The following is a 57671-nucleotide window of genomic DNA, read 5'->3' on the forward strand; positions in this document are numbered from 1 at the left end:
AACGGCGAAACGGCGACCTTCGACTTTGTTGCTTGGGATACCACCACGGGATCCGCTTCGTCGTTTGGTTCACCGTCGTACGCCGATCCAGACAGCGGAGGCGGCACGACGGCGTATTCGAGCGAAACCGCCACCGCTTCGATCGTGGTCACCGACGTCAACGATGCCGTGGTCGCGGTCGCTGATACCGACACCGCGACCGAAGCAGGCGGTGTGGCCAATGCAACGGCGGGTACCAATCCGTCGGGCAACGTGCTGAGCAACGACGTCGAATATGACACCGGCGATACGCTCAATGTGACTGGCGTCGCGGCGGGCACGGTGGCGTCGGCCGCGGGCAATGTTGGCACCTCGGTGACGGGCACCTATGGCAACATCAGCATTGCCTCCAACGGTGCTTACACGTACACGGTCGACAACAACAATGCGATCGTCCAAGCATTGAGAACGTCCGGTACAACGATCACTGACACCTTTACTTACACGGTCCAGGATTCGGGTGGATCGTTTTCGTCGACTCAAATCGTGATCACGATCGAAGGACAAAATGACGCTCCGGTTGCAGTCACCGACAACGTGGTTGCCATCGAAGCGGGTGGCGATAATAACGCCAGTGCTGGAACGGATCCAACCGGCAACGTTCTGACCAACGATACCGATGTCGACTCGGGTGACACCAAAACCGTCACGGGTGTCGTGGTCGGTACTGCGGGATCGGCCAGCGGCAATGTGGCTTCGGCATTGGCAGGAAGCTACGGCAGCATCACGATCAACGCCAATGGCTCGTACATCTACAACGTCGACAACAACAACGCGGCGGTTCAGGCACTGCGAACTTCGTCCAACACACTGCAGGACGTGTTCACTTACACGATGCAGGACACGGACGGGTCGAGTTCGACCACGCAAGTCACCGTAACGATCCAGGGCCAGAATGACGATCCGGTTGCGGTCGATGACAATGCGGCCGCAGTGGAAGCAGGCGGCACAAGCAATGGGACCGCTGGCATAAATCCAAGCGGCAATGTGCTCAGCAATGATACCGACGTCGATTCGGGCGACACCAAGACCGTCGTCGGAGTTGCCGCAGGATCACAGAGCGTGGCATCCGGGTCGGTCGCGACCGGAGTTAACGGTTCCTACGGTTCAATTCAAATCGCAGGCGACGGCTCGTACACCTACACGGTCGATAACAATAATTCCGCAGTCCAAGCACTGCGAACATCGGGACAATCGCTGTCGGAAGTCTTTACGTACACGATCCAGGACGCCAGCGGTGCGGACTCGACTGCGGAAATCACGGTCACGATCACCGGTGCCAATGATGCCCCCGATGCAGTGGCGAACGCCGCCACGGCAACCGAAGCCAGCGGGATCTTGAATAACATTTCGGGAACCGATCCTTCGGGCAACGTGCTCACCAATGATACCGATGTCGACGCGGGTGATACCAAGACGGTGACCGGCGTGGCAACCGGTGTGCAAGGATCAACGTCGGGCAACGTCGGCAGCACCGTGGTGGGAACCTACGGTTCGTTGGTGATTAATTCCAACGGAACCTACACCTACACACTGGACAATGACAACGCTGCGGTCGAAGCACTTAACGACGGCGATTCGCTTTCGGAAACGTTTTCGTACACGATGCAGGACACCGCTGGGTTGGCGTCGACGACGCAGCTGGTGATCACAATCGATGGTCGCACGGATCAACCGGTCGCCGTGGCGGATATGGATACATCCGAAGAAGCGGGCGGTGTGGGCAATGCCACACCTGGTTCGAATCCATCGGGCAATGTGCTGGACAACGATGTCTCTGGTAACGGTAAAACGATCGTCGGCGTGGCAGCAGGCTCGACGGGATCGGCGAGTGGTAACGTGGGCACCACGGTGACGGGGACTTACGGAACCGTGGTGATCAATTCGGACGGTACTTACACCTACACGCTGGACAATAGCAAACCTGCGGTCGAAGCGTTACTGAACTCCGGCGATCACGTCACCGATATTTTTACTTACACGATGGAGGACACGTTCTCGAACATGTCCTCGACCGAATTGACGATCACGGTTGATGGTCAGAATGATGCTCCTGAGTCAGTCAACGACACCTCGATCGCCGTCGAGTCGGGTGGCGTTGCCAACGGCACCGCGGGCAGCAGCGCCACCGGCAACGTGCTCAGCAACGACACCGACGTCGACTCGGACGATACAAAATCGGTGATCGGGGTCCAGCTCGGCACTGTCGGATCCGCATCCGGATCCGTCGGTGCGTCGGTCACTGGCAACTACGGCCAAATTGTGATCAACAGCGATGGCAGCTACACCTACACGATCGATCAGAATAACGCGGCGGTCCAGGCTTTGCGGACCGCGAGCGACACGCTGCAAGAAATTTACACCTATACGATGCACGACACCGCAGGTTTGGAATCCACGGCGCAAGTCACCGTTACCATCCAAGGCGCCAACGATGCTCCCGTTGCAGTGGTGGATACGGCAATCGCGTATGAAGCGGGTGGTGCGGGCAATGGCTCGGCCGGCGCCGATCCGAGCGGTAACGTTCTAACGAACGATACCGACGTCGACAGCGGCGATACCAAAACCGTAGTGGGCGTGGCTGCAGGAGTGCAAGGGTCCGCCTCGGGATCGGTCGGATCGACTGTCACCGGATCGTATGGCTCAATCACCCTGAATTCGGACGGCAGCTACACGTACAACGTGGACAATGACAACGCTGCGGTCCAGAACCTGCGCACCAGTGGTGAAAGTCTGAATGATGTTTTCACTTATACATTCGAAGATACCGATGGGCTGAGTTCGACGACTCAAATCACCGTCTCGGTTCGTGGTGCGAACGATAATCCCGACGTGGTTGCCGATACGGCGATCGCGGTCGAAGCAGGTGGTACCGCAAACGGCACCGCAGGGACGAATCCGACCGGCAATGTGCTCGCTAACGATAGCGATAACGATGCCGGAGACACGATCGTCGTCAGCGGTGTGACCGCAGGCACCGCCGGATCGGCGACCGGATCAGTCGGTTCGAGTGTCGCCGGTTTGTTCGGTTCGATCAACATCGCTTCGAACGGCAGCTACAGCTACACCGTCGATAACAGCAACCCGACCGTCCAAGACCTGCTCAACAGCGGCGACACGCTGACCGATATTTTCACCTACACGGTCGAGGATCTCTCCGGTGCGACGTCGACCACTCAGGTCACGATCACGATCCAAGGTGCCAACGACGCTCCGGTTGCGACGGTCGACAGCGCCCATGCCTACGAAGCGGGAGGCATCGCCAATGGGACGGCCGGTACTGATCCTTCCGGTAACGTGCTGACGAACGATGACCAAGTCGACGCGGGCGACACATGGTCGATCACGGGCGTGGCACAAGGAGTCGTGGGATCGACCAGCGGGTCGGTCGGTTCATCGATCACCGGGAACTTTGGCGCGATCACGATCAATTCGGACGGCAGCTACACCTACAACATCGATAATGACAACGCGACCGTTCAGGCACTGCGAACCGCCAGCGATACGATCACCGATGTATTTTCGTACACGGTTTCGGACGCCGAGGGTCTGAATTCAACTGCTCAAATTACGATTACGCTGCATGGAGCAAACGATGATCCGATTGCTGTCGTTGACACCCCCATTGCGGTTTCGGCCGGTGGCTATTCAGGCGGCACCGCGGGGACCGATCCAACCGGTAATGTCTTGACCAACGATACCGATGTCGACTCGGGCGATACCAAAACCGTCGACGGCGTGGCTGCCGGAGTGCAAGCATCCGCGAGCGGCTCGGTCGGATCGTCTGTCACGGGAAGCTATGGTTCGATCACCATCGCTGCCAATGGCGTCTACACCTACACGCTCGATAACAACAACGCGGCGGTTCAGGCACTACGGACCAGCAGTGATACGCTAACCGACGTCTTCACCTACACGATGATCGACGCCAGCGGGTCAGCGTCGACCACGCAGGTATCGGTCACGATCCAAGGGGCCAACGATGCACCGGTCGGAGTCGATGACACCGCCACAGCAGTGGAATCCGGTGGTGTGGCGAACGCAACTGCAGGCACCAATCCGACCGGCAACGTGCTGACCAATGACACCGACCTGGATTCGGGCGACACGAAGTCGGTCAGCGGCGTCGCGGCCGGTTCGCAAGTCAGTGCATCGGGATCGGTGGCTACTGGAGTGTCGGGAACGTACGGCCAGATCACCATTAATTCCAACGGATCGTACAGCTACGTCGTCGACAATAACAACGCTGCCGTTCAGGCACTGCGAACCTCGGGCGACACGTTGACCGATGTGTTCACTTACACGATGGTGGACACAGCGGGACTCGACAGCACCGCTGAAATCACGGTCACGATCCAAGGCAGCAACGATAACCCGGTAGCGACCGCCGACACTCCGACCGCGGTCGAAGCAGGTGGACTTGCCAACGGCACCGCTGGCACCGATCCAACTGGCAATGTGCTCAGCAATGATACCGACGTGGACGCGGGAGACACAAAAAACGTGGCAGGCGTGGCTGCGGGCGTCCAGGCATCCGCGTCGGGCAGTGTCGGTTCGTCGGTGGCTGGATCGTATGGATCGGTGACCATCAACTCGGACGGTTCGTATACCTACGTCGTCGACAATAGCAATGCCGCCGTCCAGGCCTTGCGAACCGCCAGTGATACGCTGCAAGACGTCTTCACTTACACCGTGGTGGATGCATCGGGCGCGGATGCAACCACGCAAGTCACCATCACGATCCAGGGCCAAAACGACACGCCGACGGCCATCGTCGATAACGCAGTTGCGGTCGAAGCGGGTGGCACCGCTAATGGTACCGCAGGTACAAATCCTACCGGCAATGTGTTAACGAACGACACCGATTTCGACTCGGTTGGCAACGGCGAAACCAAATCGGTCAGTGGTGTTGCGGCTGGGGTGACTGGATCCGCGTCGGGATCGGTCGCATCCTCGGTCACTGGCACGTATGGTGCGATCACGATCAATTCCGACGGTTCGTATTCCTACGTGGTCGACAATTCGAACACCGACGTTCAAGCACTTCGCAACAGCGGCGATACGCTGGACGATGTCTTTACTTACACGATGACCGATGCGGCCGGGGCAACCTCGACCACGCAGATCACGGTCACGATTCAAGGCCAGAACGACGCACCGACCGCGCTCGCGGATAATACGATCGCAGTCGAATCGGGTGGTTTGGCCAACGGGTCTGCTGGCACCGATCCAACCGGCAACGTTTTGGCGAACGATCTCGATCCTGATTCCGCTGCCAACGGCGAGACGAAAACGGTAACCGGAGTCGCGGTCGGCGTTGTCGGGTCAGCTTCGGGTTCGGTTGCCGCCTCGGTAACCGGTTCGTACGGTGCGATCACGATCAATTCGGATGGCTCGTACTCCTACGTGGTCGACAATTCGAATGTCGACGTGCAAGCACTTCGCAACAGCGGTCAAACGCTCGACGATGTGTTTACTTACACGATGACCGACGCGGACGGACTAGCCTCGACGACGCAAGTCACAATCACCATCCAAGGCCAAAACGATACTCCGACGGCTGTGGTCGACAACGCCATTGCGGTTGAAGCAGGCGGCACAGCCAACGGCACCGCAGGCACAAATCCAACCGGCAATGTGTTAACGAACGACACCGATGTCGACTCAGTGGGCAACGGCGAAACCAAGTCGGTCAGTGGTGTTGCGGCTGGGGTGACTGGATCCGCCTCGGGATCGGTCGCATCTTCGGTCACTGGCACATATGGTGCGATCACGATCAATTCCGATGGATCGTACAGCTACGTCGTCGACAACAGCAACGCCACCGTCCAGGCACTTCGCAATAGCGGCGATACGCTCGACGACGTGTTTAGTTACACGATGACCGACGCGGCCGGGGCGACCTCGACTACGCAGATCACGGTGACGATTCAAGGCCAGAACGACGCACCGACCGCCGTGGTTGACAACGCCATCGCGGTCGAAGCGGGCGGAATGGCTAATGGCACGGCGGGGACCGATGCAACCGGCAACGTACTCAGCAACGACACCGACATTGACTCAGTCGATAGCCAAACAGTCGATGGCGTTGCCGCTGGCGTGCAAGCATCCGCAAGCGGCTCGGTTGGATCCGCCGTCACGGGAAGCTATGGCTCGATCACGATCGCGGCGAACGGAAACTTCACGTACACGGTCGACAACGACAACGCGACCGTACAAGCACTCCGGACCAGCAGCGACACGTTGACGGATGTTTTCACCTACACGATGATCGACGCCAACGGGGCAGCGTCAACGACCCAGGTTTCGGTCACCATTCAGGGTGCGAACGACGCTCCGACCGCGGGCGATGACACCGCCACCGCTGTCGAAGCGGGGGGAACGGCAAATGCAACCGCAGGAACCAATCCCACGGGGAACGTGCTCAGCAACGATACCGATCTGGACGTGAGCGATACCAAGGCGGTGAGCGGCGTAGCGGCAGGATCACAAGTCACTGCTTCGGGATCGGTTGGCACCAGTGTCAGTGGAGCGTTCGGCGACATCACGATCAACAGTGACGGATCGTACAGCTATGTGGTCGACAATAACAACGCCGCCGTTGAAGCCTTGCGAACTTCGGGTGATACGCTAAGCGATGTGTTCACTTACACGATGCGTGACGCAGCAGGACTCGTCAGCACGGCTGAAATCACGATCACGATCCAAGGCAGCAATGACACTCCCTACGGAATGACGACCACCGATTTGACCATCGACGAGAACCTCGGCGATGGTCAGTGGGTCGGCGCGGTGACCCCACGCGACATCGATACTGGTGACAGTTTCACCTACACGCTTAGCGATGACGCGGGTGGCCGTTTCAGCATCGACTCTGCGGGCAACATTCACGTCTTGGATTCAAGTCGGCTCGACTTTGAAACGGATACTGAACATAACATCGTCGTTCGTGTGATCGACCAAGCGGGCGGGCAGTACGAAGAATCGTTCACGGTTAACTTGAATGATGTCGACGAATTCGATGTCACTGAAGCCAGTGACGTCGACGCGACGGCGAACGTCGTCAGCGAAAACGCGACCACAACGACGCTGGTCGGATTGACGGCTCAGGCGACCGACGCAGATGGAACAACCAACGTCGTTACGCATTCACTTTCTGATGACGCGGGCGGACGTTTCACCATCGATTCCAGCACCGGTGTCGTCACCGTCGCAGGAAGTCTTGACTACGAAACCCAAACCGCTCACACGATCACGGTTCGATCCCAATCGAGTGACGGATCGACCAGCTACACCGATTTCACGATTAACGTGATTGACGAAAACGAGGCTCCGACGGCTCGAGACGATCATTACTCGGTCATTTCAGGGCAAACATTGTCGATCGCGGCTCCTGGGGTACTCGCAAACGACAGCGATAACGAAGGCAATCTGCTGCAACTGCACTTGGTCTCGGGTCCGCAAAACGGCGTATTGACCGAGCGGCTAGACGGAAGTTTCGTTTACGTCCCATCCAGCGGATTCTTTGGAACGGACACTTTTACCTATGTCGCCAACGACGGTTTCTTTGACAGCAACGCGGTTACCGTCACGATCACGGTCACAGCAGGTGGCGGAGGCGGCGGTAACAGCGGAACCGATTCGAACGACGGCGGCAACTCTGGCGTGAAAGACAGCAACGACCCTGGCGATCAGAACGAGAACAGCGATTCGTCGGACGGTGACACCCACGACAACGATGCTGCAACCGAAAATGGCCCCACGTCACCCCTTGGCGGCCCGGCAACGCCGCCACCGGGCAGTGCCGACAACCCCACCAACGAGAACCTCGATCCGTCCACAGAGAAAAACGCTACCCACTCGCTGCACACTCCGGCTGCGGCCGATCAGCTTGGAATGCACGCGAATGTAACGGGACAACAAAATGAGCTGCGAGGACCGGAGTTTACATTTGGAGGGTCAACGCAAATGCAAACGCGTCATCGAGTTAGCACCGAGATTCAAATGCTCGAACAATTACTGGTGGTCGACCTGACGCATGCCATTAGTTGGGAACAGTGGAACGAGGGGCAACTCACCAAAAGTGATTCGACCTTCTTTGGCATTGAACAAGTCGGCGCGATCGGAGCGGGGACAGGCATTGCCACCGTCGGGTACGTGCTCTGGGCACTTCGCGGTGGCGTGTTGCTAACCACCATATTTGGAAGCATGCCAGCGTGGCGGATGATCGACCCCACCGAACTGCTAAACGCCCACCGGATTGCAGATCCCAAGAAAAAAACAGGCATCGATTCATTCCTCGATTAACACACGCGAAAGCGTTCTGCGTAGCACACCATTAGTACAACGCAAGTCAATTTCCGAAATATCACATCCCACTTACCTTCACGATCAAGCAACACGTCGGACAACACCCGATGGCGTTCGAGCAGCCCTAATGATCACAACCGTTACGACCGGTCAAGTCTACCTGACATTACCCCGCCGGTTCAATTATCGAATTGATTTTGCAAGTGTCGTTTTAGCCGTAATCAACAATTGAGCGTGACGTCTATCCAGGCAGATTTCGCATTTCAACATCCCCACCTAAATAAATTGTTCTAGGACTCGTTTTCTTTGTTACGTGAGTTCATCGCATCGTTAAGACTGGCCTTCGCACTGGTGTGCGTCGGTGTCAGTCTTATCCTCGGCGGCCAATGGCTGGGATTGATCCCAGACGTGGAGTCGGTGGAGATGCGTGCGCGTCAACGTTATTGTGAATCGATTGCCATCAACGCATCGGCCCACGTGCGCCGTCAACAATGGGTGGATCTCACCACGATTCTGCGAACACAAGTCGAGCGGAATGAGGAGATCTTGTCGATTGGATTGCGGAGCGATCTGGGGACGCTGCGATTGGATACCGGTCACCATCGTGAGATGTGGGCCCACTTTGAACAAAACGACAATGATGGAGACGGTGACCGCGTCGAGGGCGTGCGTGTCCCGATCACGCTGAATCGTCGCTCGTGGGGCAACGTCGAATTCTGCTTCCGTAAACCGGCATCCAGTTCGTGGGCACCGCTGACCGAACATTCGGTGTACCGTTTGGTCGGCTTCTTTGTGATCGCAGGCCTCGCGTCGTACACCTTGTTTGTCACGAAGATCATGGGTGTTTTTCGCAAGACTCAGGTGGTCCCCGATCGGGTCCGCCGCGCCTTGGACACTCTCGCCGAAGGTTTGCTCGTGCTTGACGAGCACGGTCAAATCGTGCTCGCCAACCGTGCGTTTACCGAAACGATCGGAATTCCACTCGAAGATCTCGCGAAGAAAAAAGCGAGCGATTTGTCGTGGACGCTCCCTCAAGGCAGCGAATCCGAAGCGGACGAAACCATAACCTATCCCTGGATTGCGGCGATCGACCAGTCGGAACTTCAATCCGAACAAATGCTTCATTACCGTTTGGTCGATGGGCGAAATCGCATTTTCTCGGTCAACGCAGCACCGCTCGGTGGCGACGACAATCAACGTGGTGCCTTGGCAACGTTCCGTGACGTCACGCATGTCGAAGAGCATCGCGAAGAACTCGAAAAGATGCTTGGCATGCTTCGCAGCAGCCGTGACGAAATCGAACGTAAAAACAGCGAACTGGAAATCCTGGCGACGCAAGACGCATTGACCGGATGTTTGAATCGTCGCGCGTTCTTCGAACGATTTGACGCGCACTGGCGAACCGCCCACACCGACGACACCCCGTTGTCGTGCATCATGGTCGACAATGACCATTTCAAGAGTGTTAACGACACCTATGGTCACCATATCGGTGACGAAGTGCTTCGCCGCGTGTCGAAAGTGATTCGCGAATTGCACCAAGACCACGGCCTTGTGTGTCGTTACGGTGGTGAAGAGTTCTGTGTCGTGTTCCCGAACATGACGCTGCAACAAGCGATTAACGAAGCAGAAAAGACACGCGAAGCGATTGCCGCAATCCGATTAGAAGATCCGGCCGAACTGACCCTGACCGCCAGTCTCGGGGTATCCGAATTGCGATTCAATCCGGCCGATCCTCAAGAATTGATCAACCAAGCGGACGCCTGTCTGTACGTTGCGAAACGCGAAGGCCGAAATCGTGTGATCGCGTACAATACGAACATGGGCACGATGGAAGAGGCCTCGCAGAACGCCGCCACGGCGAAGCCGAAACGATTGGACATTTCTTATCAAGCGGTAACCGCACTGATGTCGGCGCTTTCGTACCGAGATGCGAAAACGGCCGAACACAGTCGTCGTGTCGCTCATTGGTGTTCTCGCGCATCCGCCAACGTGCTCGACCCAGCACAAATCTATGTGCTGGAGATTGCCGCATTGCTACATGACATCGGTAAAGTGGGTGTTCCCGATAACGTCTTGAACAAGCCGGGCAGTTTGACCGAGCAAGAGTGGGAATTCATGAGCCGGAACGATCGAATTGGCGTTGAAATCGTCACCAACACGTTTAACTGCGATGAATTGACCGCCATCATCTCAGCCCATCAAGCAATTCGCTTGCAAGGCCAACGGTCACGCCCGCTTTCGGAGCTCGAAACGATCGAGGACGCACAAGTCGCTTGGTGTGCGAAACTGCTGACGATCGCCGACAGTTATGATGCAATGATCTCTAGTAGCGTGTACCGCGAACAATGCACGCATGACGAAGCGATTGCCGAGCTGCGTCGATGTGCGGGCACTCAATTCGATCCTGAAGTCGTCGAACATTTTGCCAGCACGGTGGATCAACACGCACTCGCGGTCGCATCCGGTGCGTTCGCCCTTGGGAAGCAAGCCGCGATCCAAATTGGCATGAACGTCGAACGGCTCGCCGCCGCACTGAACCAACAAGACTTGCGGGCTCTACAGGAACATGCTTCGCTGTTGGCGATCACGGCAAGCAGCTGTGGTCTTGATTCGATCACCGAAGCCGCCAACCACATTTGTGACATCACCAACACCGAAGATTTGCAGTGGACGATGTTGCTTCGCGATACAAACGAATTGCTCGACACTGCTCGTGCGGCACAATCTGAATTTCTTCGCGATGCGTTAGAACTCGAAACATCGCGAAGTTTCCAAGTCGATTAGTGCCCGTGGCGTCGACGTGATCAGGTCACGTCGTCTTCCTCGTACTCTTCGTATTCTTCCTCTTCGTCGGATTCGAGATCTTCTGCGTCCTCGTCGTCTCGAGCCAGCGAACCTTCGACGACGTTGTCATCGCCAACGCCATCTTCCTCCTCAGGATCCAGGCCTTGCATTTTCTGCCATGCTTCCATGGTCAACAGAACTTCGCGTGACTTGGACCCGTTGTATTCGCCGACGATTTTGTCTTCGGCCATAAAGTCGATCAGCCGAGCAGCCCGACCATAACCGATCCCCAGACAACGCTGCAGCAACGACAACGACCCGCGTCCTTCGCGAATCACGACTTCGATCGCACTTTCGTACAACTCGTCGCGATTCTTGATGTCGCCGACCGCTCCGGCATCCGAGTCGTCTCCGTCGTCGACTTTCAAGTTCATCAGCTCGCCGACAAAATTTTGTTCGCCGAGACTGCAGTGATCGACGACTGCATCGATCTCTTCGTCCGACAAATAGGTACCTTGTCCACGAATCAACGTGCTGGTCCCCGGCCACAAGAACAACATGTCGCCGTTACCGAGCAATTTGTCGGCCCCGTTTTCGTCCAATACGACGCGGCTGTCGGTCTTACTTGCCACTTGGAAACTTAAACGCGCGGGCAAGTTACTCTTGATCAAACCGGTGATGACGTCAACGGTCGGTTTTTGCGTTGCCAGAATCAAGTGGATTCCCACTGCACGACTCTTTTGGGCCAAGCGAATGATGTGCGTTTCCACATCCTTGCCGGCGGTCATCATCAAGTCCGCCATTTCGTCGGCGATGATCACAATGAAGGGCAATTTATCGGGGACACCGTCTGCATCGTCGGCTTCGTCCATATCCAACCGCCGCAAGATCTCTTCGCGGCCAAGATCGTTGTAACTATTGATGTGACGTACTCCGGCTTTGGCCAGCAGCGAGTAACGCTCTTCCATCTTCTCAACCGCCCAAGCCAAGATCGCTTCGGCCTTTTTCATGTCCGTGATCACCGGATGCATCAAGTGAGGCAGGCGGCCATAACCACTCAACTCCACCATCTTGGGGTCGATCATCAGCATGCGAACTTCGTCCGGACGACACATCATCAACACCGAAGTGATGATCGCATTCAAACAAACACTCTTACCTGTACCGGTTCGCCCCGCGATCAACAGGTGAGGCATCTTTTCGAGCCCGACGACCATCGGGTTGCCCGAGACGTCCTTGCCCAAGAACACCGGGATGTTCATCTTCGAACGACTCATGTCCGATTCTTCGATCACATCACGCAGTCGCACCACTTGGCGATTCTCGTTCGGGACTTCGATTCCGACCGTATTTTTGCCTGGGATCGGGGCAACGATACGAACGCTCGGCACCCGCAGTCCGATCGCCAAGTCGTCCGCCAAACCGGTGATCTTGCTGAGTCGCAATCCGGCTTCGAGTTCAATTTCGTATTGCGCGATTACCGGACCGGTTTCGATTTCGACGACACGAATGTTGAACCCAAAATCCTTGAACGTATCTTCCAGGATTTGTGCCTTGCGACGCACTTCGATCAGTTGTTCGTCGTAGCTAACGTCATCACTCTGTTCGAGCAATTCGATCGGTGGCAACCGATAATCCTCGGCGCCATACGGCGCCGATTCTTGGACATTGTCGTACAGTTCCTGTTTCGCGTCGGCTTGCTGCTTTCGCTTGGGCACTTTGATTTTGGGATTCGTCAGCGAGTGTTTCTCGTCTTGACGAAGATGCAGTGTTTCATCGTCGACTTCGAGATCACGCAGCACGGGCTCGCTTTCGGGCGTTTCCTCGTGCGTCTCTTCGTACTCGTCACCGGTCGCCGGATCGACAACCGAGTCTTGTGGGTTCGCCGTCGCCGCATCGCTCGTTGGCGTTTCAGGTGCATCCATCGTCGCCGTTCCCACCGCGTCGGCGGCCGCTGGATCGGTTTCGTCGTTGGACGCGGCTTTGCGGCGAGACTTCTTGAACTTGATTTTCGGTTCGCGGTTGGCCCAATCGTTCGCTTGGGCGGCGTCCGCGTCCGCAGCGGGTTGTTCAGCCTGTGTGGGCTTTCCAACCTCGTCGCCTTCGATCTTGATCGGCTCTTCCAGATCGGTAAACGCTTTTCGGCGACGTCGCACGGTAACCGGCATGACTTTGACGGCGCGGCGCATTCCGCTTTTCGAAACCATTGCGCCGCTCGCCAGAATTCGTTTTCCGGCATACAGCAGTGCATAGTCGGTGGTCAGCAACAAACCGACAGCGATGACCGTGGACGCTAAGATCCAGGCACCGGCGGGAGCAAAATGCTCGAGCAAAAACGTCGACGTCATCGCACCGAGGTAGCCTCCGTTGCCCACCACCGGCATCTGCTCGAGTTGCATCGGCAACAAACCGCCTGCGGTCGCCACCCCAATCACGACGATGGTTCCGCCGAGTGATCGCAGCACCGGGGCGTTCAAGCGACCGCGGTACAATAACGCCGTCGCCACCCCGCCGCCTGCGGCAATCACCAACCCCGCTGCAAGCCCCAATGCGTCCAATAACGCCGAGGAAATCACCGCACCCCAATAGCCACACGCATTAGTTACGGTGGGGTTGGTTGGATAGACCGAGTTGTTCGGAGCGTAAAGGGCGCTGATCGGCCAGACCGGCCTTTCGATCGGGTCGGCAGGGCTGCGTGTGATGATCGAAACGGTCGCAATCAGCGTCATCGCGACCAAAACGATAGCGACAACGTCGCGAATTAAGTTCGCGTCGCGGTCTCCGTTTGCACCGTCGTTGGAAGCAGCACTCGACATAAAACCAAACAGCTTTGCAGCGGCCTGGTCACCACGTCAGCGACGGAGATGGGAATCGGCCACATGCAAGGAATAAAAACCAAGCAGAACGTCATCCAGAATTATCGACCGTCCCTATAACCGAACTTTTGCGAACCATCGCACAATTACGAATAATCACGACAACCGGCAAAACGTGGGCGTGCTGAAGCTTTTTTAGGTCGTATTTTCAGGTCGTAGCGGAACTCGTCAACGGCTTGTTGATTTATTGAGCCGTGACGCGTCAGCGGCCGGGTCCCACGCGGTACCCGGTGCCTTACGGCCCACGGCTCACCATTGCAATTCGCATTTGGACTAAATCAACAAGTCGTCAAGAGTTTCGGGGGGGAGCACTCGCCGTGGATCGAAAGTCTTGACGAGTCCCGCTACGCTGTGATGACGGAACCGGGGCTAGCGACCAAACATAGATAGCATTGACTTGAGCTAGCTGGTCTGAGCGAGCGGTTCACATCACAACGCGAAATCAATCGCGTTGTCAAACGTCAACGATTTGCTATCGATATCTATTTGCCATCAATCGACGCGATCAGCGATTTCCGTTGTTTGTCGATGAATGCCAGCATTTCTTCGATTCGTGGACGCACCGCATCGTCGTACTCTTCGGCGATGTCATCGCGGTTATTAAAGCTGTCCGCATCGGGCAATTCAGCCAAGATCGATTTTGGCACCGAGAATCCTCCCGCCTTGGCCGCTTCCTGCAGGTAGTTCTGTGCCACCGCAAGATGACGAACACTTTGTCCCGCGTCGTAGCGGTACTGTTCAAAGCGAGCTTCGATCTGTGCCTGTCGAATTTCTTTCTCTGCTTCCTTCAGTGTCGCACTCGTCGCTTTTGATTTCGATTTTGATGGTGCTTGCTCCAATTCGACATCGGCTTGATCGGGTGCGTCCGCTCGCATGACATGCGACTTGGCCATGCACAATTCGCCGAGGGTAATGCAATCGTGGATTTTTTGATCCGATGGCACGTCCTTGTCGTTACGCAGCGTCTCGGCGAGTTCTTCGAGTCGTTCTCGGCACGAATTGATCCCCGCTTGTCCATTGGTCATCGCCGCAGACCCAGCTAAGCCCAACCAAGCCGCGTTCTTTTCGAGCGAAAGGGCCAATTTGTCGTTTTGCCCCTGGCCTACGAGTGCACGTGATTCTTCGAGGCGATCGAGGGCCTCGTAACACAGCGGCCAATACGTTGCTTTGGACGCGATAAACCAACCCCGTTCATCTTCAGGGCGTTCCGCCACCTCGCGATGCACCTTACGTCCCTTTTCATCGGTTTCCAGTACCTTCTTTTCTGCCGTCTTTACCTCTCCCGTTTTGGTTTCGGCCTTTGCCACCGAAACGCCGCCAAGCGATATTGCCGAAATAGAAACAGAGAGCAGCGTCCGCGAAAGCAAATTCATTGTGTGATTCATGACGAAAGTCCAATTGGGAAGAGGGTGTGAGTTGCCAGCTAATTACAAGTCGCATTGCAACAGAAAACGTGGCATCAACCTCGTCACTATTACAAATCGATGGATGAATAACACGTAAAAAACAGCACAGTTTCGATTGAATCCGAGAATACTCGGCAAAATTAACTCAAATCGATTTTTGAGCCGCCATAACGTTCGGCAATCCGAAGTCGCAGCAGGGCATCGGGCCAAGAATTCGGCGACACGAAACAGGGATCCGAGTTACCTGTTTTGCATTGAACCCCGTCCCAGCGAAGTCATCTTGAGCTTTACGGTTGTTGAGAAACGTCGCCGAGTCCGGTTCGGTTAACGGACGCCTCGACCGCGTTTCCTCGGTGTGCCCCCACCGCTGCAAACTGAAATCGTCGGTTCGGCAAGTCCGCCAAACGTCTCGCCGTTAAAGAGTGGGATATTGACGAGTTGCTAGAAACAGATGATTCGGCAACGGATGGGATTCGCTACACTTCACAATCGCAGCGATCGTTCCCGGCGATCGGGCTGAATCGTAGTTTCACGATCCAAAGCGATGGAAACACCCTCACTCATTGTGAAGCGATCGTTGTGAAGCGAGCAATCATTATCAAAATTTGTTGGACAGCATGACTGGCACACTGATCTATCTAGGCTTGGCTCTGTTTCTGATTCTGCTAAACGGATTCTTCGTCGCTGCAGAGTTTTCGCTTGTCAAAGTTCGTATCTCACGGATCGACCAACTCGCCCGCGATGGCAAGGCGTTTGCCAATACCGCGAAATGGCTCGCCAAGCGATTGGACGAATCGCTCTCCGCTTGCCAGCTCGGGATCACGATGGCTTCGCTCGCATTGGGCTGGGTCGGTGAGCCCGCGTTTGCGAAGTTGGTGGAACCGGTTCTAGGGTGGATCGGCGTGACGGACGAGCGGGTGGTTCACGTGATGGGGTTCGCGCTGGCGTTCTCGGCGATCACCGGATTGCACTTGGTTGTCGGAGAACAGTTCCCCAAAATATTCGCGATCCGTCGCCCCGAGCAGATGTTGTTGTGGTGTGCGATGCCGCTAAAGTTTTTCTATGTGCTGCTGTATCCATTTCTGACGGTGCTAAATGTCGTTACTTCGTTTTTGCTCCGATTGGTTGGCATCAAAGGGGCATCTGATCACGAAGGCGTGCGTACGGAAGACGAGATCCGTGCGTTGCTGAGAGAAGCTCATGTGCATGGCAATCTCAGTCGCGACGAACACTCGCTGATCAACAATGTGTTTGAGTTCGACGACATGATCGTTCGCCGCGTGATGTTGCCTCGTGGTGACGTCATCTTTTTCGACATCAACGAACCGCTATCCAATCTGCGCGAACTGGTTCGCCAGACGATGCACACGCGGTACCCGGTATGCGATCGATCGCTCGATAAAGTGATCGGTGTGATCCACATCAAAGACCTGTTGATGATCCCGCCAGACGACGACGAATTTGACGTTCGTTCCATCGTGCGGCCGCCCAAGAAAGTGCACGAAACGATGCCGATCAGTCGCGTGCTGAGGCATTTTCAAGCGACACATCAGTTGTTGGCTTTCGTGATCGACGAATATGGCACGATTACCGGAATGGTCACGCTTGAGAACGTCCTGGAAAAGATCGTCGGCGAGGTGGACGACGAGTTTGACAACGCGGATCCGGACATTGTTCCAGCGGGACCGGGTGAATTCATTATCAACGGTACCACCGGCGTGGAAGAGGTTCGTCGCCGACTGTCGCTGCCGTTGGCCGAGTCCGAGGAAGCGGACACCATCAGTGGTTTGCTGATGGATGTGAAGCAGAAAATCTTGGTTCAGGGAGACAAACTGCAACTCGACGGCGCGACCGCAGAGGTACTGGAAATGAAGAACGACAGTGCCACGAAATTGAAATTCAAAATCACAGAGAGTGGGGCTGAATAACCCCAAACTCCGTTGTGCTTAGGATCTTCGGATCAATCAATGGCGGGCGGTAGTGGACGAGGCTACGAGTCCTGCAGCTTCATTCAGCCAAAAAGGACTCGTTGCCTCGTCCACTACGGAAAATGCCACCAGCTATTCATCCGACGGTCCTTAAGCCGCGAAGACCTTCGGCGTTGCGAGCCCCGCCGAAAATTTTGGTGAGCAACGCTTAGCTTATCTGGCTAAAATCGCATTCACGATAGGCGGTGAGATGCGGTCGGCGTACACCAACGCTTTGCCAGCGAGAGATAAGATCACCTCGCTGCGGCGTGACTCGATTGCCGAAAGGGTCGCACGAGCGACTTTGGCGGGCGGCCAACTGCCGATGCTCTTTGATTGCGTCTCGGCGTCCGAACCGATCAACGAATCAAAAAATTCACTTCGTGTCGTGCTGGGACTGACCAAAGTCAACTGAATGGAATTGCCATCACTCGCGTCGCGAGCCAATTCGGCTCGCACTGAATCACTCAAGCCATGAAGTGCAAACTTGCTTGCACAATATTCGCTCTTGTCAGGCACGGCACGGTGTCCGAGCACGCTGCTAATGTTACAGATCACCGAGGCGCGACCTCGCCGCAACATCGGAATCGCGTGCCGCATCAACTCGGCGGGCGCAAAAAAATTGACTTCCATGATTCGCCGCAGCCGCTCTTCGTCAGCGTCCTCGAAGGGGCCGATCGCGCCGATCCCGGCATTGTTGACCAGCAGGTCCAAACGGCCGTTATCGACACGCCCCGCCGCCGCTAAGATCTCGGTACGCACATCCGCATCGGTCACATCGCCGACCACCGGAATCAATTTGCCGGGGCATTCTCGTGATGCTAGATCCGCCAATCGCTCGGCTCGCCGTGCGACAGCAACCACGGTGGCTCCGCGATCGAGCAGCAATTCACACAAGCAGCGGCCAATCCCGCTGCTAGCGCCGGTAACGACGGTGATTGAATCCTTGGGTATCCAACGCATCGATCCGCAATACTTTCATGGTTATTGCTGCGTTACAGCTAGGAATGAGGGTGCTAGGCGACTTCGCTTGACGAATCCGACAGCGGTACCGATGGCAGATCGATCGAAATCGAGGACTTTTCATCCTCGGCGACTTGATCGTCATTGGTTTTCGCACTCCGTTCGTCCATGTGACGAATTGCAACCGCGTCGCGATGCACCGGCCCCATCGCACCGGCCGGCACGCGGACGTGAATCGTCACGGTTTCCTCGCCGTATTTGCGTGACAACACTTCGCCCTTGGCCGCCAAGTAGGCCAACAACTTGCCATCACTCGGCGCCACGTCGACTTCTAAATCGAAGAACTCGCGTCCCAGTGCCTCGCCGACCGCTTCGATCAATGGAACGAGCCCCGTGTTGCTCTTGGCACTCACAGGAATCGCGTTGGGGTAACGGTCGAGCACTCGGTTGAGAACCGCCGCACTTTTGATCGCATCGATCTTATTGAGTACTAGCAGCGTGTCTTTCGCTTCGATCTCGAGTTCCTCGAGCACACGATAGACCGCACTGATTTGCTCGAACACCGTCGGACTGCTGGCGTCGGCAACGTGCAACAATAGATCAGCTTGACGCGTTTCTTCGAGCGTCGATTTGAAACTGGCGACCAACGAGTGAGGCAAATCACGAATGAACCCGACTGTGTCACTTAGCAGCACGGTTCCCCAACCAGGCAACTGCCAACGCCGTGTTCGCGTATCGAGCGTTGCAAACAATTTGTCCGCGGCATGCACGTTGGCCGCCGTTAACGCATTCATCAACGTACTCTTGCCGGCATTGGTGTAACCGACCAACGAAACCGTCGGTGCTTCTTTACGCGCCTGGACCTGTTGTTCGCGGCGACGCTCGACCTTGGACAGTTCCTCTTTCAGATCGTGGATCCGTTTCTGTGCCAACCGACGGTCAACTTCCAATTGCTTTTCACCCGGACCACGCATACCAACCCCCATCGCTTGACGCGACAAGTGAGTCCACATGCGTTTGAGCCGCGGCAACGAGTATTCAAGCTGAGCCAACTCGATCGCCAAGCGAGCTTCGTACGTGCGAGCTCCGGCGGCAAAGATATCGAGAATCAATTCGGTGCGGTCGATCACTTTGGCATCGATCGCCTTCTCGAGATTTCGAACTTGAGCGGGGTTCAGATCATTGTCGAAAATCACCACGTCGGCGTCATGTCGCTCGACCATCAGCCGCAGCTCTTCGACTTTGCCCTTGCCCAAAAACGTGCCATGATTCGGTCGCGTCAACCGCTGCATCAACTCATCGACGACTTCGGTTCCTGCGGTCGTGGCCAATCCGTAAAGTTCTTCCAGCGGATCCGCCTCGACCGTTTGCTCGGGCAGGATCAGGCGGGCCAAGATGCTTCGCTCCGGCGAATCATCGCGAAGTTGGTGTTGTTCTCGCACGGTTTAGGGAGGTCCCTCCAATTGAAAGATGAAATCTGAACGTCAATGCCATTATAGTCAAAAAGTGTGTTTCTGTGCACAGCAGTTTGGCAGAGCAAAAGCAGCGTCGGTGCCAGGAAAAGTTCCCCAAATCAGCACGTTTCCCAAAGGAAACGCGGGGATTCGCTTTTTTTGTTTCGGGAAACGTAACGTTCATCCGCAGTCACACAGACCGCGAGTTACGTACGCAGGTTCGCCCCCCGTAGCCGAGAAATGCGGTCCCCGTAGGTTCTTTATGTGGCCTAGGCGTAGGGCCGGTTCCTACCTGAAACTGCGACCCGGACTACAACTTTCACGACCGCTAGCGATCAAAGGTGGACTTGGTGCGGAGGATGTGATGGTAATGTTGAGCAAATCGATGCGACTCGTCGCGAACATATTGCAACAATCGCAGCGCAAACGCACTCTTACTTAACCGCAGCGGTTCGGAATCACCGGGCCGAAAAATCTCTTCATCACGCTTGGCCAACGAGATCACTGTCGGTGGCGTGATGTCTTGATCACGAAACGCCGCCATCGCTGCATTCAGCTGTCCCTTGCCACCATCGATCAGCAAGATGTCGGGGAACGATTCACCGGAATCCGAAAGCTTGCGAAAACGTCGTGAGACGACTTCATAGATACTGCGAAAATCATCGATGCCGTCAACGTCTTGGATGCGGAATCGGCGATAGCCTGGCTTAAACGGCAAGCCGTCAATGAACTGCACCAGACTCGCGACCGTTTCGCCGCCACCGAGATGAGCGATGTCGACCCCTTCGATGATCCGTGGCGTTTCAGCCAGCCCCAGCACTTTGCGAAGTCCCGTCAGCCCCTTTTTGGGATCAATATAAAAGACTTCGGGCTGAACGTGTGTGTCGAGTTCACCACGATCCTCGAGTTTCTCGAGCATACGAATCTCGTCTCGCAGCACCGCCGCTCGCTCAAAATCCATCGCCTTGCTGGCGGCTTTCATCTCGTCGTGCATCTCTTTTAGCAATCGCTTCTTGCCGCCTTCCATAAACGTTTGCAATCGTTTGATGTCGCGGCGATATTCTTCTTTGCTGATGCGAAAATTACATGGCGCGGTGCACTGGTTGATGCTGGCCAACAAACAGGGGCGAAACCACTTCCAACGTTCCTCGGATTCACTGATGTCAAGCGTGCAGGTGCGAAAACGAAAGATCCGCTGCAGCACCTGAATCGCTCCCCGCAGCGCCCCCGCACTCGGAAACGGTCCATACAGTTTGACGCCCTTCTCTTTGGGCTCGCGTGTGATCTCGACGCGAGGAAACTCGTCACGCGTGGTGATCATCAAATACGGAAACGACTTGTCGTCCTTGAGATCCTTGTTGTGCTTAGGCTGGATATCCTTGACCAACCGCGCTTCCATCAACAACGCATCGACTTCGGTCTCGCACTCGACAAAGTCGATATCCGCGATCTCGCCGATCCAAGGTGCGGTCCGCTGATCTTCGGCCGCCGCCTTTAAAAAGTAGCTTCCTGCGCGACTTCGCAAATTCTTAGCCTTGCCAACATAAATCACCCGCGCTGCATCGTCCTTCATCAAATAGACCCCGGGCGACTGGGGGAACGTTTTCACCTTGGTCGCCGCATGGCTAAATCCAAGCTCCGCGGGAAGATCGTCACCCGCGGTGTCCGTCGATTGGACTTCGCTTGCTTTGTCAACAGATTCGTTGGATTGGCCAGCTTTGTTTTTGGCCGTTTTGTTTTTAGGGTCATCCGGCATGGAGGGGCGATCCGTCAATTGCATCAATCGGGAAACAAGGGGACTTTTGCCACACTTCCCGCCTCACAAGACGGCATTTCGATTGGCGAATTGAGCGACGTTTTGCTGGGACGGGGTGGCGACGACATTATTCTAGCCAGACAACCCGATTTTGGCATTCCGCCCATTTTCGGAGTCGCATTTTGGTGACACATTGTGCGTTCCTCATCCCCCAACGGAGACTGCGGATTCAGTGAACCGTGGTCCATAAGGCACCGATGTGGGGATACGGAATGTTTCATTGATCGCCCATCCGGAATCGGTCAACGGGAAACTAACTCGTGAATCATCGCCGGAATGTAATCGGGGAAGCACACATCGATCACGCCGCCATGGATAGCAACGACATGACCACGGGCCGCGTTCAGTTGTGTAGCGATTGCGTTTATGCCAGTCGAGAATGCAATCAGCGTGCCACTGACAATCAGCCACCCGTACTGTCGAGATCGGCTACATTGAGGGCAAAGACTTCGCTGCTGAACCCGACTTGGATTGGTCTTCAATGCAATGGCTCTCGTGACATCCCCGTCGTCCCATTTGATTTCCCAGGGTGCTGATGGAGCCCTTTACCGGCACCGCGATCCCGTCACCGCATGCCTCCAGCGGCGGTTCGTGTTGACCGGACCGGCGATCGATCCCGCCCGACTTGCTGCCATTGCCAACAACGTTCGCTTCATTGATCTATTGCAATCACCGTACGTGTGTGGAGTGATCGAAAACGGACTTTCAAAAACGCCGCCGATCTTGGTGGCCGAGTCACTTGCCCCATTACGCTTGGCAGCGGCGTCCGAGGACCTCCGACTTGACGAAGCCTTAGCGATTGCGGCCCAACTCACCTCGCTGGTGGTGCAAACCCATCACATCGGTCTGTATCATCCCCATTTCGCGGCTGAAAACATTGCCTTGCAGCGGCCATCGGGGAATTGGGAAATTCAGTTGGACTATCTGAATCTCGCCATCGACGACACCCCGGCGCCGCCGACTGACGCCGCGAAAGACCCGCGAGATGCCGATCGAGACGGACTGTGCCGTGTGCTGACGCGATTGCTTTGCGACACAATCGATCGTGAAGACGCCTCCGGCGCGGCCGCTTCTGATTTACATTCACAGGCTGTCGCCATCTTGGAATCGCTCGAAAGCGATTCGGTCCCTGCTGCGGAACAGTTACTGACGTTGCTTCGGCACGCCGATTCGTATCGCTACGGCACGGTTGCGACCTCGGTCGAGTTCGGAAACAACGCGCACACCCAACCAAGCGAGTCGCCGGCAGAAAATCCGGATCTGCAAATCACACGCGAGCCCAAACCAACGCGGGGAAGCGATGCGGCGACGGCAGAACAAAATCCGGATACCGATGGCGGTTCGATCCGCGAATCCTCGTTCACCCCCGCCGCCGCGATCGTGAACTGCGGTGATACGTTGGGACGTTTTTTGATCGGGGAAAAGATTGGACAAGGCGGAATGGGAGCCGTATTTGCCGCCACCGACTTACTGGATCAATCCCCGGTGGCCATCAAAGTGCTGAAGATGACCTGCGGCGACTCGACCCAATCGATCCGGCGGTTTCGCAAGGAGGCACGTCTATTGGCGGACATCCAAAACGAATTCGTCACCCGGTTGATTCACGTCGACCAGGACCGCGGCGTCCATTATTTGGCGATGGAATACATTGACGGTATCGATTTAAAAAAATGGATCAGCCAACATATTTCCGGCGAACGTGTGGACATCGATGAACATGATGCCCTGAATATCGTCAGCGATATCGCTCGTGCCCTCGCGATTGCGCACACGCAAGGCATCGTGCATCGCGACATCAAACCGGAAAACGTGCTGTTACAACGTCGTGAACCGTCCGTTGACGATGACGACACCAAGATCGCAAACTACCGAGTCAAACTGTCCGACTTTGGCATCGCCCGCCACGTCGACCAATCCGAATCGATGGAAGTCACCGGCGACGGCGTGATGATCGGGACGCCGCTATACATGTCGCCCGAACAGTGCCGCGGCAGCCACGACATCGGGCCAGCCACCGACGTTTACTCGTTGGGAATTACATTGTTCGAATTACTGACCGGACGTGTGCCGTTTCAGTCCGACGACCGGATCAAATTAGCCACGATGCATCTGTATGACCGACCTCCGTCGGTACAACAGTTCAATCCCAAAATCTCAGACGCCTGCGTTAGCATCGTCAATCGTGCTTTGGCCAAGGAACCCGAAAAGCGATTTGTCGATGCGACGCAGTTCAGCCGCGAAATCGACCGAGTTTTAAGAGGCACGCCTTCGGATATTGAAACGCATCCGAAAATGCCGGAGCATCGTGCTGACAAACTCTGGCAAAAAACCGAGCACTGGGAACTCGCCAGCGACCCCGAAGAGATTTGGCCGTACGTTTCCAATACCGAACGACTCAATCGCGCGATCGGATTACCCGCAGTCACCTACCGCACGCAGTACGACGAACAACGCGGCATCCGTAAATTCGGATCCTTTCGCATCAGCGGCGTGCAAGTCGCCTGGGAAGAGCATCCGTTTGAATGGATCGAAGCCAATCGCATGGGCATTTTGCGAGAGTTCCAATCGGGTCCCTTCATTTGGTTCATGAGCATCGTGACGATGGAGCCGATTGCCGGAGGCGGTACCAACTTGAGCCATGAAATCCGTGTCCAGCCACGCAATTTGCTGGGCCGCGTGATGACGACCGTGGAAGCCGATTGGAAAGCGTTTCGCAATTTGAACCGCGTCTACACGCGAATCGACAAGTCGATTCAAAGTCGCAAACAGGGTCAGAAACTCGATCCGTTTGAACCGCCCAACCGAATCAGCACCGCGGATTCCGAGCGTTTGCAACAGCGTCTCGATCGCTTGATCGATGCCGGCGTCGATCCTGGTTTGGCGAACGCGATCGGTGTCTTTCTCAGTGAGTCCCCGCCGCAAAGATTGGCTCAAATTCGTCCGATTGCGTTGGCAAGGGAGATCCATTTCCCTTCGGATGACACCGTCGACGCTTGTTTGGTCGCCGCTTCCGCGGGCCTGTTGTCGTTACGCTGGGACGTGCTCTGCCCGACGTGTCGAGCCCCCGCCGGCACGCATCAAAATCTGTCCGCGATCGAAGATCACACTCATTGCGAAGCCTGCCATGTCGCGTTCCAATCCAACCGCGGCAATGCGATCGAGATGGTGTTTCGAGCCCATCCGGAAATCCGCCAAGTGGATGACCAAAGCTACTGTATCGGCGGCCCCGAACACTCGCCTCACGTGGTGGCGCAGATCCGGCTTGAATCCGATGAGATGTTCGAGCTCGAATTGCATCTCGCGGCGGGCGACTATCTGCTTCGTGGTCCTCGGCTTCCACAAACGCAGTCGATCCGAGTCGAAGAGGGACGTGGGCAACTGGAATATTCGACCAAACTGCTTTCGCTCGGCCAATCGTCGCACATCCCTAAACTTCGCACAGGCACACAGCGAATCCAACTGATCAACGACGACACGTCGCTGCACGTGATCCGGATCGAACGAACGATCCCACGCGACGATGTGGTGACGGCAGCCACCGCGTCGACGATCCAACGATTTCGGGAACTGTTTCCCGATCAAGTCTTTGCCGAAAGCAACCCGATTACTGCCGAACAGTTAACGCTTTTAGCCACGACGATTCATAACATCGAAGACCTTTACGTCGATCTCGGAGACGCCGACGCATACAAGCTTGTTCACGAAATTCACTCGCGAGTCGAGCGAGTCGTGCTTGCGAATCACGGCACGGTTGCCAAGACCGTGGGCGAAAGCATGCTGGCCGCGTTTGACCGCTGTGAACACGCCGTCGCGGCAGCGCTGCAAATTCGCGAGTCCGAGCAAGACAGCCGACACGCGATTGGCATCGCCGTGCATGCCGGTCGGACACTGGTCGCCGTGGCAAACGATCGACTCGACTATTTCGGCAGCACCGCGCGCGCCGCGATGGCAATGCCCTCGCTCGCGGGTTCGGACCTATTGCTCAGCGAAAGCGTTTTTGCCGATCCGCGGGTAACGCGTGAGTTCACAGCCATTCTGAATCACGCGACCTACGAAACCGTCTCGCTGCCGGGATTGCCCCAGCAACCGCTCGCTCGGATTCACGCAACGGCACTGGAATAGATCCAGTGACACCGATGCAGTGAAATCGGTGCTAGCGAATCGGTGCTGTCGAATCGATTAGGACTTGGCGTTGGACCGCTGAAACGTAGCAGGTGTCGCCGGATGAGGAGGGTAAGTTTTTCCGTCTGCTCGCGCCGGTAGCTTACGTTCAATGCCGTCGACCTTAGTTAGCAGTACGGCGCGAGCCGTCCGGTTGCAGCGAATAGAACGTTCGAAATCCACCGGGCGGCTCGCGCCACTCCGCTATAAAAATCACCCGTTGAGTGCCAAAGCAGACGGCGTTGGTCTAGCGAACCCGGGGCTCGTCAATCATCGAATTGTCGTTCCCGAGCCAGACGCTCATTTTCGGCGTCGATCTCGGCAATCTCTTGCAAAATTTGCTCCTGGGTTTTCACCTCTTTAGGTTGATTGACGGTGACTTCGTTTGAGTCACTACAGCCAACCGTCGCGAACATGCAGCCCGCGAACGTGACGAGACATAATTGCCGGAAAGGTTTCACGTGTTTACTTCCTGAATAAAAGGGGAGAGGTCGAGCGTGAGAGAAGAGCGAATCGGCGTCCGATTAAAACTCTCCGTCAATCGTTTCCTTCGCGCCTCGGCTGCCAAGCGCCCCCCATAATCCGTAAGGGCTTTTCGTTCCAGCGGCAGGACCGCCAGCCACTGCCACGGGACGCGAATTCAAGTTGCCGGTGTCGATGCTGGCGGTAACAAATTTCACCGCTCCATCGGCAATCAACACATGACATCCTCCGGCGTGTCGGCTTGCCATCGTAAAGATCCCCCCGTTGCCGCTGGGGTTCGCGCCGCGTTGATAGCTCGGTGCGTTAGGTGGAAACACCGTGGTCACGCCAGTGAAGATCGCGTCTCCGGCAACCCAATTGTTGCCTCGGGTTCGTCCCGAATCCGCATCGTAGGTCAAGTCAGTCGATTCGTCGTAGAAAAGCGGTCGCTCAGGATCGACAAAACGGTCCCAGCCGTTGGTTTTCGGTTTATTTCGAGCAGCGGTATTGCCGTGACCGCGATAGGCGACATCCGCGATCACTTCACGCGTCCCTTGGGACTTGACCATTTCCCCCATCGCAATCGTGTTGCTTAAACCATCCAGGATGTCACGAAATCGAGTGTGACGTTTGCTAATGAAAACGCCACGATGCTGGCCTCGATTGGATCCATTGTTTTTGTAATTATTGATGTTCCAAAAACTGTCCCCCATCGAAAAGCCGTAATTGGTTTTTCCTTGTGGTGTAATCCCAACCGAACTTGGATCGCTGGGGCACAACAGCGTGGGAATTTGGGTATTGAAGGGCTGGTATTGATCGATCCAGTGCGGCGGGCCCATTGCCGGATAGGTGATACCGGTGGCCGGATCGGTCCAAGGATTGGAGATTTGATCCCATACCGCTTGTTGTTCCATAAACGGTGTCAATCCAGGAAACGCACTCTGACGGCCTTTGTTGGTCAGCCCCGGTCCTCTCGTGCCGCCTTTTTGCATCGGCAGGTTCTTGTAGGCGGAATGGTAATTGTGAAGTGCCAAGCCAAGCTGTTTGAAATTGTTGCTACAGCTCATCCGCCGCGCGGCTTCGCGCGCCGCTTGAACCGCAGGCAAAAGCAAGCCCACGAGGACTCCAATGATGGCGATCACAACGAGCAGTTCCACTAACGTAAATGCCGTTTTGGCGCGTCTAAAATGTCTCATCGGAAAAAACTCCTCGGAAAAGAAAAGAATCGTTTGCAATGAGATATCCGGATCAAACTCAGAACTTTCCGGACAAAATATCAAAATTCGCAGATTTTTTTTGCCGGAAACGTGACCTACCTAGCTTCCTGAGTTTTGCGGTGAAGCCCCCGTCCAAACCGCAAACCAGCTCGAGATTCTCTATTTGGCTCCGTTTTTTGCGGGTACTTCTTCTTTCGCGAGCACTTCCGCAGCGACGATCCCGTGTTTTTCCATCAAATGGTCCGTGGCCTGTTGGAAATCCTGCGGCAAGAGGAGCTGATCAAAGATCACAATCTCACGGATCGCTCCGGAATAAAAATCCGATTGCTTGATGCGATTGCCTCCAATCGCCAGCTGTGCTGCGGGCTTGATTGCGGACGTATGCGAAGCAGTGCCCATTAGTTCACCATTGCGATACAATTCGAAACGGTCTTCGGCGACGCTGTACCGGTACCCCACAACGTAGATTTGGTCCGACAACAACGGGTCATCAGCCTTGAGAATGCCATGCCGTTTCGGTCTGTACGAATAGACGCGTGATCGCAATTCGCCGTGGGCGTTGTGATCGAGAACCAAATTGGGAAAGCCGCCGATGGTCAAGATTTGCCCACGGCCGCGTCGATGCTCGGCATCGGCCATTTGCATCACGACCAACGCCGTGATTTCACTTCCAATCGACAACGGGGGTGTCACGAAGTATTCGGAGCCTGCAAATTGCACCGCCGCATATTGCTTCGGACCAGCGCGGTCTTGATTCGCGTTTTCATCGAGGCTTTCATCGGCAGCAACAAAACGTGGACGCTGCTCCGCATTGACCTGCCAGGCATCGAGCTCGCGCGACGGCAGGGCGACGTTCCGCCAAGCAGTGACGCGTTTCTCGGCATCCAGCTGCACGCCTTGATTGGCATCAAACCATAGCTTGGGCACAACTTCGTCCCACTGGCTCGCGATATCACCGACAACAGTTGGCGTTGTCGAAACGATATCCCGAACCCGAATAAACTTGTCGGGCTGCGAACGGATCGAATGGAAGCTTCGATTCATCTCGGATCGCGTTGCCATGGTTCCGGTCAACCGCTTGGTTTCGGCATTCCCATCAAATTGCAACTCAACTTCGCCTTCGAACACGTGCGTTTCGGATGACCCATTTGCCAGAACCTGTACGCCAAATTCGGTACCATGATCAATCACATGACTGGTCGGCGTTTGGATAGTAAACCCAACCGCGGACGGAGGGACCACGGCGGTCAGTTTGCCTTCGTTTAAAAACCCGCTGTTGGCGGACACGATCTCTAGTTCCGCAGGTCCCTCGAGTGAAACCGTTGCTCCGGTTACAAACTCGAGCACCACCACCCCGCGTGAGACACGAACGGATTGCCCCTCGACGAACAAGCTACTTGGAATCAATTCCCAGCGATCCGAATCAAACTCGCAATCAATGCGGCGAATCACCTTTGCCGCATATGCCGGCTCGTCGATCCGCCCCGATTGCTGGCGGAGCGGAGTATCCACTGCTGTCGCCGGAGACGCAATGTTCGGATTTCGACTCGGATCCCCGTCGCGGTCGCTCGCTAAACGGTATACCGCTGCGACACACATCAAAATAACGGCGAACATCACCAACCCGTTTCTCCATTTGGATGCCGCTCGGTTCCGCGAAGCTGCTTGCTCGATCAACGTCGGCACCAACCACTCCATTTCGTTGACGGTGTCGACCTTGGCGGCGGTATCGGTGTCGTTTGCAGTGTCAGCTGCGGGTGGCTCCAATATTTCATCTATCGTCGCCGCAGAAAGCCCACGCTTGATTTGCAATAACATCGAATTGAGCTGGATCGACTCCGCAAATTCCGCAATCAATGTCTCGTCGCGCGCAAGCAGCTCGCTGAGCTGGCTTGCTTCATCAACACTGATGTCTCCGGCACACCAGCGGCTGACGAGCAAGTCAAAAGTGCGACGATCTGATTTTGTAAGTTCCATTGTCTAAACCGCTCCCATTTCAAGTTGGCGTTTGACACACCGTCCCAATCGAGCTCGCACTCGCTGCAGACGCTCGTAGATGGTGCTCAATCCTTTGCCCTCGGATCGGGCAATGTCATGGATCGAACGCAATTGGCGATAGTGTTCTTCGACGAGCAAGCGTTCGGTTTCGGGCAATTTTTTAAGACACTGTTCCAGCGCATGAATGCGTCGCTGGCGGGCTTCCAAATCGCTTGCAGCCTGGATGGCGATATCAACCAGTTTTTCCGAAACCACCTCGTTCAAAGTGAATTGGGGGCTGCGTTTGCGTAAGTGATCAAGCACTTTGAAGCGAGCCACTCCACATCCCCAGGCCACGAAACTTCCCTTGTTCGGGTCAAACTCCTCTCGCTTTTTCCAAAGCGTGATCGCGGTTTCCTGCAAAATATCCTCCGCATCTTTCAGTCGTGGAATCATTGAAAGGATGAACTGAAGCAACGGCCCCTGCGCCGCTGCGTAGGCTTTGATAAACCCCTCGTCCGCTTCGCCCCTCGCCCCCATGGTGACACCCCAAAACCTTTAAAAACCGAATCCGCCTACGTTTTGTTTGTCACGCCACGTGGCTAATTCCGGACAAATCCTGACAAGATCACGTAAATTTGCGTATTCCGCCCCCCGCCGCGGCGAACAGGATCCCACCAAGACATGCAATTTTCGCACCTCAAATGGCGTCATGGCCGAGCAACGCATTCTGACTACAATGCTGGCTTTCTCTGCCCGCCTGGTGCGATGCAGCGATGCATTCGCCTACAACCAACCGCTCGCCCGCTATGGAAAACTGGTACGACTATCCTCAATACTTTGACATGGTGTTTCGTGATGAAACCCGAGCCGAAGTGGAATTTTTTGAGCAGGCGTTCGAGCGTTTCCGCAGCGATGTCCCTACCACCAAACTGCTCGAACCCGGCTGCGGCAGCGGCCGCCTTGTTGCGGAAATGGCAGCCCGTGGCTACGAGTTAACTGGGTTGGACCTCAGCCAACCGATGCTCGACTATCTCCGCAAACGGCTCGCAAGGCGAAAGATCGATGCCACGCTCGTGCAGGGCGATATGACGAAAATGGAGTTCCCGGAACCTTTTCATGCCGCCTTCTGCACGTTCAATACGTTCCGCCATCTGCTGAGCGAAGCGGACGCCGAATCCCATTTGCGTTCGATCGCAGAGAATCTCGTTTCCGGCGGCATTTACATTCTCGGTTTCCACTGCATTCCGATGGATGCCGATCCCGAAAGCACCGAACGCTGGACCGCATCCCACGGGGGAACCAAGGTGCATGTCACTTTGAAAGTGATCGACTTTAATCGCCGAAAACGACAAGAAACGCTGCGAGCGAGTATCAAAGCACAAACACGTTCGGGAAAAATTCATCGCGTTCGCAGCGAATTCCCACTGCGGCTGTACACGATCGCCCAAGCCAAAAGCCTGTTTCGGAAAGTCGAAGACCAATTTGAATTGCAGGCCGCCTACGACTTTGATTACGACATCGATGAACCGCGGAGGATGGATGACGACTTGGTCGATGCCGTCTTTATCTTGAAACGCCGCTAAAGGCCCGCATTGCCGGAATCTCTCCAGCCAAAAAAAATGCGTTCCCGCTCGCTACCTTTGCTCTGCTGCGGGGTTCATATCAGACAAGCATGTTCGCTTCGGACATACGTATCGTCGCTAGCTTGTCATTGATCTTCCCGCCCCCCCCAAAAATGGACTTGGTTCCTTCAAAGGTGAACTTGGTTCCTTACTGGAAAAAAGGGGCACGGAGACACCACCGCCCATGGTTCTGAAAAAGGAAATGTTTTGCATGGTCCAAACAAATAAATCCCAATGGATTCGCGTCACGGTACTGCTGGCTACCCTGGTGTTTGGATTGATCACCGTGGCGGCCCCGGCTGAAGACAAGACGGCTCAGGACAAGACGGCTCAAACCGAGTCGGCTCAGGAAAACACCGACTCGCCAAAATATCGCGAGTTTGAAAGCACGCCCCTGACCGAAGATTCCTTTGTGTTTCTAAACGGCGTCTATCTGCCCCCCCCTTTAGACATCAAGTTCAGTAACGAGGGAATCGAGATCGATGGTCAATTCTTTGACGAAACTGCATTTGACCTTTCGAGCTACGTTGAAAATCGCCGCTGGTCAGGCCGAGGCTATGGGTTCCGTGGCATGGACATGCGTGGCCGAGGAGATCGCGGCGAATGGGGAGGTCGCGGCAACTGGGGAGACCGCGGCGAATGGGGGGACCGTGCACAGCGAGGTCGTGAATACCTTCCCCGATCCCCGTTTCAATCCTTGGCAGAGTCGTTCACTTCATCGGGATCAGGAGTGGTCGCCGTATTTTACTCGGGTGAAGCCCCACTGCTGCTTGACGCATCCGAACAGGGGCACGAATTGCTCAAGGCACTGTTGGGGCGAGAAACGCCATCCGAAGCGGAGTTGATGTCCTCTGGGTCCGAGAGAATTGACTTTGAACTCTGGCACCGTCTCGTTCAAGATTTCAAGATCTCACCTGAATTCGCCACGCGTGCTTCGGAAGAGGTCAACCGGCTCGAACAGATCTATGAAACCAACGATCGAAAAACGGCAGCTTTTATGTTGAGCCAACAAATTGCCTTTCCGCTCAGCATGATTGCGATGGTGACTGTCGTCCTCGCGTTCGGACACCTGATGGCCCACCCCCAACAAATGGTTGCGATTAGCGATGATCCATTGACCCTAGCCAACGCGAAAAAGGCCACGGTCTGGTCGCTCACGATTGTCGGCGTGCTCTCGGCACTCGACCTGGTTTGGACGTTGATTGCTCATCAAAGCGGAGCGATGCGAGAACTGAATCCTCTAGGTAACGGATTGATCCACGATCCGGTTCAATTGATCCTGTTTAAAATCACGGTCACCGGTCTCGCGATTGGCATCCTGTACTACTTGCACGAACAACCGCTAGCACGGCGCGCGACGTGGTGGTGCTGCCTCGTGTTGACGCTGCTGACCGCTCGCTGGTTGACCTTCAACTCGATGTTCCTCTAGTCCGACACCGTCGCCCCCTCGGCGACGGAACACCGCCGCTTGCATCGACTCCGTTCGCGGAGCGGCGAGGGGCCCAATGCCGCTAATAAAGTAGATGGCATTAGGCGACAGCCCGCTCTGGCTCACTCGCCTGTCACTGAAACGTGACTGTACGGCCAGCGCTACCCTCTTGCCACTTGGGGCGCACCACGCTTTTGTCGTTTTTTCTTTTTGTGATGTTGATTGCTCCGAAACAACACAGCGACGCAAGTGTTGAATGGACAGGCGAAGTTTGGCACTGTTGGCCAGAAGACGACCAAAACAATCAGACTCGAAAAGGAATGAGATTTATGCTTATCCGTTCGTTGAAAAGACTTGCAGTTTCCACCACCGCGTTACTGCTGATGACCACGGGGCAAGCGGTCAGTGCGCAAGACGACCATCAAGAAAAATCAAACCCGCATCCCAAACGGCCGGCTGCCAAAGTGGAAGCCGACACTCGCGACGGAGCTCCAAAACCCAACAGAAGCCGCGACAAAGATGCTTCGCAACCGCGTCCGGAGCGTCCGCGACCTGAGCAGTCCCAAGAAGGTCGCCAGCGGCCTGAGCACGATTTTGGTGGTCGTCGCGGAGAAGGACAACGTGGCCCTGCCGGACCTAGCCATCCTGGGTCCCCCGGATTCGGCCCCAGACCTCACGGCGATTACGACGCCAAACGGCCACCCCAAGACCGCATGCCCATGTCGCCTCGCCATAATGCCAAAGAAGGGCACGTTAAAGACGGGCACGCTAAGGGTGAAAAAACGCAAGTCGGTAAACAAGACCGTCAAGGCAACAAAAAGCACCGCGATCACGCCACGACCGATGGACGACAGGACAAATCACGCCAATCTGCCAGCCGCGGACACCAACGAAACGTAAATAAGAAGCAAGACTACCGTGATCGTGTTGCTCACGGACGCACACAACGTCGCGGCAACCGTGATATCAGCCACCATCGTGGTGGCCGGCATCAACTCGGTCATCATCGCGGCGGCCATTCCCAAGGACGTCACGCGATGGGCCGCGGTCCTCAAGGACCGAAACCAGGTGCTCGCGGGATGCGCCAAGGCAAACGGGGACAACAGCATGGTGCGCGTGGCGTCAGCCATCGTCGCGGCGGCCATCCTCAAGTACGTCACGCGATGACCCGCGGTCCTCAGAGACCAAATTCAGGTGCTCGCGGGATGCACCAAGGCAAACGGGGACAACAGCGTGACGGCGGCAAAGCAAATCGCCGCTCGCGCCGCTAAAATTATCGCGTTTTGTATTTGAACCAACGGCGATTGTTAATCGCCGTTGATCATGGTAGCGGAACGTCGCAAGGGCCTCGTCCGGTTGCGGCGAATCAAACGTTGGAATTTGACTGGGCGGCTTGCGCCGCACCGCTATAAAAACCGCTTGGCTAGCGTCATCGGCTGACGGAAGTCCACTCAATCCTCCGAGACGATATCCACGGCCGTGCTATGAACGGCGTCGCAGCAGTACCAAGTCCGCTGCCAATGTCACCGACATGGCAGCTAACGATTCCAAACGAGTCTGCTGGGAATGTCGCACGCCGCGGTAAGTCATCGCCAAGGCGTCAGCGATCGCATCGGTGTCCAAGTCAACGCTCTGTTGCCAATGCTTGTGCTGGATAAATTCCAGACCGGCTGAGGACAACTCGTCGACGACCATTTCCCAACGGCTCCGTCGATGCCCCGCTTGCTGAACCTGTTCGCGAAGTTCGATCAAATCCTCTTCGCCAGGCACCGCGACGATACAGACACCGGTCTCCGCGAGCACACGATGAATCTCCGCTGCGGGACGCCGCCCGAACAACGAGATCACTCGATCGACACTGGCGTCAGCAGCTGGCAAAATCCGGTCGGCGTTAGCCAACACCCAAGTTCCAGCGGGCCATCCCCGTGCAGCCAACTTGATCGCTCGTTTGGACAGATCAACGCCGCAGTATCCGTCCGCTTCGTCGGAAAACAGCGCGGGACCGAATGATCCTTCGCCGCATCCGAGATCCATCGTCCGCCACACCGCAGACGGATCCGCCGATGCCGAATCGGCAATCCAAGGCCGTAGAGTTTCGATCAACCCCGCGGCGTAGCCACGTGCAAGCCAGCGATGCCGGGCCAGCACTGCTGCGTCCGCATCGCCTGGATTTTTGGAGCGTCGATCCTGCGGCTGCAACAGACTCCAGTAACCCTCTTTGGCTCGATCAAAATGGTGACCGGCAGCACAAAACAGCCCACTTTCACGTTGTTGCAGCGGTTCACGACAATTTCGGACGGTACAGCGAAGTTCAAACATCGCCCCATTCTAAGGCGATGGGGCCGAAGCAACAGGGGCAGAGCAACCAGCGATCGACGGCCAAAGAGACCTGCCAAACAATCGCCCCCTGGCAACTCCAAATCTTTAGGCGGGAAGACCGTTGACGAGGATCGCGGAAGTAACAAAAATAGGGCATCCTTCACAACGGGGCGTGGCTCAGCCTGGTAGAGCGCTGCGTTCGGGACGCAGAGGTCGCAAGTTCAAATCTTGTCGCCCCGACTTCGGCTCGTTTTTTCGAACTCCGTTCGAAATCGCGAGCCGAAGTAGAGAGTGTGCGTTGGATGGATTCGCGATCTCCCCGCAACGAGATGAGTGTAGCGGGGATGATAACGACGTTCGCGGCGACCACTATCACGCAGGCGCTGCTATCAGTGACATGACGCCACGGCTCCGTCGAATCCTGTTTCCGCCACGTCCATCAATCGCCGGATAACCGGCGAGCAGGAAGATGGGGTGGGCAGGAAAATATCAAGATTGCAGGACCACTCGGCGGTGTCCCCTTCTTGTTGCCGCTTCATGTTTTGTCTTATTCAGTAGCCAAGGCTGACACCAGTGAGGTGCCGTCGCGAATCTCTCGACTCGACGTTCCGCGACATTGACTAAGCGCCACACCGCAGGCCGGCAAAAAGGTGGAGGGCAAAAATATTAAGTAAGCAGGACCAATGTGCGGCATCCCATTTTCCTGCCCCCTACATTTTCCTGCCCAATTCAGTGACAAACGCTGCCCCCGGCAACACGACAACGCTGCTCATTCATCTCTTGTTTTCGCCACGTCCACCAAGCGCCGGATAACCGGCGGGCAGGAAGATGGATTGGGCAGGAAAATATTAAGAATGCAGCACCAATTTGCGGTGTCCCATCTTTTTGCCCCTCATGTTTTTGCCTTATTCAACAGCCAAACGTTGACCTCGGCAATAAAATGCCGCAGCTCACTCGACTCGTCGTTCCGCGACGTCTACGAAGCGCCACACCGCAGATAGGCAAAAACATGGAGAGCAAAAACATGTCAGAAAGCAGAACCATTCTGCAGCATCCCATTTTCATGCCCCCTACATGTTCCTGCCCAAAACAGCGACCAACGCTGCCATCGGCAACACAACGACGCGGCTCCGTCGACTCTTGTTTCCGCCACGTCCACCAAGCGCCGGATAACCGGCGGGCAGGAAAATGCAGGGGGCAGGAAAAAATTAAGAAAGCAGAACCAATTTGCGGTGTCCCATCTTTTTGCCCCTCATGTTTTTGCCTTATTCAACAGCCAAACGTTGACCTCGGCAATAAAATGCCGTAGCTCACTCGACTCGTCGTTCCGCGACGTCTACGAAGCGCCACACCGCAGGCCGGCAAAAAGATGGAGGGCAAAAACATGTCAGAAAGCAGAATTATCATGCGGCATCCCATTTTCATGCCCCCTACATTTTCCTGCCCAATTCAGTAACCAACGCTGCCCCCGGCAACACGACAACGCGGCTCACTTATCACTTGTTTCCGCCACGTCCAACAGACGCCGGATAGCCGGCGGGCAGGAAGATGCATGGGGCAGGAAAATATTAAGAATGAAGCACCAATTTGCGGTGTCCGATCTTTTTGCACTTCATGCTTTTGCCTTATTCAACAGCCAAACGTTGACCTCGGCAATAATATGCCGTAGCTCACTCGACTCGTCGTTCCGCGACGTCTACGAAGCGCCACACCGCAGATAGGCAAAAACATGTCAGAAAGCAGAACCATCCTGCGGCATCCCATTTTCCTGCCCCCAACATTCTCCAGCCCTTTTCAGTGACCAACGCTGACCCCGGCAACACGACAACGCTGCTCACTCGAATCATGTTTCCGCCACGTCCATCAAACGCCGGATAACCGGCGGGCAGGAACATGGATTGGGCAGGAAAATATTAAGAATGAAGCACCAATTTGCGGTGTCCCATCTTTTTGCCCTTCATGCTTTTGCCTTATTCAACAGCCAAACGTTGACCTCGGCAATAATATGCCGTAGCTCACTCGACTCGTCGTTCCGCGACGTCTACGAAGCGCCACACCGCAGATAGGCAAAAACATGTCAGAAAGCAGAACCATCATGCGGTATCCCATTTTCCTGCCCCCTACATTTTCCTGCCCAATTCAGTGACAAACGCTGCCCCCAGCAACACAACGACGCAACTCACTCATCTCCTGTTTCCGCCACGTCCATCAAGCGCCGCATAACCGGCGGGCAGGAAGATGGATTGGGCAGGAAAATATTATGAATGCAGCACCAATTTGTGGTGTCCCATCTTTTTGCCCTTCATGCTTTTGCCTTATTCAACAGCCAAACGTTGACCTCGGCAATAAAATGCCACAGCTCACTCGACTCGTCGTTCCGCGACGTCTACGAAGCGCCACACCGCAGATAGGCAAAAACATGGAGGGCAAAAAGATGTCAGAAAGCAGAACCATCCTGCAGCATCCCATTTTCATGCCCCCTACATGTTCCTGCCCAAAACAGCGACCAACGCTGCCCCCAGCAACACAACGACACAACTCACTCATCTCCTGTTTCCGCCACGTCCATCAAGCGCCGGATAACCGGCGGGCAGGAAGATGGGGTGGGCAGGAAAATATTAAGAATGCAGGACCAATGTGCGGTATCCCATTTTCCTGCCCCCCAACATGTTCCTGCCCAAAACAGCGACCAACGCTGCCATCGGCAACACAACGACGCGGCTCCGTCGAATCATGTTTCCGCCACGTCCATCAAGCGCCGGATAACCGGCGGGCAGGAAGATGGATTGGGCAGGAAAATATTAAGAATGCAGCACCAATTTGCGGTGTGCCATCTTTTTGCCCCTCATGTTTTTGCCTTATTCAACAGCCAACGTTGACCTCGGCAATAAAATGCCGTAGCTCACTCGACTCGTCGTTCCGCGACGTCTACGAAGCGCCACACCGCAGATAGGCAAAAACATGGAGGGCAAAAGCATGTCAGAAAGCAGAACCATCCTGCAGCATCCCATTTTCCTCCCCCCTACATTTTCCTGCCCAAAACAGCGACCAACGCTGCCATCGGCAACACAACGACGCGGCTCCGTCGAATCATGTTTCCGCCACGTCCAACAGACGCCGGATAGCCGGCGGGCAGGAAGATGGGGTGGGCAGGAAAATATTAAGAATGAAGCACCAATTTGCGGTGTCCGATCTTTTTGCCCCTCATGTTTTTGCCTTTTTCAACAGCCAACGTTGACCTCGGCAATAAAATGCCGCAGCTCACTCGACTCGTCGTTCCGCGACGTCTACGAAGCGCCACACCGCAGGTAGGCAAAAACATGGAGGGCAAAAACATGTCAGAAAGCAGAACCATCATGCGGCATCCCATTTTCCTGCCCCCAACATTCTCCAGCCCTATTCAGTAGCCAACGCGGGCCCCGGTAACACAACGCCGCGGCTCACTCGACTCGTGTTTCCGCCACGTCCATCAAACGCCGGATAATCGGCGGGCAGGAACATGGGCGGGGCAGGAAAATATTAAGAAAGAAACACCAATTTGCGGTGTCCCATCTTTTTGCCGCCTTCGTATTTCTGCCCAAATCTGTGAACCAAACAAATGTCCGCCACCTTCTTTGGCATTCGCTGAAATCGATAGACCCCATCACCGCATCGTCGCCGATTCACATGAAATCAGCCGCTTGTCAGACCAATTCAGACAGTCCACCGGTCTGTCCGGCAAAGCTTTCGGTTTCGAGGCCCAACTGCTGTAACATCGTGACAAACACCTTTGTCAGAGGCTGATCGTCCTTGGCCGGTTCTCGCATCCACGGCTCGGCAACCCCGTCGAATAATCCACCGACCGCACCCGATCCGGCGTGATTCAGGAATTGCCCGTGCTTGAACCCCATCGCCTTTCCACCGGCCAGAATGATTGGATAGTTTTGTGATAGGTGGAATGCACTGGACGCGGATCCGAACAGCAACAGGGTGTTGTCGAGCATCGTCCCCTCGCCAGCCGGTTCGGGGGTTTCGTGAAGCCGAGACGCGAATCGATAGAATTCGCGGTTGAGGAATCCGCAATAGGTCGAGAATCTTTCCCACCCACCAGGCTGCTTGGTTTCGTGCGACAACGCGTGCGCCAAATTGAAACCGACGGCGCGAGCTAAGCGGTCGCTGATTCCAAACGCATTTTCACGACCGATCTGGTAAGTCGCCACCCGCGTCGAATCGGTGCGGAATGCCAAGTAGACCAGCTCGAACATCGTCTGGACGTAACGTTGCGGGTCCTCGGGTGACACGTCCAGATCGAGACCGCCCGACTCGACGGTCGGTAACGGAGTGTTGACCCAGCGTTTGGCTTTTTCAACGCGTTGCTCGGCTTGTCGGACCGAATCCAGATACTCATCCAACCGCTCGCGGTCATCGCCCGCCAAGTCACGCCGCAGTGTTTTGGCATCGGCTAACAATTCATCCAAAGCACTCTTGCTTAACGCCAAGCGTCGTGCGGCATCGGCATCGCGTTTGACAAACAGCATGTCAAAGACACGCTTAGGCCGGTGCTCCGCTGGAATCGCTCGCCCGGTGCGGTTGAACGAAATCGTATGCGTGCCACGCGGTGTTCCGGTGCCTCCGTCAGTGGACAACACCAAAGACGAGAACCGCGTCTGATCACCAATGTGGTTTGCGTAAACTTGGTCAAGCGAGATCGAATTTTTATAGGGGCCATCCGATCCAGTGGCAGCCGCCGTCAAAAATTGGTCCGCGTTAGAGTGACCGTGAACTTGACGCACCGCGGGATGGGAAAACCCCGACAACACCGTGACATGATCTCTCAGCGGCTGAAACACCTCCATGCACTTGGTGTAGGTGAAATCGGTGCCATTACCATGAGGGAACCATGACCAATCTTGATAGGCAGGATCCTCGGCCAATGGCATCGGGACACCATCGGGAAAGTAGAAACAGCCTAAACGCTTCACGTCCCGCGGCGAATCTCCATCCGCCCCCGATTGCCCAGTGGCTGCCAAGGCCTCGGACGATGTGCCGGCACTCAGATTCACGGCAGAGCCGAACACGGGCAAGGCGAGCGCGACCCCGGCTCCACGCAGAAAACGTCGGCGGTCCAATGAATCCAGATTCAATTTCATAGTGTCGTTCCTACTGCGGGGACAGGGCAATCTGCGGAATGCGTTTGTCAATCGAGTGGTGGTGGAGTGTGTATCGGCGGAAACGAGTCAGTCGTCCGTGACGAAGACTTGCGTACGGGGGCAAGTGTCACGCGGCAAGCATCATGGCGCCAAAAACAGTTCGCTAGTGACAAGACAGTGCAGCAGGGTTTTCAGTCCATCGCCCTTTTGCCGCACGGCACGTGTCACCTCGTCAACCGCCGCGTTGTCGCTAAAGGCCAACGGTCGGCCCAAGGCAAAGATGGCGAGCTTCTCGACCATCGCGCGAACGAATTGATCCTGGCGACTGGTCAGCAGATAGCGTTTCAGCCCATCAATCCCGTCCAGGACTTGATCGTTGTACAACGCGGAACTGGCATCAACCGGCGTTCCGTTGATCTCTTCTCTCCATTGCCCAATGGCGTCGTAGTTTTCGAAGGCGATCCCCCACGGGTCGATCTTCTTATGGCAAGACATACAGGCGGCCTGATTACGATGGTCTTCGATGCGTTGTTTCAAGGTCAGCTTCGCAATCTCGGGGTCCGCCAAATCGATCTCCGGAACCGCTGCCGGTGGCGGTGGCGGCGGATCGTTCAGCAAACAATTCAGTATCCAGACGCCTCGCTTGAGCGGATGCGAGTGCTCTCCGTCGGAGTTCATTGCCAACAAGCCCGCTTGGGTCAAGACTCCGCCCCGCGACGCTTCGTCGTTTAGCGAGACGCGTTGGAACTGGTTGCCCTCGACACCCGCGATTCCGTAGTGGACCGCCAATCGCTCGTTCACGGTGGCGTAGTCGGCATGGATGATATCCAGCACGCTGGCGTCGGTCCGCAGCAACTCCGCGAAAAACGCACTAGGCTCTTGCTGCATCGCTTCTTTCAAAGACGGATCGAATGTGGTGAAGCTTTTGTCGACCGCCAAGTACGATAACGCTCGCATACCGAGCCACTGCCCTACAAAATGCTGGACAAAACGTTCATGACGAGGATCGGCAAGCATTCGATCGACCTCCGCATGCAGCACCTCTGGCTGATGCAGAGTCCCCGAGGCGGCCAATTCCACCAATCGCTTGTCCGGCACACTGCACCACAGGAACAGCGACAGCCGCGTGGCGAGGTCCCCGTCGGCCAGTCGCCGATTCGGTGATGATGCTTTCGTCACCGGTTCGCCATCGATGAAATCTTCCGCCGACGTGATTGGCTTGGGAGCAACGTACAGGAATTTTGGAGAAGTCAGTACGGTGGCTAGCACTTCGAGCATCGCATCCTGAAAATCGTCACAGCCATCACGCACCGCTTCGAACAGAGCGACTTTCTTTTCGACTGCAGCGGAATCGACCGGCGATCGCCATGCACGGGGCATGAAGCTCGTCAGGATCTCGCGTGCATAAGCAACTTCTTGCTCACGTGACAGATTCTCGTTGTCTTGGTTGCCAACAAAGATTTGCTGATGCGATTTTGGCGGCCACTCGTGGAAAATCGGTGCGACGACCTCGACCGACTCGATCACGATATCGGCCGGCTGGTCACGATCTTTGGGAACCGAACTATTGACCAGCCGAATGTATTCCGATGGGCTGGGATATTGCCCCATCGTCGATGTCTTGCGTTCGGCGTTTCGCGGATCGATCTCGCCAAGCGGAATCAACCACTCGTACGTTTCGGTCGATCCTGCTACGGCCGTTACCTCTGTATCTTGTTGGCTGACTCGCACGTCGGCGCGGCCCTCGTTGGTCGCTCGCCAACCGAACACCAACTGCATACTCGGGATTCGTTCTTGGTCGGGGCCACGTGAGGCGCGGACACGTACCCGCAGCAAACCTTCATCGGGAATCTGATTGCCAAGTTCGATTGTCATATTCGAATTCTTACCCGCCGGGAGCACTGCGACATAAGTTGGCTCGACGTCGGCCGCTTCTTGGGAAGCCGTTTCGGTGGGACTGACAGGCTCAATCGCATACTGAGCTCCGTTATATTCCCATTTCGCGCGGGCCTTTTCTCCGGTCGCAACGTTCAGATAGTAAGGCCTGTCGCCTGGGTTCCGATACAGCCGAGTTGACGTGCTGATTTGCTTTTCGCGTTTTTCGGCGTCGTCAGCGAAACGTTTTTCAAGCCGCTTGATCTTCGCTTGATACATTCGTTCCTCGATCGCGGCCGCATCCGACATACGGTGATCCCAGCGAACGAGGTCAGGACGCGGGCCTCGTACGGTCACGCGATCCAGCGCACGTCGTGCAAGTTGCCGATACGTTTCGAACTGCGATACCGAAAGATGCAGTGAGTCGGAACTGTTTTGAAAACCGTCCTCGGATACCGACTCTGGCGGAAGGTCTTTGGCGAAGTCCCACGGTTGGCCAAGCAAATCTTGTAGCGCGTAGTTGTATTCGTACTTCGTCAATCGACGGAACGACGTGTTGGATTCGCGTGCTCGACGTGCGATGGACGCGAAGTGAATCTCGTTGCTTAGCCACTCGACGACCGTTGCCCGATCCTGATCCTCCATCTCCAACTCATCAGGTGGCGGCATCTCGCCGTTGTTCAGCGCCGCCAACACCTCTTCCCACCACTCGGCATCGCCACCGTTGACCATATCGGGATCGATCGCGGTGATGTCAAAGTTCGCTTCGGCGCCGTAGGGACCATGACAATCGGTGCAGGCCTGATTCAGAATCGGTTTGATCTTTTGATCAAAGATGGCGGCATCTCGTTGCCGTGGCTGATCCACCGTGATGTGCGACGGTTCGAGGTAGGCGGATTTCTCAGCCCCCAACGTTTTTAGTTCGCTTAGCGACGCAGCGTGCGGCAGCGTTGTCTGGGAGACGCGATCACCGTCGCTTTCTGGGTCGCCAGCGGTTGTTTTTAATTCGGTTGTTTTCGATTCGGCAGCGGCCGCAACCTCCAGGCCACCCTCGATCGTGACAACGTGAAACAGCCCCCATGTGATAAAGGCCAAGATCCACAGAACGATGGTCAATTTTGGGGTGCAACAGGGCGACCGCATGGAAAAACAACCTCTTGATTTGCCGCCTTACTTGCAAAATGGCCCGTAGCGACCGGGCACCGGTTTGTTCACTCAGTTTAAATTGATACAAGAAATCAACAAGTTGATTAAGTGACGTGGTTCGTTAATGTCGGCCTCACCGCGGCTAAGGGGGACAGTTCTTCGCAACCTTGTCCTGCGGAGCGAAAAGCGGCCTTTCGTTTTTTTGCCAACCTCCGCATCAAGCCGGCAACCCCAGCGTTTCCGGTGGGCGACCGGCGAATACTCACCCGTCTATGAGCATGACACGCCTCCCCCCTGAACGCATCACTCTATTGCATTTGCGACGACGGGACGCCGACTCTTGTTCTGATTCATCCACGAGCCACCGCGTGGAGTGCAATGGGTTGCATCTAGGGCTAGTCTGAACTACTAAAACGCTGGGGGGTATGATGTTTGGTGGCGCAATTTTTCAGGACTTCTCCACCAACTTCGAAGACTGCTGATTTAGTAGCAAGCGAGTAGGCCGGAGGCCGACACACTGACGGCAGAGTGTGTCGCCCGCCGGGCTATGTTTTACCAACTCCCCTAGCCGGTGGCTCACGCCACCGGCAGAGGGTGTATCGGCCTCCGGCCTGTAATTAATGCCACTCAATCAGCAGTCTTCTTCATCGATGCAGAGGTGACAGCGTCGAACTGAATCACTCGCAATATCCGACTTCAACACCTTCCTGTTATCGGCCACGGGTTGTGGATGCCGAGGAAAGAGCTCCGGCAGCATTTGCGTATTCATCGTTTGGCTGAAGTTGAGAATGCCCTCGAGTCAGATTTTTGAAGTTGCGTTTTTTGTATTTTGGGGCAAAGCCCCGGAAGTTTACCTAGCCCAGCCCAACGGGCTGGGGACAAGAAAACCAATGAATTGTAGGGCCGATGGCCCGGGGAACATCTAAAAACGTAGCTTCAAAAAGTCAGATCAACCAGAATTTACTCCGCATCAAGCCACGCTTGAATCGCAGAAAGTGCGGCTTCGGGCGTTCGGTTGGCCAGTGGAAAGCCACCATAGAAAGCCTGGATGCTTGCGCCCGCCGCGAACATCGCCTCCAATTCCTGGCGGCACTGTTCGGGATCGTTAACATAGATCTGATCGCCGAGACGAAAGTAAGATTCGACCATTCCAAAGCGGACGTCTTGATCCCCACTGGCCTCGCGGATTTGTTTGACAAGCTCGTGCAGGTTAAAACGAGCTCCGCCGCGATTGTCCATCGTGAACCCAGCGGTCGAGTAGCGATTCACCGCAGTCCAAATCGGCGGACGCGTTGTGCTGGAGGGTTTAACAGTCGCCAGTGCAACAATGTGCGTGTAGACTCGATCCGATGCGATGCCGCGGTCGTGACATGTTTTGGCCAGTGTTTCCATGTAATCGTGCATCGACTCATAACACAACTGGCGAAACTTCGCTTCACGCGAAATTCCTTCCTGCTTAGCGGCCTGCAGCAAGCGTGCTTCGTTCCATCCACGCCAGTGCAAAGAGGCGTAACCCAGCTGCTTGCCAATGAACGAGCGGTCCATTTCGATGCCTCGAGCTGATCGCGGAGCCTCCGCTCGCACGACGCCGTTTTCGCGATCGATCAAACGAAGTAAGGACGGATCGCCAAAGTCGGGCACGTGGACTTCCCAGCCGATATTGATTCCGGCAAACAGATGTTCGAGATCACGATTCCGCCACTGCTGAAGCCGAGCGACCAAGGGCGTTAGCACTCCCGCGTCAAGCTGCGACGAGGCGAAGGTGGTCAGCGCTGGTGATCCAAAGGCAGGGACCGCCGGGGCGGGCGAACACCATGGCCCCCAGTTGAACCAGGGCCGCGGAATACGTTCGGGCAACTTTTCCGCAACGGGAAAACGATCCCACTCTCGCATCTCGGGGTGCTGCCAAAAACGCGTTGGCGGAGCGTCCTCTGGATTGGCCGTGTCTTCGGCGCCCCATCCGTAACAGGAATCGACATGCAGAAACACGGGGATGCCGGCGCGTTCGGCGAGATCCAGTGCCTGCTCGACATCGCGCCGGACGACCTCAGGGGAACGCGACAGAATCCGAAGTTGTTGCACGCCATAGGCCACCATCCGACTCGAGGAGGCGGGCATGGCGCCGAATCGACGAGCGACCGAGCGAAAATTGGCGGTGACATCTCGACCAGGCCCCTGGTCAGGCCCACCACCCTCCAGAACAATGTATTGTATGTCCTGGGGCCTCGATTCCGTTGCAAACGAAACGCCACAAACAGGTAACACCGCAGCAAAGGCCAGTACCGCTAGCGAGATCGTCTTGTATGTACGCCAATGATTTTCTTTCATCCCCGGATGCTACTCGCTGGTTATCGTTGCTGGAAGCCTATACACAACGACTGCGGATGGAGTGTCGCACGGGTGATCTGCGTTGCATCTTGATCGTGATCGCTACTTGAAACCTATCCCAAAACGGGGGTCACCAATCAGCGGCCTGGGCATTAGCCCCGGTTGATGCGAATCGAACCGCGGCCAATGTTTTGGGGAAAGGTTCTTATTCCCTATCTCCCTCGGGCGGCACCGCCCACGACCTTGATCGGACGAGGATAGATTCCGAGCACGAATAGGATTTTTGGGGGACGACCGGCGTTGCGTTCGCATCGAATCGGCCGCAGGGAACGGGCCCTACCCAATGAAGTTTCGCCACAGCGGTCGGATTCGCGGCTAGAATGCGGAACACGCCCCGAGGAGACGCAATGAAGTCCTTTACAACGCTGTACCTGCATTTTATGCGGGACCGCGCCAGCCGCCGCAACTTGCGGGTGCTCGCTCAATTCATCTTTTTTCTGGTCGCGATGGTACTCGTCTACAGTGTCATCTTTCATTACCTGATGCAGTGGGAGGGCCATCACTACACGTGGATTACTGGCATCTATTGGACGCTCACGGTGATGTCGACGTTGGGGTTCGGCGACATCACGTTTCACACCGACCTTGGCCGGCTGTTTTCGATGCTGGTTTTGATGAGCGGAACGATGTTCATGCTGATCCTGCTGCCCTTTACCTTCATCCAATTCTTCTATGCACCATGGATCCAAGCCCAGGAGGCCGCGCGTGCTCCTCGCGAGTTACCGGCAAACACCGAAGGGCACGTGATCTTGACTCACTACGGCCCCGTCGACGCTGCTTTGATTAAACAATTGACACAGTACCAATACCCCTACGTCGTGTTGGTCCCGGAAGTCGATGAAGCGCTGCGGCTTCATGATCTGGACATCCAAGTCGTGGTGGGCGAATTAGACGATCCCGAGACCTATCGGCGGTTGCGTACCGACAAGGCGGCGTTGGTCGCGACGGTGGGCACCGATGTCATCAACACCAACGTCGCCTTCACTGCGCGTGAAGTCGCCGAAAAGGTGCCGATTGTTGCCACCGCAGCCGATGTCGCGTCGGTCGACGTCCTGGAACTAGCGGGCTGCACCCGAGTCCTGGAGTTGGCCGAGATGATGGGGCGAACGTTGGCCCGGCGTGTGATCGGTCGCGATGCCAAGACGCATGTCATCGGGCAATTTGATGAATTGTTAATCGCCGAAGCGAGCGCCGCAGGCACGCCGCTGGTCGGCAGAACCCTCCGAGAAATTCGATTGCGGGATCACGTCAGCCTTACCGTTTCGGGCGTTTGGGAACGCGGCCGGTATCAGAACGCGGGTCCCGAGACACTGATTACCGATAACACCGTTTTGGTGCTGGCGGGATCACGCGAGCAACTCGATGAATATGACGCCCTGTTCTGTATCTATCGCACCAGCGAGGTGCCGATCGTGATTCTCGGTTTTGGCCGAGTCGGATCGGCGACCGCGCGTGAACTTGCTCGGCAGTCGATCGACTATCGAATCGTCGAAAAAAATGCCAAACAAAAGACAGAGGACGGCAAACTGATCGTCGGCGACGCCGCCGACTTGGAAATCATCAAGCAAGCCGGAATCATGGAGTCGTCTGCCGTCGTGATTACCACGCATGACGACGCGCTAAACGTTTACTTGACGCTCTATTGCCGGCGACTCCGCGCAGACATCCAGATCATCAGCCGAGCGACGCTCGAACGTAACGTTCACACCCTACACCGCGCAGGCGCCGATTTCGTGATCTCCGAGGCATCGATGGGAGCGAACGCGATCTTTAATCTACTTCGTCGCAGCGACGTGTTGCTGCTCGCTGAGGGGCTGGACGTGTTTAAAGTAAAGATCCCGCTGTCGCTTGCTGGCAAGACACTGACCGAAGCTGCGATCCGCCAAAAGACCGGCTGCAGTGTCATCGCCATTCGCACCGACGCTGGAGTCCAAGCCAACCCCGACCCCAACACGCCGCTGCCCGCGGACGGGGAAATGATCGTGATCGGCAGCGACGATTCGCAGCAATTGTTCTTGGATCAGTATTTAAATCGCTAACGGCAGTCGGCAATTTCATTTCCGACGCGATCGATTGCGGAGACCTCTGGGGCGGGACGATTCGACTGGGAATGGAAGGTGACCTCGCCCCGGGCAGTCCCAGCCGCTTCGGAACCTGGGACGCATTGGGAACCCGCGCCGCCAACGACTAGATCAAGTGGTGGATAAAAAAAGTGTTAGCCTCCGCTGCCTGTTCGCACGCCTCAGCAAATAGCGGATAGTCGACCGAAAGATGGATGCGACAGAAAGATTGGCAGGAAGCAGAAGCGAACACCTTCTTGTTCTGCCTTCACCTTTCTGTCAATCATTTTCTTGTTTTTAACGGGGCGTCATGGGATGTCGCGATTTTTGTTGGCCTAGTGGTTGATCGGCAAATCACGCGAGTGAAGGGTTCTCTCGGTAGTGGACGAGACGACGAGTCCCGTCGTGCCACTCAGTCGCTGGGACTCGTTGCCTCGTCCACTACCCCCGAAGCTGGGACTCGTAGCCTCGTCCACTACCTCAACTGCTGGCGGTCGAGCTACGCCGATTCCAGTACAGCTCTAGCGGAACGGCCCTAAACGCCACCGGAGGGTTTCGTGTCATTCGGGAAACATTTTGAAATGATGGACTTATTTCCGACCGTTTGCTTACCCAATCCACGCTCTGGCGAGCGTTGCTACTGGATGCCGTGAAATTGTTCAGCGTGATCCTCGATCAATGGTTCTTTCGCGCCAGTTCGCTGAAGTACGCTTCCCAACTCTGATGGGGGCGACCGGCGGCTTGGGCGAAGTGGCTTTCGTTGTCCGCGGCACCACCGCGGATGCCTTCGTAGATGCCAGCGATGATCGTCCCCATGAACTCGCCCAACTCGGCGATGCGTTCCTCGCGATACTCGGCGACGGACTTCGATCGGTAGGTCAACTGCGTGCCGAATGCGAGATTCAGATAGTCGGCTAGTTGCTGCTGCGTGATCGACGTGCCGTGCAGGTTGTAAGTCTGGCCGTTGTGCTTGGACTCGGTCAACATCCGCGCGTACGCATGGGCCAACTCGGCTCGGGTTGTGTACCCGCACTTGGCGTCGCCCGCACAATTGGCAATCTCACCACGTTGTTTGTAAGTTTCGATGTATTCGACATCTGGTTCGATGTAGATGCCGTTGCGTCCGATCGCCCATTGCAAACCGCTGTTGCGGATGTCCTGTTCGGTTTGCCGATTGCTTTGCACGATCGGTGAGAATGCCGTGCCCTCTTCCGCCCCTTGGATACTGGTGTAGACAATCTTGCTGACGCCAGCGGCCTTGGCGGCTTCGATGACATTGCGATGCTGGTCGATCCGTTTGTCCGGCGTGTCCATGCCGGAGACCAGCAGCAGCGTGTCGACGCCCTGAAGCGACTTTGTCAATAGATCACGCTTCGTGTAGTCCCCAGGCCGAACTTCCACGCCAAGCGACGCGGCTTTGGCCGGAGTTCGCGCCAGACCCACAACGCTCTCGGCGCCGACGATGTCGACGGTGGCTTGGACAATAGCTGCGCCAAGCTGACCGCTGGCTGCCGCGACTGCGATGGTGTTGCCTCTGGACATCGTTTCCTCGATTTCGTGGTACAGGTTGCCAGGAACTGTGACTAGAACCAGATCTCGCTGAGTTGACCTGATTCGAGTTCGTTCGCGTAGCTAAGGTAATAGTTGCGGTTGGGGGCGTTGTATTCTCGTGCTGCCAAGCCTCGTAGCGACGCGATTTTCACTTTGCGTGCTAGTTCTCGGTCGGCATCGTCCAACCATTTGACGTGATCGGCCAGTTCCAACGCCCATTGATAGTCGTGATCGGCCAAGGCGGATTGCATCTGTTCGGTCAGCTTTTGCGTGCCCCCAGCCAACTCGGCCATCTTCTTCGCTTTGAGCTTAGGCTCAAGCGGATTCAGTGTTGTTGGATTGCCGTCGTACCAGCCCAATAGCCCTGAATAGATGGCGCGGACCGCATGAGGCACCGAACCATAGAACTGGATCAGATACGGTTTGTCCTTGAGATGCTCAGGCAGTTCAACTTCGTGAGCAAGTTGGTCGGGCCCCTTGCCCGCGTTGATGCCTCGCACCGTTTGGTCGTACACGCTGCGAATCGCTTCGCTGTAATCCTTCAGTGCCGTGGTAGCTGCTTCCTGTCCTTGGATTGGCATTGTATGGCCAGGAACCACCGCATGCGGATCGAACTCGGCCATCTTCCCAACGCTTTGGGACCAATTCAGTACGTCGCGATAGGCGGTACCCCGAATCGCATACAGATTAGGAAAGGAGCTGTAAAAATTATCGCCCGCGAATAAGACCTTCTCTTTGGGCAGCCAGATAAACAGAGCATCATCCGTTTCCCCTGGTGCAAAGTGGAGTTCAATTTCGACACCCGCAATCGATGTTTTCAGTCCGCTGTTGGGGACGGTGACGGTCGGTGGCAGGAATCCTTTGCCGCGATCGCCGTCTTCGGTCCCTGCCGGTGCGACACCTCGATTCGTACTTTCGGCCGCCGACAGTTTCCGTCCGAACTGACGCACGTTCCGCTTGGCCTTGACCGGGTCAACCGCCTTGTTGACGCCTTCGGCAGATCCGAAGCGTTCCGTTGCGTAGATGTCGGGCTGCTCGTCGCGGATAAAGGCACTGGCACCGCCGATGTGATCACCGTGGCTGTGAGTATAGATGATCGCCTTAACCGGTTTGTCGCTGTATTGTCGGAATGCCTCCGCTGCTTCCGTGGCACTCTTAGGCCCAAAAAGCGTATCGATGATGATGACACCGTCGGTGCCGACGATCATCGAAGTGTTGGCTCCATGGAAACCCACCGCGGTGAAAACGTTGTCGGCGACTTGGACCACTCCCTTCTCGAATTGGTGCTGCTGTGAATTCAGCATTCGCAGAGCGGTTTCGGGTTGGACTTGCGTTTGACCGCGAGCGGGTGCGGCGGTCAGCCCCAAGAGGATCAAAAGACCAAACTTTGTCGTGCTCGCCGTGAGTTGCGAAAGTAGTTGTGGAAAGGCCTTCTTGTTCATCGTGTGTGATCCTTTGCGAAGTCGTTCGTGAAGTTGTTCTGCATTTTTCGCAGGACGTTATGTAAACCGGTTGTCCAAGGTCTCAGTGTACGAGCATGGTCAAATTCGCTAGCGGCATGAGATCCAGCTTCTTCAATCCAAATTCGCATGCCTGTATGCTACAGGTAATGGCCGTTCGGTCAATGGAAACGTGAAAAAAAATTCTGCATCTTCGGAATGCGAAAACGATGAATGACCGCAGAAATGCTTGTTTAGCAATCAGTTTGCTGGTTTTTAACGACGAATTTCCACAGACGGGGCAGTTGGCGGGGACAGACGTAGATTGGCGCAAAACGTAATGAACGCTGCGTATCGTAGGCTTCGTCGTAGCAGAAGTCGTCAACGGCTTTCGTGGACTGGATCGGATGATGGGATCGGCTCGAAACTCTCGACGAGTTCCGCTACGGCTCTCGACGAGTTCTGTGACCAATTGGGGAAGCGTTCTACAAGGGCTCGGGTTTTGGTGCATAATTGATGCACCGAATGAATCGTCAGATCCGATTTCGAGAACCGCCCCCGAACGACTGGAATTACTAACAGTGACATTGATACGAAAGCTTCCCTCCTTCTTGACTGTTAGCTTGTTGATGTTCGTGTTGCCTGATCGCGGTTTGTCGGCTGCGGAAGTGACGGTCGCTTCGCCGTCGGGAAACCATGAGATTCAGTTTTCATTGCAGAATGGAGTGCCACACTACCGAGTCTCCTACCAAGGAACCACGATCCTTTCCGATTCTGCACTCTCGTTGAACCTCGAGGGTGACGGATTGAGTGACCGCTTCGTGGTCGACAGTACGCGGACTCGGTCACAGATGGGAAGCTGGGTTCCCGTGATCGGATCGAAGAGTTCGTACCCGGATGCCTACAATGAATGCGTCGTTCAGCTTCGGGATACATCGGAAGCGAAGCGACGGCTCGACCTCACGTTTCGGGCGTACGACGAAGGAGTTGCCTTTCGCTACGCGATTCCACAGCAGCAGGGTGTTGCGAACATCAAACTCCTTTCGGAAGACAGTCAATTCCATTTCACCGGCGATCACTTCGTCTACTGGGACGACTATCCGCAAGCAGAGTATTCCAAGGTGCGGCTGTCGGAGATGCCGGACCAGGCGATTCGGCCGCTACTGCTGGAAACCGGATCACATTTCGTGGCGATCGCTGAAGCAGGGGATCTTGAACACTACGCGCCGATGATGCTGAATCGATCCGGCGATCTGCAGTTAGTAACGCGGTTCCGCAGCGGCACTGTGACGGCCACTGATTCTCTCACGACTCCATGGCGAGTGATTATGGTTGCCGAACATCCTGGTACACTCGTCGAACACCACTACCTGCTGCAAAATCTTTCGCCACCCTGCGTGCTCGACGACACCTCTTGGATCAAGCCCGGCAAGGTCTGGCGAAGCAATCTATCGACACACGCCGCAAAGGCAATCATCGACTACGCCGCGGCCAACAACTACCAATATGTGCATTATGACGCTGGCTGGTATGGACCGGAGCGGGCTGCCGATTCGAAACCGTTGACCGTCATCGACTCGATCGACATGAAGGAAACGATTCGCTATGCGGACGAACATGGAATCGGTTTGATCTGCTACATCAACAAGATTGCGATGTCGCGATACGATCTGGACAAGACGTTTCGCACGTACCATCAATGGGGCATTCGTGGAGTGAAGTTTGGTTTCGTCGACTGGAGGAGCCAATCCGACATGGAGTTCTTGTTCGCTGCGATCAAGACGGCGGCGAAATACAAATTGGTCGTTGACATCCACGACAATTTTCGGCTGACCGGGATCGAACGAACCTACCCTCATGTGTTAACCGTCGAAGGCATCCTGGGCAACGAAGAACAAGCCGATCGAGGGAACCCTCCGAAGAATGTTCTGACCACTTCCTTTGCCCGGATGATCGCGGGAGCCGGCGATTTCACTCCCTGCTACCTGAATGGACGGGTGGTCAGCCGCTCGTTTCAGCTGGCGTTGGGAGTCGTGTTCTACAGCCCGCTGCAGTATCTGCATTGGTACGACCAGGCGGATCGGTATGCCGGGAAATCTTATCCTGAGCTTGAGTTTTGGAAGGAGATGCCGACGACTTGGGATGATTCAAATGTGGTCAACGGATCGGTCGGAAGCTACATGATCGTGGCTCGGCGAAAAGGCGACCGCTGGTTTGTGGGAACGATTGTCAATGAAGCTCGTAGCCTCGACATTCCGCTGAATTTCCTCGGCCCAGGAGCGTTCACGGCGACAATCTATGCCGAGCATCCCGAGGACAAAAAGCTCGTCACGATCGAATCACGTCAGGTTACTTCGAGTATTTCGCTGACAGCTAAGATGAGTTCCGGAAGCGGTTGCGCGATCTTGATTTCGCCGACTCCGAGTTCGAGTGAGTGAGCATCATCGCATCTCTCGCTTTAACAACAATCCGGTCTCAAGCTTGGTAATTGCCAATCGCATGAGAAACGGTGCCCCCACCATCGTGCGGTCGTGAATTAGTCGGCGGGGTAAACCTAGCGGTCGTCAGTGTTTGCGAGGCGGTTGCCATGGGACGTCCGTTGCACACAGAGCAAGTGGTCGGTAGGTAGCTGCAACACGCTTGGTTGAGTTTTTAAAAGATGATACGTGAGTAAACAAATGCAGTACGCGATCGAACCCAATCTAACGCCTGTGGAGTTTATTGATATACTCCGCCGTTCCACACTAGCCGAGCGACGCCCGGTCGGGGACACCGCAAGGATTGCCAAGATGCTGATCAACTGCGACTTGGTCGTTACGGCACGCACGGAGGACGGCGTGCTTGTCGGCGTGGCGCGGTCGATTACGGACTTCGCTTACTGCACGTACCTGGCGGACTTGGCGGTTGATGTTGCTCTGCAGCGGCACGGAATTGGTCGCGAGTTAATTCGCGTGACCCATGAAAACGCAGGACTCGAAACGCGATTGATTCTGCTGGCGGCTCCTGCAGCAGCGAGCTACTACCCGCATATCGGCATGGAGAAGCACGAATCGTGCTGGATGATTCCGCCGCAACAAGGCGACAAGTCAGTTCCGAGAGAATCGGCGGAACCCTAATTTTCACTCATTAACGCTAATCAAGCCCCGTCTGCTGGTGGAGTGATCGTCGGCGTCAATTTGCGTTCTAAGGCGTAAAGGCAGGATATTGGATCACGGGTACATCAATGCGGAATCGATTGGTGTCGTCGGCCCAACGGCTTTTGCTGCCGATGGGGTGAAACACGATCACGCGACGACATCGACGTCGTTGTTCGAACGTGAATCATCAGCAGTCCGATTCGGCTTCAATCTTCTCAAAGAACCGATCAAGATGAAGCCCCGGTTTGGACGGAGTTGGCGTATACGCTCAAACATCACGCCCGACCGAAATCATCTCACCACCACACAGCCCCACACAAGGACCAAGCTTCTGGCAGAAAAATGGGACACTGCAGAGTGGCCCAGCCTTCTTCATATGTTCCTGCCCATCCCATGTTCCTGCCAGCCGGTTAGCCGACGTTTGGTGATCGTGACGGAACCATGAATCGATTGATGCAGCGTCGTTGTATCACTGCGGCCAACGTTGGTCGCTGACCTTGGCAAAAACATAAAGGGCAAAAAGATCGGACACTGCAGAGTGTTTCCGGTTTACTAATGTTTTTGCCATCCATCTTTTTGCCTACCAGCGGTGCTGCGCTGAGTAGATGTCTCGGATTGGCGAGTCGATGGAGCAGCGGCGTTGTGTCACCGACGACAGTGTTGGTCACTGGATTGGGCAGGAAAATGTAAGGGGCAGAAAGATGGGATACCGCACCTCGGCCCAGCCTTCTTCATATGTTCCAGCCCATCCCATGTTCCTGCCCGCCGGTTAGCCGGCGCTTCGTGGACGTGGCGGAACCATGAGTCGATTGATGCAGCGTCGTTGTATCACTGCGGCCAACGTTGGTCACTGATCTTGGCAAAAACATAAATGACAAAAAGATCGGACACTGCAGAGTGTTTCCGGTTTCTTAATGTTTTTGCATCCATCTTTTTGCCTACCGGCGGTGCTGCGCTGAGTAGATGTCTCGGATGGTCGAGTCGATGGAGCAGCGGCGTTGTGTCACCGAGGACAGTGTTGGTCACTGGATTGGGCAGGAAAATGAATTGGGCAGAAAGATGAAATTCCGCAGAGTGGCCCAGCTTTTTTTATATTTTCCTGCCCATCCCATGTTCCTGCCCGCCGGTTAGCCGGCGTTTGGTGATCGTGACGGAACCATGAATCGATTGATGCAGCGTCGTTGTATCACTGCGGCCAACGTTGGTCGCTGATCTCGGCAAAAACATAAATGGCAAAATGATCGGACACCGCGGAGTGTTTCCGTTTTCTAAATGTTTTTGCCATCCATCTTTTTGCCAATTCGCGAAGCGGGGCCGACTCGAGATGTCGGATAGACGAGTCGATGGAGCAGCGGCGCAATGTTACCGAGGGCAACATTGGTCCGTGAGTGGGCAGGAAAATGTAAGGGCAGAAAGATGGGATACCGCACCTCGGCCCAGCCTTCTTCATATGTTCCTGCCCATCCCATCTTCCTGCCCGCCGGTTACCCGGCGATTGATGATCGTGGCGGAACCATGAGTCGATTGAGCAGCGTCGTTGTATCACTGCGGGCAACGTTGGTCGCTGATCTTGGCAAAAACATAAAGGGCAAAAAGATCGGACACCGCGGAGTGTTTCCGGTTTATTAATGTTTTTGCCATCCATCTTTTTGCCTACCGGCGGTGCTGGCCTGAGTAGACGTCTCGGATTGGCGAGTCGATGGAGCAGCGGCGTTGTGTCACCGAGGACAGTGTTGGTCACTGGATTGGGCAGGAAAATGTAAGAGGCAGAAAGATGGAATACCGCACCTCGGCCCAGTCTTCTTCATATGTTCCTGCCCATCTCATGTTCCTGCCCGCCGGTTAGCCGGCGTTTGATGATCGTGGCGGTACCATGAGTCTACGGAGTAGCGGCGTCGCAACACCGCTGGCAACATTGGTCGCTGGATTGGGCAGGAAAATGTAAGGGGCAGAAAGATGGGATACCGCACCTCGGCCCAGCCTTCTTCATATGTTCCTGCCCATCTCATGTTCCTGCCCGCCGGTTAGCCGGCGATTGATGATCGTGGCGGAACCATGAATGGATTGATGCAGCGATGGCAAGCATAAGCATGGGGACATAGAACGTTGCTGGCTGAGAAGCGAACACCTCGGTCGGATAGAGGCGGAACAAGATGCCATGTCCTTAAACGATTTCCACTGGTGAAGTGCTGTGGCGGGGGCCGGAACGAACGGGAGATAACGTGGCGTCCCTGTCCATCTCCAACCGAGTTGTGGTCATTCGAGTAAAACGGACGTTGCGTGCACTGCGTGCTGCACGGCGATGTCGCTTGCCCCCATTGCGGTTCTTTGATCCGCCATTACTGGACCGACAGCTGGATCACTGCTGCAACGCTTTCTCGAACTCGAGGCGGAAGCGGTCAAACGCTTCGATTTGAGGCATGTGACCGAGCCCCTCCAGTTCATACAGCTGACAATTCGCAATCTCCGCCGCGGTCTGCTTACCGAGGTTTTGATACTGGCCCAATTCCCGCTCGACGCCCGGCCTCTTCCAGCCACGGCCTGGCCCGGTTCGATCGCGAGTTCCAATGATCAACCGTGTGGGAACTGTGATGTCATCCCATTCATTGCAAACCGGCTGCGAGAAAATCATGTCGTAGGTCATCGCGTTGTTCCAAGCCACTCGCTGCCAATCCGGGCCGTTGATCCAGCCGACGTGAATCTTCAACCATTCATCGTACGCGGGGTCCCATTTGCCGTCGTAGTAGTTCTTTAGTTGGTACGCTTTGATGTCCGCGGGCGTCTTCTTGACTTCGTTCTGGTAGAAAAATTGAACGTCTTTGTACTGCACAAATTTTAAATAGTCTTCCAAACCAATCGGGTTCACCAGGATCAAACGCTCGACATCGTTCTGATACATCAGTGTGTACCGCGTTGCCAACATACCGCCCATCGAGTGCCCGACAATGATCGGTTTTTCGATCCCAAGCTTCTCGATCAACTGCCGTGTGTTGTGTGCAAGTTGAGGGAAACCAAATTGGTAGTAGCCAGGTTTAGAGGACTTGCCAAATCCGATTTGATCGGGAATCAGGACCGAGTAGCCTCTCGATTGCAGTAGCTTTGCTGTCTGTTCCCAATACGCTCCCGAAAAATTCTTGCCATGCAGCAAGACGACCGTCGGCATCTCCTCAGATCCCTTCAAGTGCATATAAGCCATCTGCAGTGTTTGTCGTTGCGAGCTGAACTCAAACGTCTCAACCGGGAACGGATATCGATAGCCATCTAGCTGGGCATTGTAGGAAGGCGATTCTTGACCGACCGCCACAACCGACGTGATTGCCACCACAAACAGACTGGCAAGCACGCATCGAATATTTTGACTCATCTGAAGTTTTCCTATTGCTGCACGTTCGTATCGACTCGAATGTAGACATTTTTGGACACGCTCGACCAAACGTGCGGGGGCGCCATGCCGAGCGTCGGGGGGCAATGTCCTTTTGGGTCTAATGCCCGCACCCGGATCCGCTCCGCCGTCGCGACAATCTCGTTTTTTACTTTCACGGTGACATCGATTTGGGACGTGCCACTCCGCCGCGGGGACTCGTAGCCTCGTCCACTACGCTTAACGGACGGGACTCGTAGCCTTGTCCTCGACCTCGATCGCTGCATATCGGAACAAAAGTGAAGAAAAATTGGCAGCGACCACTTTCGGCTCTGACAGTCTCGATGGCGCAATACGACTGGCCTTAGCTGGACACAATGGCATCGAGAGCGTCACTATGAAGGATGCTGCAATTTTCGTTTGCCCGCCCACGTACCGCAACCGGTTTTGTTTTGCTCAAGCGTTGGCGGTCCACGCGTCCGCAATGTCATTGAACTAGCGCGTGCGTGACGCAATTCCGCATCCATGATGCTGCGGCCACAACATTCACGAAACGCACATCGAAACCACACACAACACGACGTCTCTCAAAATCGATTACGGAGAATGCCCCAATGATGACACGAAGAAACTTGTTGCAAGCAGGTGCGGCGTTGGGCGTTGGCTCGGCGGTAAGTTCGGCGGCTTCCGCGCAAGCACTGAAGTTCCAAATGTCCTCGGGCGAAGTCATGAAGACGAGAGGTCAGGTGGATGCCACGGAGCCATTGCCAGTCAACG

Annotated in this window: 28 protein-coding genes and 1 tRNA gene (2 of these 29 running past the window's edge); 13 read left to right on the plus strand and 16 right to left on the minus strand. The window is 55.6% G+C overall.

The features are described from left to right. Together ABD971_RS00630 and ABD971_RS00635 are read left to right on the plus strand one after the other, a co-directional pair. On the plus strand, nucleotides 1-8346 hold the final stretch of the coding sequence (locus tag ABD971_RS00630) for a VCBS domain-containing protein (protein WP_345318444.1). 13878 nt of this gene lie to the left of the window's left edge; 8346 of the gene's 22224 nt are visible here — the last part of the coding sequence; the start codon falls outside the window, past its left edge; it ends in the stop codon at nucleotides 8344-8346. Between the two features lie 426 nt (nucleotides 8347-8772). Next, complete coding sequence (locus tag ABD971_RS00635) at nucleotides 8773-11136, plus strand: diguanylate cyclase (protein WP_345318445.1); 2364 nt, start codon at nucleotides 8773-8775, stop codon at nucleotides 11134-11136. Nucleotides 11137-11156: 20 nt separating this feature from the next. Here the strand turns inward: ABD971_RS00635 and ABD971_RS00640 are convergent, their stop codons facing one another. Beyond that, nucleotides 11157-13952, minus strand: coding sequence for an FtsK/SpoIIIE family DNA translocase (locus ABD971_RS00640; protein WP_345318447.1), 2796 nt, complete (start codon nucleotides 13950-13952; stop codon nucleotides 11157-11159). 542 nt (nucleotides 13953-14494) lie between these two features. Next, a complete protein-coding gene (locus ABD971_RS00645; protein ID WP_345318449.1) occupies nucleotides 14495-15397 on the minus strand; it encodes a hypothetical protein in 903 nt (300 codons plus the stop codon). Between the two features lie 638 nt (nucleotides 15398-16035). Here ABD971_RS00645 and ABD971_RS00650 point away from each other — a divergent pair. Continuing rightward, complete coding sequence (locus ABD971_RS00650) at nucleotides 16036-17346, plus strand: hemolysin family protein (RefSeq protein ID WP_339945852.1); 1311 nt, start codon at nucleotides 16036-16038, stop codon at nucleotides 17344-17346. 213 nt (nucleotides 17347-17559) lie between these two features. On the opposite strand, the gene ABD971_RS00655 is transcribed toward ABD971_RS00650, so the two are convergent. The 3 genes from ABD971_RS00655 to ABD971_RS00665 form a co-directional block, all read right to left on the minus strand. Next, the gene (locus ABD971_RS00655) at nucleotides 17560-18348 is read right to left on the minus strand and encodes an SDR family NAD(P)-dependent oxidoreductase (protein ID WP_345318454.1); all 789 of its coding nucleotides are present in this window, start codon (nucleotides 18346-18348) and stop codon (nucleotides 17560-17562) included. Between the two features lie 53 nt (nucleotides 18349-18401). Then, nucleotides 18402-19790 carry a GTPase HflX gene (gene hflX / locus ABD971_RS00660; RefSeq protein ID WP_339946787.1) on the minus strand — a complete coding sequence of 463 codons (1389 nt, stop codon included), beginning with the start codon at nucleotides 19788-19790 and terminating at the stop codon, nucleotides 18402-18404. A gap of 340 nt (nucleotides 19791-20130) precedes the next feature. Further along, nucleotides 20131-21558 carry an excinuclease ABC subunit UvrC gene (locus ABD971_RS00665; protein WP_339946786.1) on the minus strand — a complete coding sequence of 476 codons (1428 nt, stop codon included), beginning with the start codon at nucleotides 21556-21558 and terminating at the stop codon, nucleotides 20131-20133. 546 nt (nucleotides 21559-22104) lie between these two features. Between ABD971_RS00665 and ABD971_RS00670 the strand changes: the two genes are divergently transcribed. Continuing rightward, nucleotides 22105-25740, plus strand: a complete 3636-nt coding sequence (locus ABD971_RS00670) for a protein kinase domain-containing protein (protein WP_345318457.1) — start codon at nucleotides 22105-22107, stop codon at nucleotides 25738-25740. 305 nt (nucleotides 25741-26045) lie between these two features. Here ABD971_RS00670 and ABD971_RS00675 read toward each other — a convergent pair whose 3' ends face one another. From ABD971_RS00675 to ABD971_RS00690, 4 genes are all read right to left on the minus strand, one after another. After that, on the minus strand, nucleotides 26046-26240 hold the full coding sequence (locus tag ABD971_RS00675; protein ID WP_345318459.1) for a hypothetical protein: 195 nt from the start codon (nucleotides 26238-26240) through the stop codon (nucleotides 26046-26048). A gap of 63 nt (nucleotides 26241-26303) precedes the next feature. Further along, entirely contained in the window at nucleotides 26304-27437 is a 1134-nt protein-coding gene (locus ABD971_RS00680; RefSeq protein WP_345318461.1) for a DUF1559 family PulG-like putative transporter, read from the minus strand. Nucleotides 27438-27617: 180 nt separating this feature from the next. After that, nucleotides 27618-29435: a LamG-like jellyroll fold domain-containing protein gene (locus ABD971_RS00685; protein WP_345318463.1), complete on the minus strand. Its 1818-nt coding sequence runs from the start codon at nucleotides 29433-29435 to the stop codon at nucleotides 27618-27620. A gap of 3 nt (nucleotides 29436-29438) precedes the next feature. After that, nucleotides 29439-29975, minus strand: coding sequence for a sigma-70 family RNA polymerase sigma factor (locus ABD971_RS00690; RefSeq protein WP_339946780.1), 537 nt, complete (start codon nucleotides 29973-29975; stop codon nucleotides 29439-29441). Between the two features lie 236 nt (nucleotides 29976-30211). Here ABD971_RS00690 and ABD971_RS00695 point away from each other — a divergent pair, with 236 nt between their 5' ends. The 3 genes from ABD971_RS00695 to ABD971_RS00705 all read left to right on the plus strand — a co-directional run bounded on the left by ABD971_RS00695 (nucleotide 30212) and on the right by ABD971_RS00705 (nucleotide 33760). Next, nucleotides 30212-31021: a class I SAM-dependent methyltransferase gene (locus ABD971_RS00695; RefSeq protein ID WP_345318465.1), complete on the plus strand. Its 810-nt coding sequence runs from the start codon at nucleotides 30212-30214 to the stop codon at nucleotides 31019-31021. A gap of 250 nt (nucleotides 31022-31271) precedes the next feature. After that, nucleotides 31272-32489 (plus strand): DUF5658 family protein, encoded by a 1218-nt coding sequence (locus ABD971_RS00700; protein ID WP_345318467.1) that lies wholly within the window; start codon nucleotides 31272-31274, stop codon nucleotides 32487-32489. A gap of 329 nt (nucleotides 32490-32818) precedes the next feature. Then, nucleotides 32819-33760, plus strand: a complete 942-nt coding sequence (locus ABD971_RS00705) for a hypothetical protein (RefSeq protein WP_345318469.1) — start codon at nucleotides 32819-32821, stop codon at nucleotides 33758-33760. 211 nt (nucleotides 33761-33971) lie between these two features. Here the strand turns inward: ABD971_RS00705 and ABD971_RS00710 are convergent, their stop codons facing one another. Then, a complete protein-coding gene (locus ABD971_RS00710; protein WP_345318471.1) occupies nucleotides 33972-34808 on the minus strand; it encodes a putative RNA methyltransferase in 837 nt (278 codons plus the stop codon). Between the two features lie 166 nt (nucleotides 34809-34974). On the opposite strand from ABD971_RS00710, the gene ABD971_RS00715 reads away from it, so the two are divergent. After that, nucleotides 34975-35048, plus strand: a tRNA-Pro gene (locus ABD971_RS00715). Between the two features lie 3443 nt (nucleotides 35049-38491). Here the strand turns inward: ABD971_RS00715 and ABD971_RS00720 are convergent. The 3 genes from ABD971_RS00720 to ABD971_RS00730 all read right to left on the minus strand — a co-directional run bounded on the left by ABD971_RS00720 (nucleotide 38492) and on the right by ABD971_RS00730 (nucleotide 45286). Further along, nucleotides 38492-39937, minus strand: coding sequence for a DUF1552 domain-containing protein (locus ABD971_RS00720; protein WP_345318473.1), 1446 nt, complete (start codon nucleotides 39935-39937; stop codon nucleotides 38492-38494). Nucleotides 39938-40078: 141 nt separating this feature from the next. Beyond that, complete coding sequence (locus ABD971_RS00725) at nucleotides 40079-42928, minus strand: DUF1592 domain-containing protein (protein WP_345318475.1); 2850 nt, start codon at nucleotides 42926-42928, stop codon at nucleotides 40079-40081. Between the two features lie 990 nt (nucleotides 42929-43918). Continuing rightward, nucleotides 43919-45286, minus strand: coding sequence for a hypothetical protein (locus ABD971_RS00730; protein WP_345318477.1), 1368 nt, complete (start codon nucleotides 45284-45286; stop codon nucleotides 43919-43921). 407 nt (nucleotides 45287-45693) lie between these two features. Here ABD971_RS00730 and ABD971_RS00735 point away from each other — a divergent pair, with 407 nt between their 5' ends. Continuing rightward, nucleotides 45694-47385 (plus strand): potassium channel family protein, encoded by a 1692-nt coding sequence (locus tag ABD971_RS00735; protein WP_345318479.1) that lies wholly within the window; start codon nucleotides 45694-45696, stop codon nucleotides 47383-47385. A gap of 696 nt (nucleotides 47386-48081) precedes the next feature. Here ABD971_RS00735 and ABD971_RS00740 read toward each other — a convergent pair. Next, on the minus strand, nucleotides 48082-48948 hold the full coding sequence (locus ABD971_RS00740) for an SDR family oxidoreductase (RefSeq protein WP_345318481.1): 867 nt from the start codon (nucleotides 48946-48948) through the stop codon (nucleotides 48082-48084). A gap of 41 nt (nucleotides 48949-48989) precedes the next feature. Beyond that, a complete protein-coding gene (locus ABD971_RS00745; RefSeq protein WP_345318492.1) occupies nucleotides 48990-50261 on the minus strand; it encodes an alkyl sulfatase dimerization domain-containing protein in 1272 nt (423 codons plus the stop codon). A gap of 764 nt (nucleotides 50262-51025) precedes the next feature. Here ABD971_RS00745 and ABD971_RS00750 point away from each other — a divergent pair. The 3 genes from ABD971_RS00750 to ABD971_RS00760 all read left to right on the plus strand — a co-directional run bounded on the left by ABD971_RS00750 (nucleotide 51026) and on the right by ABD971_RS00760 (nucleotide 55162). Continuing rightward, nucleotides 51026-52834: a glycoside hydrolase family 97 protein gene (locus tag ABD971_RS00750; RefSeq protein WP_345318494.1), complete on the plus strand. Its 1809-nt coding sequence runs from the start codon at nucleotides 51026-51028 to the stop codon at nucleotides 52832-52834. Nucleotides 52835-53062: 228 nt separating this feature from the next. Beyond that, on the plus strand, nucleotides 53063-53512 hold the full coding sequence (locus tag ABD971_RS00755) for a GNAT family N-acetyltransferase (RefSeq protein ID WP_425571223.1): 450 nt from the start codon (nucleotides 53063-53065) through the stop codon (nucleotides 53510-53512). Nucleotides 53513-54949: 1437 nt separating this feature from the next. After that, on the plus strand, nucleotides 54950-55162 hold the full coding sequence (locus ABD971_RS00760; protein WP_345318483.1) for a hypothetical protein: 213 nt from the start codon (nucleotides 54950-54952) through the stop codon (nucleotides 55160-55162). A gap of 730 nt (nucleotides 55163-55892) precedes the next feature. Here ABD971_RS00760 and ABD971_RS00765 read toward each other — a convergent pair. After that, nucleotides 55893-56897 carry an alpha/beta fold hydrolase gene (locus ABD971_RS00765; protein WP_345318484.1) on the minus strand — a complete coding sequence of 335 codons (1005 nt, stop codon included), beginning with the start codon at nucleotides 56895-56897 and terminating at the stop codon, nucleotides 55893-55895. Between the two features lie 611 nt (nucleotides 56898-57508). Between ABD971_RS00765 and ABD971_RS00770 the strand changes: the two genes are divergently transcribed. Then, on the plus strand, nucleotides 57509-57671 hold the beginning of the coding sequence (locus ABD971_RS00770; protein ID WP_345318486.1) for an aldo/keto reductase. 1034 nt of this gene lie beyond the right edge of the window; only the first 163 of its 1197 coding nucleotides appear in the window; it begins with the start codon at nucleotides 57509-57511; its stop codon lies beyond the right edge, outside the window.

It is taken from the genome of Novipirellula rosea (assembly GCF_039541335.1).
GTDB lineage: Bacteria > Planctomycetota > Planctomycetia > Pirellulales > Pirellulaceae > Novipirellula > Novipirellula rosea.

Bases quoted from the DNA above. Each gene is read 5' to 3' on its own strand.
- ABD971_RS00635 (WP_345318445.1), top strand. From the start codon at position 8,773: ATGCGTGCGCGTCAACGTTATTGTGAATCGATTGCCATCAACGCATCG.
- ABD971_RS00640 (WP_345318447.1), bottom strand. From the start codon at position 13,952: ATGTCGAGTGCTGCTTCCAACGACGGTGCAAACGGAGACCGCGACGCG.
- ABD971_RS00645 (WP_345318449.1), bottom strand. From the start codon at position 15,397: ATGAATCACACAATGAATTTGCTTTCGCGGACGCTGCTCTCTGTTTCT.
- ABD971_RS00650 (WP_339945852.1), top strand. From the start codon at position 16,036: ATGACTGGCACACTGATCTATCTAGGCTTGGCTCTGTTTCTGATTCTG.
- ABD971_RS00655 (WP_345318454.1), bottom strand. From the start codon at position 18,348: ATGCGTTGGATACCCAAGGATTCAATCACCGTCGTTACCGGCGCTAGC.
- ABD971_RS00665 (WP_339946786.1), bottom strand. From the start codon at position 21,558: ATGCCGGATGACCCTAAAAACAAAACGGCCAAAAACAAAGCTGGCCAA.
- ABD971_RS00670 (WP_345318457.1), top strand. From the start codon at position 22,105: ATGGCTCTCGTGACATCCCCGTCGTCCCATTTGATTTCCCAGGGTGCT.
- ABD971_RS00680 (WP_345318461.1), bottom strand. From the start codon at position 27,437: ATGAGACATTTTAGACGCGCCAAAACGGCATTTACGTTAGTGGAACTG.
- ABD971_RS00685 (WP_345318463.1), bottom strand. From the start codon at position 29,435: ATGGAACTTACAAAATCAGATCGTCGCACTTTTGACTTGCTCGTCAGC.
- ABD971_RS00690 (WP_339946780.1), bottom strand. From the start codon at position 29,975: ATGGGGGCGAGGGGCGAAGCGGACGAGGGGTTTATCAAAGCCTACGCA.
- ABD971_RS00695 (WP_345318465.1), top strand. From the start codon at position 30,212: ATGCATTCGCCTACAACCAACCGCTCGCCCGCTATGGAAAACTGGTAC.
- ABD971_RS00700 (WP_345318467.1), top strand. From the start codon at position 31,272: ATGGTCCAAACAAATAAATCCCAATGGATTCGCGTCACGGTACTGCTG.
- ABD971_RS00705 (WP_345318469.1), top strand. From the start codon at position 32,819: ATGCTTATCCGTTCGTTGAAAAGACTTGCAGTTTCCACCACCGCGTTA.
- ABD971_RS00710 (WP_345318471.1), bottom strand. From the start codon at position 34,808: ATGTTTGAACTTCGCTGTACCGTCCGAAATTGTCGTGAACCGCTGCAA.
- ABD971_RS00720 (WP_345318473.1), bottom strand. From the start codon at position 39,937: ATGAAATTGAATCTGGATTCATTGGACCGCCGACGTTTTCTGCGTGGA.
- ABD971_RS00730 (WP_345318477.1), bottom strand. From the start codon at position 45,286: ATGAAAGAAAATCATTGGCGTACATACAAGACGATCTCGCTAGCGGTA.
- ABD971_RS00735 (WP_345318479.1), top strand. From the start codon at position 45,694: ATGAAGTCCTTTACAACGCTGTACCTGCATTTTATGCGGGACCGCGCC.
- ABD971_RS00740 (WP_345318481.1), bottom strand. From the start codon at position 48,948: ATGTCCAGAGGCAACACCATCGCAGTCGCGGCAGCCAGCGGTCAGCTT.
- ABD971_RS00745 (WP_345318492.1), bottom strand. From the start codon at position 50,261: ATGCTGAATTCACAGCAGCACCAATTCGAGAAGGGAGTGGTCCAAGTC.
- ABD971_RS00750 (WP_345318494.1), top strand. From the start codon at position 51,026: ATGTTCGTGTTGCCTGATCGCGGTTTGTCGGCTGCGGAAGTGACGGTC.
- ABD971_RS00760 (WP_345318483.1), top strand. From the start codon at position 54,950: ATGGGATACCGCACCTCGGCCCAGCCTTCTTCATATGTTCCTGCCCAT.
- ABD971_RS00765 (WP_345318484.1), bottom strand. From the start codon at position 56,897: ATGAGTCAAAATATTCGATGCGTGCTTGCCAGTCTGTTTGTGGTGGCA.